This window comes from Pseudomonas sp. SG20056 (genome assembly GCF_031764535.1).
Classification (GTDB): domain Bacteria; phylum Pseudomonadota; class Gammaproteobacteria; order Pseudomonadales; family Pseudomonadaceae; genus Aquipseudomonas.
On sequence record NZ_CP134499.1, the window covers coordinates 394,370 to 448,262 of the forward strand.

Annotated in this window: 63 protein-coding genes (2 of these 63 cut by a window edge); 18 read left to right on the forward strand and 45 right to left on the reverse strand. The window is 60.7% G+C overall.

Annotated elements, in window-relative coordinates:
* Positions 1–375: the 5' portion of a YkgJ family cysteine cluster protein gene (locus RHP75_RS01875; RefSeq protein ID WP_090254835.1), read on the reverse strand. The gene continues 21 nt to the left of window position 1, outside the view; only the first 375 of its 396 coding nucleotides appear in the window; the start codon lies at positions 373–375; the stop codon falls past the left edge of the window.
* Positions 376–627: 252 nt separating this feature from the next.
* Between RHP75_RS01875 and RHP75_RS01880 the strand changes: the two genes are divergently transcribed.
* From RHP75_RS01880 to RHP75_RS01910, 7 genes are all read left to right on the forward strand, one after another.
* Entirely contained in the window at positions 628–4,215 is a 3,588-nt protein-coding gene (locus tag RHP75_RS01880) for a DUF2339 domain-containing protein (protein WP_311090215.1), read from the forward strand.
* On the forward strand, positions 4,212–5,570 hold the full coding sequence (locus RHP75_RS01885; protein ID WP_311090216.1) for a DUF3999 domain-containing protein: 1,359 nt from the start codon (positions 4,212–4,214) through the stop codon (positions 5,568–5,570). The genes RHP75_RS01880 and RHP75_RS01885 overlap by 4 nt, the downstream gene beginning before the upstream one ends.
* Before the next feature lie 194 nt (positions 5,571–5,764).
* Complete coding sequence (locus RHP75_RS01890) at positions 5,765–7,408, forward strand: histidine kinase N-terminal 7TM domain-containing protein (protein ID WP_311090217.1); 1,644 nt, start codon at positions 5,765–5,767, stop codon at positions 7,406–7,408.
* A 92-nt stretch (positions 7,409–7,500) separates the two neighbouring features.
* Positions 7,501–8,508: a class 1 fructose-bisphosphatase gene (locus tag RHP75_RS01895; RefSeq protein WP_311090218.1), complete on the forward strand. Its 1,008-nt coding sequence runs from the start codon at positions 7,501–7,503 to the stop codon at positions 8,506–8,508.
* A 3-nt stretch (positions 8,509–8,511) separates the two neighbouring features.
* On the forward strand, positions 8,512–9,129 hold the full coding sequence (locus RHP75_RS01900; RefSeq protein WP_311090219.1) for a DUF924 family protein: 618 nt from the start codon (positions 8,512–8,514) through the stop codon (positions 9,127–9,129).
* A gap of 68 nt (positions 9,130–9,197) precedes the next feature.
* Positions 9,198–9,452, forward strand: a complete 255-nt coding sequence (gene bamE / locus RHP75_RS01905) for an outer membrane protein assembly factor BamE (RefSeq protein WP_311090220.1) — start codon at positions 9,198–9,200, stop codon at positions 9,450–9,452.
* The gene (locus RHP75_RS01910) at positions 9,452–10,015 is read left to right on the forward strand and encodes a lipocalin family protein (RefSeq protein WP_311091849.1); all 564 of its coding nucleotides are present in this window, start codon (positions 9,452–9,454) and stop codon (positions 10,013–10,015) included. The genes bamE and RHP75_RS01910 overlap by 1 nt, the downstream gene beginning before the upstream one ends.
* Positions 10,016–10,022: 7 nt before the next feature.
* Here the strand turns inward: RHP75_RS01910 and RHP75_RS01915 are convergent, their stop codons facing one another.
* On the reverse strand, positions 10,023–10,415 hold the full coding sequence (locus tag RHP75_RS01915; protein WP_311090221.1) for a DUF2141 domain-containing protein: 393 nt from the start codon (positions 10,413–10,415) through the stop codon (positions 10,023–10,025).
* An 85-nt stretch (positions 10,416–10,500) separates the two neighbouring features.
* Between RHP75_RS01915 and RHP75_RS01920 the strand changes: the two genes are divergently transcribed.
* The 4 genes from RHP75_RS01920 to RHP75_RS01935 are packed head-to-tail and all read left to right on the forward strand — an operon-like array spanning position 10,501 to position 14,003.
* Complete coding sequence (locus RHP75_RS01920; protein WP_311090222.1) at positions 10,501–11,418, forward strand: dialkylrecorsinol condensing enzyme; 918 nt, start codon at positions 10,501–10,503, stop codon at positions 11,416–11,418.
* Positions 11,419–11,437: 19 nt separating this feature from the next.
* Positions 11,438–12,604: a beta-ketoacyl-ACP synthase III gene (locus tag RHP75_RS01925; protein WP_311090223.1), complete on the forward strand. Its 1,167-nt coding sequence runs from the start codon at positions 11,438–11,440 to the stop codon at positions 12,602–12,604.
* The gene (locus RHP75_RS01930) at positions 12,601–13,008 is read left to right on the forward strand and encodes a hypothetical protein (protein WP_160014827.1); all 408 of its coding nucleotides are present in this window, start codon (positions 12,601–12,603) and stop codon (positions 13,006–13,008) included. The genes RHP75_RS01925 and RHP75_RS01930 overlap by 4 nt, the downstream gene beginning before the upstream one ends.
* Positions 13,005–14,003 carry a BtrH N-terminal domain-containing protein gene (locus tag RHP75_RS01935; RefSeq protein ID WP_311090224.1) on the forward strand — a complete coding sequence of 333 codons (999 nt, stop codon included), beginning with the start codon at positions 13,005–13,007 and terminating at the stop codon, positions 14,001–14,003. Before RHP75_RS01930 ends, RHP75_RS01935 begins: the two co-directional genes overlap by 4 nt.
* A 111-nt stretch (positions 14,004–14,114) precedes the next feature.
* On the opposite strand, the gene RHP75_RS01940 is transcribed toward RHP75_RS01935, so the two are convergent.
* The 6 genes from RHP75_RS01940 to RHP75_RS01965 are packed head-to-tail and all read right to left on the reverse strand — an operon-like array spanning position 14,115 to position 18,509.
* Complete coding sequence (locus tag RHP75_RS01940) at positions 14,115–14,672, reverse strand: hypothetical protein (protein ID WP_311090225.1); 558 nt, start codon at positions 14,670–14,672, stop codon at positions 14,115–14,117.
* Positions 14,663–15,787 (reverse strand): beta-ketoacyl synthase N-terminal-like domain-containing protein, encoded by a 1,125-nt coding sequence (locus RHP75_RS01945; RefSeq protein WP_311090226.1) that lies wholly within the window; start codon positions 15,785–15,787, stop codon positions 14,663–14,665. Before RHP75_RS01945 ends, RHP75_RS01940 begins: the two co-directional genes overlap by 10 nt.
* Complete coding sequence (locus RHP75_RS01950; protein WP_233685417.1) at positions 15,784–16,050, reverse strand: acyl carrier protein; 267 nt, start codon at positions 16,048–16,050, stop codon at positions 15,784–15,786. Before RHP75_RS01950 ends, RHP75_RS01945 begins: the two co-directional genes overlap by 4 nt.
* Positions 16,032–17,207 (reverse strand): ABC transporter permease, encoded by a 1,176-nt coding sequence (locus tag RHP75_RS01955; RefSeq protein ID WP_311090227.1) that lies wholly within the window; start codon positions 17,205–17,207, stop codon positions 16,032–16,034. The genes RHP75_RS01950 and RHP75_RS01955 overlap by 19 nt, the downstream gene beginning before the upstream one ends.
* Positions 17,208–17,224: 17 nt before the next feature.
* The gene (locus tag RHP75_RS01960) at positions 17,225–18,109 is read right to left on the reverse strand and encodes an ABC transporter ATP-binding protein (protein ID WP_311090228.1); all 885 of its coding nucleotides are present in this window, start codon (positions 18,107–18,109) and stop codon (positions 17,225–17,227) included.
* Entirely contained in the window at positions 18,102–18,509 is a 408-nt protein-coding gene (locus RHP75_RS01965; RefSeq protein WP_257779089.1) for a beta-hydroxyacyl-ACP dehydratase, read from the reverse strand. Before RHP75_RS01965 ends, RHP75_RS01960 begins: the two co-directional genes overlap by 8 nt.
* Before the next feature lie 102 nt (positions 18,510–18,611).
* Here RHP75_RS01965 and RHP75_RS01970 point away from each other — a divergent pair, with 102 nt between their 5' ends.
* Positions 18,612–19,166 (forward strand): isoprenylcysteine carboxylmethyltransferase family protein, encoded by a 555-nt coding sequence (locus RHP75_RS01970; RefSeq protein ID WP_311090229.1) that lies wholly within the window; start codon positions 18,612–18,614, stop codon positions 19,164–19,166.
* 15 nt (positions 19,167–19,181) lie between these two features.
* Here RHP75_RS01970 and RHP75_RS01975 read toward each other — a convergent pair whose 3' ends face one another.
* On the reverse strand, positions 19,182–19,616 hold the full coding sequence (locus RHP75_RS01975; protein ID WP_311090230.1) for a hypothetical protein: 435 nt from the start codon (positions 19,614–19,616) through the stop codon (positions 19,182–19,184).
* A 123-nt stretch (positions 19,617–19,739) separates the two neighbouring features.
* Here RHP75_RS01975 and pip point away from each other — a divergent pair, with 123 nt between their 5' ends.
* Together pip and dtd are read left to right on the forward strand one after the other, a co-directional pair.
* Positions 19,740–20,711: a prolyl aminopeptidase gene (pip, locus tag RHP75_RS01980; RefSeq protein ID WP_311090231.1), complete on the forward strand. Its 972-nt coding sequence runs from the start codon at positions 19,740–19,742 to the stop codon at positions 20,709–20,711.
* On the forward strand, positions 20,708–21,145 hold the full coding sequence (gene dtd / locus RHP75_RS01985; protein ID WP_311090232.1) for a D-aminoacyl-tRNA deacylase: 438 nt from the start codon (positions 20,708–20,710) through the stop codon (positions 21,143–21,145). The genes pip and dtd overlap by 4 nt, the downstream gene beginning before the upstream one ends.
* A gap of 7 nt (positions 21,146–21,152) precedes the next feature.
* Here dtd and RHP75_RS01990 read toward each other — a convergent pair whose 3' ends face one another.
* Both RHP75_RS01990 and RHP75_RS01995 read right to left on the reverse strand, forming a co-directional pair.
* On the reverse strand, positions 21,153–21,740 hold the full coding sequence (locus tag RHP75_RS01990) for a 2-hydroxychromene-2-carboxylate isomerase (RefSeq protein ID WP_311090233.1): 588 nt from the start codon (positions 21,738–21,740) through the stop codon (positions 21,153–21,155).
* 46 nt (positions 21,741–21,786) lie between these two features.
* The gene (locus RHP75_RS01995; RefSeq protein WP_311090234.1) at positions 21,787–22,515 is read right to left on the reverse strand and encodes an SDR family oxidoreductase; all 729 of its coding nucleotides are present in this window, start codon (positions 22,513–22,515) and stop codon (positions 21,787–21,789) included.
* 100 nt (positions 22,516–22,615) lie between these two features.
* Between RHP75_RS01995 and RHP75_RS02000 the strand changes: the two genes are divergently transcribed.
* Positions 22,616–23,113 (forward strand): helix-turn-helix domain-containing protein, encoded by a 498-nt coding sequence (locus RHP75_RS02000; RefSeq protein ID WP_311090235.1) that lies wholly within the window; start codon positions 22,616–22,618, stop codon positions 23,111–23,113.
* Here RHP75_RS02000 and RHP75_RS02005 read toward each other — a convergent pair.
* The 9 genes from RHP75_RS02005 to ubiE form a co-directional block, all read right to left on the reverse strand.
* Entirely contained in the window at positions 23,110–23,817 is a 708-nt protein-coding gene (locus RHP75_RS02005) for a 16S rRNA (uracil(1498)-N(3))-methyltransferase (protein ID WP_311090236.1), read from the reverse strand. The genes RHP75_RS02000 and RHP75_RS02005 overlap by 4 nt on opposite strands.
* On the reverse strand, positions 23,814–24,617 hold the full coding sequence (tatC, locus tag RHP75_RS02010; RefSeq protein WP_160089674.1) for a twin-arginine translocase subunit TatC: 804 nt from the start codon (positions 24,615–24,617) through the stop codon (positions 23,814–23,816). Before tatC ends, RHP75_RS02005 begins: the two co-directional genes overlap by 4 nt.
* On the reverse strand, positions 24,614–24,970 hold the full coding sequence (gene tatB / locus RHP75_RS02015) for a Sec-independent protein translocase protein TatB (protein WP_160089672.1): 357 nt from the start codon (positions 24,968–24,970) through the stop codon (positions 24,614–24,616). The genes tatC and tatB overlap by 4 nt, the downstream gene beginning before the upstream one ends.
* A gap of 3 nt (positions 24,971–24,973) precedes the next feature.
* Positions 24,974–25,213 carry a twin-arginine translocase TatA/TatE family subunit gene (gene tatA / locus RHP75_RS02020; protein WP_090254894.1) on the reverse strand — a complete coding sequence of 80 codons (240 nt, stop codon included), beginning with the start codon at positions 25,211–25,213 and terminating at the stop codon, positions 24,974–24,976.
* Between the two features lie 28 nt (positions 25,214–25,241).
* A complete protein-coding gene (locus RHP75_RS02025; protein WP_090255176.1) occupies positions 25,242–25,574 on the reverse strand; it encodes a phosphoribosyl-ATP diphosphatase in 333 nt (110 codons plus the stop codon).
* A gap of 7 nt (positions 25,575–25,581) precedes the next feature.
* Positions 25,582–25,983 (reverse strand): phosphoribosyl-AMP cyclohydrolase, encoded by a 402-nt coding sequence (gene hisI, locus RHP75_RS02030; RefSeq protein WP_289238518.1) that lies wholly within the window; start codon positions 25,981–25,983, stop codon positions 25,582–25,584.
* A 67-nt stretch (positions 25,984–26,050) separates the two neighbouring features.
* The gene (gene ubiB, locus RHP75_RS02035) at positions 26,051–27,640 is read right to left on the reverse strand and encodes a ubiquinone biosynthesis regulatory protein kinase UbiB (protein ID WP_311090237.1); all 1,590 of its coding nucleotides are present in this window, start codon (positions 27,638–27,640) and stop codon (positions 26,051–26,053) included.
* Positions 27,637–28,254, reverse strand: coding sequence for an SCP2 sterol-binding domain-containing protein (locus tag RHP75_RS02040; protein ID WP_311090238.1), 618 nt, complete (start codon positions 28,252–28,254; stop codon positions 27,637–27,639). Before RHP75_RS02040 ends, ubiB begins: the two co-directional genes overlap by 4 nt.
* Positions 28,254–29,024 (reverse strand): bifunctional demethylmenaquinone methyltransferase/2-methoxy-6-polyprenyl-1,4-benzoquinol methylase UbiE, encoded by a 771-nt coding sequence (gene ubiE / locus RHP75_RS02045; RefSeq protein WP_090254901.1) that lies wholly within the window; start codon positions 29,022–29,024, stop codon positions 28,254–28,256. The genes RHP75_RS02040 and ubiE overlap by 1 nt, the downstream gene beginning before the upstream one ends.
* 174 nt (positions 29,025–29,198) lie before the next feature.
* On the opposite strand from ubiE, the gene RHP75_RS02050 reads away from it, so the two are divergent.
* The 3 genes from RHP75_RS02050 to RHP75_RS02060 all read left to right on the forward strand — a co-directional run bounded on the left by RHP75_RS02050 (position 29,199) and on the right by RHP75_RS02060 (position 30,866).
* Positions 29,199–29,477, forward strand: a complete 279-nt coding sequence (locus RHP75_RS02050) for a polyhydroxyalkanoic acid system family protein (RefSeq protein WP_311090239.1) — start codon at positions 29,199–29,201, stop codon at positions 29,475–29,477.
* A 158-nt stretch (positions 29,478–29,635) separates the two neighbouring features.
* Positions 29,636–30,076: a phasin family protein gene (locus RHP75_RS02055; protein ID WP_311090240.1), complete on the forward strand. Its 441-nt coding sequence runs from the start codon at positions 29,636–29,638 to the stop codon at positions 30,074–30,076.
* 10 nt (positions 30,077–30,086) lie between these two features.
* Entirely contained in the window at positions 30,087–30,866 is a 780-nt protein-coding gene (locus tag RHP75_RS02060) for a phasin family protein (RefSeq protein ID WP_311090241.1), read from the forward strand.
* A gap of 63 nt (positions 30,867–30,929) precedes the next feature.
* Here RHP75_RS02060 and RHP75_RS02065 read toward each other — a convergent pair whose 3' ends face one another.
* The 25 genes from RHP75_RS02065 to RHP75_RS02185 form a co-directional block, all read right to left on the reverse strand.
* The gene (locus RHP75_RS02065; RefSeq protein WP_311090242.1) at positions 30,930–31,544 is read right to left on the reverse strand and encodes a TetR/AcrR family transcriptional regulator; all 615 of its coding nucleotides are present in this window, start codon (positions 31,542–31,544) and stop codon (positions 30,930–30,932) included.
* Positions 31,545–31,631: 87 nt separating this feature from the next.
* Positions 31,632–33,314 carry a class II poly(R)-hydroxyalkanoic acid synthase gene (gene phaC / locus RHP75_RS02070; protein ID WP_311090243.1) on the reverse strand — a complete coding sequence of 561 codons (1,683 nt, stop codon included), beginning with the start codon at positions 33,312–33,314 and terminating at the stop codon, positions 31,632–31,634.
* Between the two features lie 192 nt (positions 33,315–33,506).
* A complete protein-coding gene (gene phaZ, locus RHP75_RS02075) occupies positions 33,507–34,367 on the reverse strand; it encodes a poly(3-hydroxyalkanoate) depolymerase (protein ID WP_311090244.1) in 861 nt (286 codons plus the stop codon).
* 155 nt (positions 34,368–34,522) lie between these two features.
* On the reverse strand, positions 34,523–36,202 hold the full coding sequence (phaC, locus tag RHP75_RS02080) for a class II poly(R)-hydroxyalkanoic acid synthase (RefSeq protein WP_311090245.1): 1,680 nt from the start codon (positions 36,200–36,202) through the stop codon (positions 34,523–34,525).
* Between the two features lie 374 nt (positions 36,203–36,576).
* The gene (locus tag RHP75_RS02085; RefSeq protein ID WP_311090246.1) at positions 36,577–36,951 is read right to left on the reverse strand and encodes a DUF971 domain-containing protein; all 375 of its coding nucleotides are present in this window, start codon (positions 36,949–36,951) and stop codon (positions 36,577–36,579) included.
* Between the two features lie 57 nt (positions 36,952–37,008).
* On the reverse strand, positions 37,009–38,349 hold the full coding sequence (hslU, locus tag RHP75_RS02090; RefSeq protein ID WP_311090247.1) for an HslU--HslV peptidase ATPase subunit: 1,341 nt from the start codon (positions 38,347–38,349) through the stop codon (positions 37,009–37,011).
* 26 nt (positions 38,350–38,375) lie between these two features.
* A complete protein-coding gene (gene hslV / locus RHP75_RS02095; protein ID WP_090254921.1) occupies positions 38,376–38,906 on the reverse strand; it encodes an ATP-dependent protease subunit HslV in 531 nt (176 codons plus the stop codon).
* Between the two features lie 141 nt (positions 38,907–39,047).
* The gene (locus tag RHP75_RS02100) at positions 39,048–39,728 is read right to left on the reverse strand and encodes an SPOR domain-containing protein (protein WP_311090248.1); all 681 of its coding nucleotides are present in this window, start codon (positions 39,726–39,728) and stop codon (positions 39,048–39,050) included.
* Complete coding sequence (argS, locus tag RHP75_RS02105; RefSeq protein WP_311090251.1) at positions 39,729–41,468, reverse strand: arginine--tRNA ligase; 1,740 nt, start codon at positions 41,466–41,468, stop codon at positions 39,729–39,731.
* 215 nt (positions 41,469–41,683) lie between these two features.
* Positions 41,684–43,372: a choline dehydrogenase gene (betA, locus tag RHP75_RS02110; RefSeq protein ID WP_311090252.1), complete on the reverse strand. Its 1,689-nt coding sequence runs from the start codon at positions 43,370–43,372 to the stop codon at positions 41,684–41,686.
* A gap of 146 nt (positions 43,373–43,518) precedes the next feature.
* Positions 43,519–44,991 carry a betaine-aldehyde dehydrogenase gene (betB, locus tag RHP75_RS02115; protein ID WP_311090254.1) on the reverse strand — a complete coding sequence of 491 codons (1,473 nt, stop codon included), beginning with the start codon at positions 44,989–44,991 and terminating at the stop codon, positions 43,519–43,521.
* 369 nt (positions 44,992–45,360) lie between these two features.
* A complete protein-coding gene (gene betI / locus RHP75_RS02120) occupies positions 45,361–45,951 on the reverse strand; it encodes a transcriptional regulator BetI (protein ID WP_160089646.1) in 591 nt (196 codons plus the stop codon).
* A gap of 69 nt (positions 45,952–46,020) precedes the next feature.
* Positions 46,021–46,770 (reverse strand): L-2-amino-thiazoline-4-carboxylic acid hydrolase, encoded by a 750-nt coding sequence (locus RHP75_RS02125; RefSeq protein WP_311090255.1) that lies wholly within the window; start codon positions 46,768–46,770, stop codon positions 46,021–46,023.
* Between the two features lie 34 nt (positions 46,771–46,804).
* Complete coding sequence (locus tag RHP75_RS02130) at positions 46,805–47,347, reverse strand: DinB family protein (RefSeq protein ID WP_311090257.1); 543 nt, start codon at positions 47,345–47,347, stop codon at positions 46,805–46,807.
* 27 nt (positions 47,348–47,374) lie between these two features.
* On the reverse strand, positions 47,375–47,683 hold the full coding sequence (locus RHP75_RS02135) for an NIPSNAP family protein (RefSeq protein ID WP_311090259.1): 309 nt from the start codon (positions 47,681–47,683) through the stop codon (positions 47,375–47,377).
* Positions 47,684–47,753: 70 nt separating this feature from the next.
* Positions 47,754–48,728, reverse strand: a complete 975-nt coding sequence (locus RHP75_RS02140) for an endonuclease/exonuclease/phosphatase family protein (RefSeq protein ID WP_311090260.1) — start codon at positions 48,726–48,728, stop codon at positions 47,754–47,756.
* Positions 48,729–48,757: 29 nt separating this feature from the next.
* Entirely contained in the window at positions 48,758–49,453 is a 696-nt protein-coding gene (locus tag RHP75_RS02145; RefSeq protein WP_311090261.1) for a hypothetical protein, read from the reverse strand.
* A 106-nt stretch (positions 49,454–49,559) separates the two neighbouring features.
* Positions 49,560–50,015: a hypothetical protein gene (locus RHP75_RS02150; protein ID WP_311090262.1), complete on the reverse strand. Its 456-nt coding sequence runs from the start codon at positions 50,013–50,015 to the stop codon at positions 49,560–49,562.
* On the reverse strand, positions 50,012–50,587 hold the full coding sequence (locus RHP75_RS02155) for a nucleotidyltransferase family protein (protein ID WP_311090264.1): 576 nt from the start codon (positions 50,585–50,587) through the stop codon (positions 50,012–50,014). The genes RHP75_RS02150 and RHP75_RS02155 overlap by 4 nt, the downstream gene beginning before the upstream one ends.
* Positions 50,588–50,634: 47 nt before the next feature.
* Positions 50,635–50,940: a cupin domain-containing protein gene (locus RHP75_RS02160; RefSeq protein ID WP_311090265.1), complete on the reverse strand. Its 306-nt coding sequence runs from the start codon at positions 50,938–50,940 to the stop codon at positions 50,635–50,637.
* 40 nt (positions 50,941–50,980) lie between these two features.
* The gene (locus RHP75_RS02165; RefSeq protein WP_311090266.1) at positions 50,981–51,187 is read right to left on the reverse strand and encodes a DUF2986 domain-containing protein; all 207 of its coding nucleotides are present in this window, start codon (positions 51,185–51,187) and stop codon (positions 50,981–50,983) included.
* A 91-nt stretch (positions 51,188–51,278) separates the two neighbouring features.
* A complete protein-coding gene (locus RHP75_RS02170; protein ID WP_311090267.1) occupies positions 51,279–51,821 on the reverse strand; it encodes a HEPN domain-containing protein in 543 nt (180 codons plus the stop codon).
* Positions 51,822–51,911: 90 nt separating this feature from the next.
* Positions 51,912–52,565: a DUF4145 domain-containing protein gene (locus RHP75_RS02175; protein ID WP_311090268.1), complete on the reverse strand. Its 654-nt coding sequence runs from the start codon at positions 52,563–52,565 to the stop codon at positions 51,912–51,914.
* 86 nt (positions 52,566–52,651) lie between these two features.
* A complete protein-coding gene (locus RHP75_RS02180) occupies positions 52,652–53,422 on the reverse strand; it encodes a hypothetical protein (RefSeq protein WP_311090269.1) in 771 nt (256 codons plus the stop codon).
* A gap of 110 nt (positions 53,423–53,532) precedes the next feature.
* On the reverse strand, positions 53,533–53,893 hold the 3' end of the coding sequence (locus RHP75_RS02185) for a hypothetical protein (protein WP_311090270.1). The gene runs 446 nt beyond the window's last position; 361 of the gene's 807 nt are visible here — the last part of the coding sequence; its start codon lies off the right edge, out of view; its stop codon occupies positions 53,533–53,535.

Consider the following 53,893-nt stretch of genomic DNA (forward strand, 5'->3'; position numbering starts at 1 on the left):
GCAGTAGCCGGGACGTGGGCCGATCTTCGGGTGGTTGCGGCAGGTGTCCGGACGCTTTTCGTAGATGGTGCACAGGCGAGTTTTACGATCGAGGTAATAGCAGTCGTTGTTGCTCATGCGGGTCAGGGTGAAGATGCCCGACTTCTGATGAAAGCGTTCGACGATGCCGTCTTTCTGCAGGCGCTTGGCGATGTTCTTCAGCGGCTCGCTGCGTTCGAACTCATCGACCACGCCAATGCGAATCAGGTCATTCAGGCGCGCTTCAACCGGCAGCGTGCAGCAGCTGGACATGCAGCTGTGGCACATATCAGCGGTGTATTTGGCCCAGGTTTCCAGGCGGTCGAGTTCGGCGGCGGCAATCAGGTTGTTTTTCATCGAGGCAGGCATGCATCAGTGGTTCGGCGCGCGATGATAGCGGCCTGGCGACGTTTGTGAATGACTATCTGCCGGCTGGTCATCATTTGTGCGGCAGCGTCGCTCCGAGTTTCTTGTTGTGCTGTGATGCGTGCGGCATTCGTCTCTCTGGGTATGCACCGGTCGGGCTCCTATACTGCTGCGCAGTGTGCGCCGGGTGCCGGGTGCTTGGCGACAGGATGTTCGGGTTTAGCTGATATAGGAACGCGCTGCATGCAATGGATCTTCATGCTGGTGGGGTTGGTGCTCGGGGCGTTGGCGGATGAGACGCTGACGGCGTCGCTACTGGGCGCTCTGATTGGTCTGGGCCTTGGTCAGGCGCTCAAACTGCAGGGTTTGGCGCGCGAGAATGCTGCGCTGACAGCGCAGCTCAAGGCCTTTTCGCAGCGCTTCGAGCAAGGCACTGCGGCGCTGTATGAGCGCTTGCTCAAGTTGGAGCAGAGTGTCGCGCCAGCTCCTGAGGCGCCGCCAGCGCCGCAGCCGGTCAACCCTGAAGCCGAACCTGCACCTGAACCTATCGTCAGTGCCCAAGCGGCCCAGCCTGAACTGGATTGGACCCTGGATTTTGTCCTGCCCGAGCCTGCTCCTGAGCCTGTCGCGCCTATGCAGGCGGCCGAACCCGCCGCCGCGCCGATCAAGCCGCCTCCCGCTAAGCCATGGAAACCTGCCGAACCGCGTCAGCCAACGCTGCTGGAGCGAGGCTTTACTGCGGCGAAGGACTGGCTGCTGGGCGGCAATACGGTGCTGCGCGTCGGTGTGGTGCTGTTGTTTCTCGGTCTGGCCTTCCTGCTGCGCTACGCCACCGAAGGTGTGGTAGTGCCGGTGGAATTTCGCTACGCCAGTGTCGCCGCCAGTGCGGTGGCCTTGCTCGGCCTCGGTTGGTGGTTGCGTCTGCGTAACCCGAACTATGCCTTGATGCTGCAAGGCACTGGCATCGCCGTGCTGTATCTGACGGTGTTTGCCGCGATGCGCTTACACCCGCTGTTGGATCCTGGCGTGGCGCTGGGTCTGCTAGTGCTGGTCACGGTTTTTTCGGCGATTCTGGCGGTCAAGCAGAATGCCCTGGGCCTTGCGGCTGCAGCGGCGTTGGGTGGTTTCGCCGCGCCGATCCTGACCAGCACGGGCAGCGGCAATCATGTGGCGTTGTTCAGCTATTTCGCCCTGCTCAATGCCGGGATCTTTGCCATCGCCTGGTTCAAGGCCTGGCGGCTGCTCAACCTGATCGGTTTTGTCGGCACCTTCGGCATCGGCTTCGCCTGGGGCATTCGCTCCTATAAGCCAGAGCTGCTGTGGAGCACCGAGCCGTTCCTGATTCTGTTCTTCCTGATGTATGTGGCCATCGGTCTGCTGTTTGCCCGGCGCAAGCTGCGCGAAGCCTTGGATGCGCCCGAGAATCCTGATGAATTACTGCGCTGGGCGGCACGCAAAGGCGACTACATCGACGCCACCGTGCTGTTCGGTCCGCCGCTGGTGGGTTTTGGCCTGCAGTTCGCATTGGTGCAGCACATCGAGTTTGCCGCAGCCTTCAGTGCGTTGGCGCTGGGGCTTTTCTATTTAGTGCTGGCGCGGCTGCTGGTCGGTCGCACCGGTGATCGTGCCGTGTTGCTGGTGGAGACCTGCCTTGCGTTGGGCGTAGTGTTCGGCAGTTTGGCAATTCCCTTGGGCCTTGATGCGCGCTGGACTTCGGCCGCCTGGGCGGTGGAAGGCGCGGGCATCTTCTGGCTCGGCCTGCGCCAGCAACGCAGTCTGGCACGGGCATTCGCCCTGCTGCTGCAGGTGGGGGCGGCGCTGGCGTTTGTCATCGGCATGCGTGGCGGTGAACTGACCCTGCTGGACGGCGCGCCGCTGGGTGCGCTGATGCTCGGGGTGGCTTTGCTGTTCAGCTACTGGCAGTTGCGCCAGAACACTGAGCACGCCAGCAGCTGGGAGGTTAGCGGGCTGCCGCTGCTGGCCTGTGCTGGACTGGCCTTTCTCTATCTGATTGCACCACTGCTGTTTGCCTCCCAGGGCACGGCGATCAGCTGGGCGCTGGCCGGTCTGCTGACGTTGTGGCTGGGCTTGCGCCTGCAGGCACGCAGCTTTCTGTTCAGCGCCTTTGCCGTGCAATTGCTCGGCGGTGTGGTGTTTATGCTGGACATGGCCGGCAATGCGGCCACTGGTATGGGCGGCTTCTCTGCCGGCTGGCAGGGCTTGCTGACCTCGTCCTTGATCGGTTTCGGGCTGATCGCTGGCATGCTGCTGGCCGCGCGTGATCCGCAGGTGGGTAACGACCGTCGTCTGCTGCGCGGGCTGTCCGTGGTGCTGCTGGTGGGTCTTGTGTTCCTCAATCTGGCGGTGCTGTTCGTCCTGCCGTGGGCCACGGCGAGCGCGGTGTGGGGCGGCAGCGGTCTGCTGATCATCTGGCTCAGTCTGCACTTGCAGCAGCGCGCCAGCTTTATCTTCGGTCTGCTGTTGCAGGTGCTGGCAGGGCTGGTGTTCCTTGCGGTCAGCCCGCTGCTGTTTGGGCAGCTGTCGGCCGAGGGTATTCGACCACTGGCTCACGTGGATTTCTGGACGCCGTTGGTGCTCGGTGTGGCCGCGCTGGTTGGCGCTTGGCGTTTGCAGCAGCTGGCGCGGCGCGAAGCGCCCGGTGCGCTGGGTAATGTCAGCTTGCTGGGCCTGGCGCAACTGCTGCTGGTGTGGGGCGCAGCCTGGTGGGCAGTGGCGTTGAGCAGCGAAGTGCTGCGCTTTGTGATGCCTGAGTGGCAGAGCAGTGCCTTGCTTGTGGTGTTGGCGGCCAGCGTGGCCCTGGCGGCATTCCTCGCGCCGCGTACACGCTGGGCCGAACTGGCGCTGCTGTGCTGCCTGCTGACGCCGCTGGCCGGTGTGGTGCTGCTGCACGCCTGGCACCTGCACTATCACCCGGCTGCGCAGTTCGGCTGGCTGGCCTGGGCGCTGCTGTTTGCCGTGCACTTCTGGGCGTTGCGGCGTCTGGCACCACAGTTGCCGGCAGGGGCGCTGAGCGCCGCCCATGTGCTGGGCTGCTGGTTGTTGCTGGGCGTGCTGGCGCTGGAGTTGCGCTACCTGCTGTTGGCGCTGTCGGAGCATTACAACGCCTGGCGTTGGCTGGGCTGGGCGCTGCTGCCGTGTGCCTACCTCTGGCTGATGGCGCTGCCGCGTCGCTGGCCTTGGCCGGTTGCCGCTTATCCGCGCGAATACCGCGTGTTGGCGGCGGCGCCGCTGGCGCTGTTGATGCTCGGCTGGTTCTGGCTGGCCAATGTGGTCAGCGCTGGGGAGGCTGAACCGCTCGCCTATCTGCCGCTGCTCAATCCGCTGGAGCTGGGCCTGCTGTTTGCCCTTGGCGCGGTATTCGCCTGGGCGCGCCTGGGTCTGGCCGAGCTGGGTGTCGAGAGTCTGCGCAGTCAGTGGCTGATTCAGGGCGTGGCGGGCGCCTCGCTGTTCGCGTTGCTGACTGCCATGGTGATGCGCACCGCCCATCATTGGGGCGGCGTGCCTTATCAGCTGGATGCTCTGCTTGATTCGATGCTGGTGCAGGCGGGTCTGTCGATTGTCTGGACACTGATCGCGCTGCCGTTGATGGTCCTCGGCAATCGCCTTGGGCGTCGCGAGCTGTGGCTGATCGGTGCGGCGCTGATCGCGCTGGTGGTGGCCAAGCTGTTCTTTGTCGAGCTGGGTAATCGCGGTGGCCTGGAGCGCATCGTGTCGTTTATCGGGGTGGGTGTATTGCTGTTGGTGGTGGGCTATTTTGCGCCCTTGCCAGCACGCAAAGCGGATGCGGATCAGCCGCAGGAGCCAGCATGATCAGTCGTTTAATCAGCACTATGGTGCTCAGCCTGCTGTGCAGCACGTCAGCCTTGGCGCAAGAGCCGCCCGCTGACTATGCCGTGCAACTGCCGCTGAGCCTCAGTGGCGAAGGCCCCTGGTATCGCCTGGATGTGCCGATGGCGCTGCATTTCGCTGCGCGCTATGGCGATTTGCGTGACCTGCGGGTGTTTAACGCCGAAGGTCAGGCGCTTGCTTACGCCCTGGTGGCAGGGCAGGGCGAGTCGCGCGACAGCCAGCAGGAGCAGGTGGTGAAGTGGTTTCCGCTGTACGCCGAACAGGGCGACAGCGCGGCCTCGCCAAGTTTGCGGGTACAGCGCAGTACCAGCGGCACCTTGATCGAGCTGCTTGATGAGCCCGATGCAGCCGCCAAGCCGGCGCTGCTGCGCGGCTGGCTGCTGGATGCCAGCGCATTGGATGAGCCGCTGGTGCGTCTGCAGCTGGACTGGAGCAGCGGCCAGGATGGTTTTCAGCGTTTCAGCATCGAGGCCAGTGATGACCTGCAAAGCTGGCGCTCCTGGGGCAGCGGCCAGTTGGCACGTCTGTCGTTCGATGGCGAGCGTATCGAGCAACGCCAGATCGAGCTGCCAGGGCTTAAGGCGCGCTATGTGCGTCTGCTCTGGCAAAGCCCGCAACAGGCGCCGCAATTGACTGCTGCCAGCTTGCGCAGCCAGCGCAGTGACAGCATGCCGGCGCCGCTGGTGTGGTCGCAGCCGCTGGCGGCGACGCGCAGCCCGGATGGCGAATATCAGTGGCAGTTGCCCTTGGCCTTGCCCCTGGAGCGTCTGCATGTCGAACTCAGTCAGGCTAATAGCCTGGCGCCGATTCGCGTTAGCGGTCGCCATGAAGCCAAGGGCGCTTGGCAATCACTGGCGCAGGGCCTGCTCTACCGGTTGCCAGAAAATGGTGCGGAAATCCGTCAGGACGAATTGCCCTTGCCGGGTTGGCTGGTGCAGCAGTTGCGTCTGAAGGTGGATGAGCGTGGCGGCGGCTTGGGTGCCGAGCCGCCGCTGATCAAGGTCGCGGTGCGCGCCACCCAGCTGGTGTTTCTCCAGCGCGGTAGTCCGCCCTATCGGTTGGCGCTGGGGCGCAGTGGGGCCGAATCGGCAGCCCTGCCGCTGACGACCCTGATTCCTGGCTATCAGCCGCAGCGTCTGCAGCAACTGGGCATTGCCGAAGCGCAGTTGCAGGCTGAAAAACTGGCGCAGCAAGAACAGGCTGTGGTTAGCCAAGGTGATTGGAAACGCTGGGGTTTGTGGCTGGTGTTGTTGCTTGGGGTTGGTTTGTTGGCGCTGATGGCGGTCAGTCTGTTGCGTAGGCCGAAAACTGAATAGAGCCGGTCAACAGAAATAAAGCCCAGCTACCTAACGATTTTTGCAGTATGGTTGGCATCTTCAATTGATTGGCGTTTGAGGTCAGGAAGGCCCTTGCGTATTTCTACAGCGCCCCGTTTTTGGGTGGTTCTTGTGCGTTTGCCCTGCTCGCTCGGCAAGCACGCACGGTCGTTTTCCTTGGCGGTGCCCTCCCGATGAATGCCTGCGGTAATTCCGGCTGGGCGCTCAGCGGCCCGGTGATTCTCACCTGTCTGGTCTGTATCGGGGTACTGCTGCTGGCCCGCTGGGTTACGCGGCAGCGCTATTTCCCTGGGCGCGAAAGCTTTATCGTGCTGCACTTGGCGAGCCTCTGGTGGATGATTGCTGCCAGCCTGGAAATGGCCGCGCAAGGCCCACAGTGCAAGGTGTTCTGGGCCACCATGGCCTGGCCGGGGATTCTGGTGGTGCCCACCTTCTGGGCGGTCTTCCTTTGGCAATACGTCAACAGCGTGCGTCAACCGCTGCCGCTGCGCAGCACCCTGGGGTTGGCCGTGGTGCCGTTACTGATCTGGCTGATGGCCCTGAGTAACCCCTGGCACGGCCTGTTCTATGGCGCGGGTACGGCGCCACTGAGCGATGAGCCAGGCGCGCCGATTCGCTATCAGCACGGGCCGCTGTTCTACGCCGCCGCTGCTTACGTTTATCTGTTTATGGCCTTCTGCATGGGTGTAGTGCTGCGCGCGGCCATCGTCAGTTATGGCGTGCATCGGCGCCATTACCTGGCGTTTGTCTTCGTCACGGCAGTGCCCTGGGTTGCCAATATCAGTTACGTGGTGTTTGGCTGGATGCTCTTTGGCTTCGATCCGACGCCGTTCAGTTTTGCCTTTACCTTGGTGGCGTTTGCCTGGCTGATTGTCGGTGTGCGCCTGTTTGACCTGCTGCCGGTGGCCCGCCATCTGCTGCTGGATGCCCTGATAGATCCGGTGCTGGTAGTTGATGCACAGTTGCGCGTGATTGAAGCCAACCCGGCGGCATTGAAGCTCGCCAATCTGCGCAGTGGTTGGCAAGGGCGGCAGCTGGCCGACTGGCCGATTCTCGGCGCGGATTTGCAGCAGCTGCTGAGCCAGCAGGTTCAGGGCGAACATGAGCGCCTGCTGACCCTGGCCAACTCGGCGCGGTATTTCGAGGTGCGTATTCGCGCCATTGAGCGCGTGACTCATCGCGGCACGCTGATGCTGGGGCAGATGCTCTACCTGCGTGATGTCACTCAGCGCCACCTCAGCGAACTGAAGCTGGCCGAAGCCCTGGCCTTGAGTGAAGAGCGCTTGCGCACCATCACCAACCTGCATGAGCAACTGCAGGAACAGGCGCTGTGTGATCCGCTGACCGGGCTCTACAACCGGCGTTATCTGGATGAATTCTTTGCCCGTGAGCTGGCCGTGGCGCAGCGCGAGCGCACACCGATTTCCCTGGCACTGATCGACCTGGATCACTTCAAACGGCTCAACGACGAGCACGGCCACCTTGAAGGCGACGATGTGCTCAAGGGCGTGGCCCAGCACCTGCTGGAGAACCTTCGCAGCTCCGATGCGGTGTTCCGTATTGGTGGCGAAGAGTTTCTGCTGATCCTGCCGCGCGCCGATGCCCATGAAGCGCGTGCGCGCCTGGAAACCATCTGCCGTGACTTGGCCGCACACCCACTACCGACCCGTGGCGGCGCACGATACGTCACCCTGTCCGCCGGCCTTGCACTGTGGCCTGAACAGGGTCTGGTGCTCGATGAACTGCTGCAGGTGGCCGATGCCGCGCTGTATCAAGCCAAGCATGCGGGGCGTAACAGGGTCTGCAGTCTGGCCTGATGGTCCGGTAACTCCTTCCATCCAGTGCTAAAGCGCTTTCCCCGCTAAAAGGGTAAACTGCGCGCGATTTTTCTTCCTTCCCGGAGCCATCCATGTCCCGCGTTACCCTCAGCCGCTACCTGATCGAGCAGACCCGCAGCAACAATACCCCGGCCGATCTGCGTTTTCTTATCGAAGTGGTCGCGCGGGCCTGCAAGGAAATCAGCCATCAGGTATCCAAAGGTGCACTGGGCGGCGTGCTGGGCAGCATGGGCACCGAGAACGTGCAGGGCGAGGTGCAGAAGAAGCTCGACGTGATTTCCAACGAAATCCTGCTGGAAGCCAACGAGTGGGGCGGTCACCTGGCCGGTATGGCGTCGGAAGAAATGGACAACGCCTACCAGATTCCCGGCAAGTACCCGAAAGGTGCCTACCTGCTGGTATTCGACCCGCTGGACGGTTCTAGCAACATCGACGTCAACGTTTCGGTCGGCACTATCTTCTCGGTGCTGCGTTGTCCGGACCGCAATGGTGCCGAGGGTGACCTGGGTGAAGAAGCCTTCCTGCAGCCGGGCACCGAGCAGGTAGCTGCCGGTTACGCGATCTATGGCCCGCAGACCATGCTGCTGCTGACCCTTGGTGATGGCGTTAAAGGCTTTACCCTAGACCGTGAGCTGGGCAGCTTTGTGCTGACCCACGACAACATCAAGGTGCCGGAGTCGACCAAGGAATTCGCCATCAACATGTCCAACCAGCGCCACTGGGAGGCGCCGGTACAGCGCTATGTCAGCGAGTTGCTGGCGGGCGAAGAAGGCCCGCTGGGCAAGAATTACAACATGCGTTGGATTGCCTCGATGGTGGCCGACGTGCATCGCATCCTCACCCGTGGTGGCGTGTTCATGTACCCGCGCGACAGCCGTGAGCCGGAGAAGCCGGGCAAGCTGCGCCTGATGTACGAAGCCAACCCGATGTCGATGATCATCGAGCAGGCCGGCGGCGTGGCCACCAACGGCACCCAGCGCATTCTCGATATTCAGCCGACGTCCCTGCACCAGCGCGTCGCAGTCTTCCTGGGTTCCAAGGAAGAAGTGCTGCGTATCAGCGCCTATCACCGCGAGTAAGCGATGAGCGCGCCCTGGCAGCCGTTACTCGACTGGTGGTTTGGTGCGGTCGGCTGTGGTACTGGCATGACGGCTGCCCAAGTGGCAGCCAGCCGTACTGGGCTGTGGTTCGGCAAGCAAGATCGTCAGGATGATCAGGCCCGTGAGCAGTTTGGCGCGCTGGTCGAGCAGGCTCTGGGCAACCAGCTGCAAGACTGGCAGCGCGAGCCTGAAGGCTGGCTGGCAAACCTGCTGTTGCTCGATCAGCTGCCGCGCATGGTCTTTCGTGATACGCCGCGCGCCTTTGCCGGCGACCGGCTGGCGCGCCCGCTGGCTTTGCATGGCCTGGCGCAAGGCTGGGATCAGGCATTGCCGCCGATCCAGCGGGTGTTTGCCTACCTGGTGCTGGAGCATGCCGAAGACCTGCAGCTGCAGAATCAGTCCGTGCAGCTTTTTCAGGCATTGCTTGAGCAGGCTGCAAGCGCCGAGCGCGAGCTGTTTGCCGGCTATCTGGATTATGCCGAGCGCCATCAGCGAGTAATCGCGCGCTTTGGCCGCTTTCCCCATCGCAATCAGATACTCGGGCGCGCTTCCAGCGCTGAGGAATCTGCCTTTCTGCTGGAACCTGGCTCGCGCTTCTAGCATCCAAGCAGGCAAGCTCGGTATTGCTATGCCAAGCTGGTCTTGGTTCTTTCCTCAGGAGTTTCCCCATGTCTCTGCGTGTCGTCGCACTACTCGCCGGTTGCCTGTTGCTGGCCGCCTGCAACAAGATCAATCAGGACAATTACGCCCAGCTCAAGGCGGGCATGAGCAAGGATGAGGTCGAGAGCCTGCTGGGCAAACCAGGCGAGTGCGCTGGCGCGCTGGGCATGTCCAGCTGCACCTGGGGCGATGAACAGCGCTTTATCAGCGTTCAGTACGCCGGCGACAAGGTCATGATGTTCTCCGGCAAGGGCTTGAAGTGATGCGCCTGCTGGCGGTGTTGGCCGCAGCGGCGCTGCTGGTGGGGTGTGCCAATTCCGGTACGGGCGTGGTGCCGCCGAAGACTGTCGAGCAGGTCGATCTGCAGCGTTATCAAGGCACTTGGTACGAGCAGGCACGCTTACCGATGTTCTTTCAGCGCAATTGTGCGCAGTCCGAGGCGCTTTATGAGCTGCAGGAAGGCGGTACGCTTGGCGTGACCAATCGCTGCCGTACTTACGATGGCGATATGCAACAGGTGCAGGGTCAGGCCGTGGTGCAGGTGCCGGGTGAAACCAGCAAGCTCTGGGTACGTTTCGACAACTGGGCCAGCAGCCTGCTGCCAGGGTTGACCAAGGGCGAATACTGGGTGCTGTATCTGGATGACGACTACCAGGCTGCACTGGTCGGCCATCCCAATCGCAAGTACCTCTGGTTGCTGACCCGTGATCAGGACGCCAGCACGAAACACCTGGCGACGCTGCTAGAAGAAGCACGCAGTCGTGGTTATGACACCCGTGAGCTGATCTGGCGCCGCACGGCTGCCGAGATGGCTCTGCAGCGTTAACTGCGGCTTATTTCTTGGCTTTCGGGCTTTGCAGGCGGATATGCAGTTGAGTGTCCGCCGTACTGTGTTCGAATTGACTGTCACGCGGTGAGGGTTTGCCGTTGACCAGTGGCGGGTTGGTCGAGAAACCCACCGGCTCCAGCGGGATGCCGCGTCGGCCCTGGTCGAGCTGGCCGTTGCCATTGCGGTCCTGGTACAGCTGAATGGCATAGCGCCCAGGCGGTAGATCGACCAGGCGCAGCTGGCCATCGTCATTTTGTTGCTGACGCAGCGGTTGTTCGGGCCAGCGTTTCTGCTCGCCGCTCACCAGCGCCGCATGTACGGCTCCCGTGGCTTGTATGCCCTCTACTGTGACCAGGATGTCGCCAGCCTGGGCTGACGAGCCGACCAGTAGCAGCAAAAGGCCAGTCCGATAGCTGGCCTTCTTTACGGTTTGAAGAATTCTCTGTGGCATAATCCGGGCATTTCGCAGGAAGTGGCTGGCGATGCGTCAGGTCTTGATCGTTCATTTTTCGCAAACTGGCCAGCTAGACAGGTTGGCGCAGTCGGTATGCGAGCCTTTACAGCAATGCAGCGATATTCAGCTGGATTTTCTCCAGCTGCAACCCGCGCAACCTTACCCGTTTCCCTGGCCGTTTCTCGATTTTTTCCGGATTTTCCCGGAAACCGTGCTGATGCGTCCGCAGCCATTGCTGCCGTTGGCAGTGGATGCGAACAAGCGTTATGACTTGGTGATCCTCGCCTATCAGGTGTGGTTCCTCTCGCCCTCGCAGCCGATGACCGCGTTCCTTGCGTCCCCCGAGGCGGCGCAGTTGCTCAAGGGCACGCCGGTGGTGACGCTGATCGGTTGCCGCAATATGTGGCTGATGGCCCAGGAGAAGGTCAAGAACCGGCTCACTGAACTGGGCGCACGGCTGGTGGACAATATCGCCCTGACGGACGCTTGCGGCACGGCGGCGAGTTTTCTGGCGACGCCCTTGTGGTTGTTTACCGGGCGGCAGAAGCCCTACAGCTGGGTGCCTCGCGCCGGTATTGATGAGGCGGAAATGCTCGCCGCCAGCCGCTTTGGTGTGGCCATAGCCCAGCGTTTGACGGCCGATAACCTGCCAGTCGAATGCCCGATGCTCAGAGGGCTTGGTGCGGTACGAATTGATGAAAAGCTGATCGCCAGCGAGAGGGTCGGCAATCGCAGCTTCCAGTTATGGAGCCGCTTGCTGGCGGCGTTAGGCCCGCAGCAGAGTCGTCGGCGTGGCGCCGGGCTGGTGGTGTATATCGTCTTTCTGTTGTGCCTGATCGTCACCGTGGTGCCGCTCAGTGCTTTGCTTAAAAAGCTGTTGGCGCCGCTGTTAAAAGAGCGCACTCAGCGTGAGAAGGCTTACTTTGCCGGCCCGTCTGGCGAGTGAAGTGACCTGAGGAAGTCCCGTGGTACAACCTGTATTTATCAATCGCATTAGCGCCTTCCTGCCCCATGCGCCGGTCGACAACGAGCAGATGGAAGCACGCTTGGGCCTGGTCGGCGGCAAGCCTTCGCGCGCGCGCAAGCTGATCCTGCGCAGCAACGGCATTCAGCAGCGCCACTATGTCATCGACCCGCAGACTGGCGAGCCGAGCATGAGCAATGCCCAGGTCAGTGCGGCAGCGATTCGAGGTCTGCTCGGTGGTGATTTCCAGCTGGATGACCTCGATTGTCTGGTGGCCAGCAGCGCTTCGCCGGATCAGGTCATGCCTGGTCATGCGGTGATGGTGCAAGGCGAGCTGGGCAATCCGCCGTGCGAGGTGGTGTCCACCGCCGGTATCTGCCTGTGCGGCATGACCGCGCTGAAATACGCCTGGATGAGCGTGGCCAGTGGCGAAAGCCGTAACGCCGTAGCCTGCGGCTCGGAAGTCGCCTCGACCCTGATGCAGGCGAGCAATTTCAACGCCGAGTACGAAAGCCGCCTCGATGAGCTGGAAACCCACCCGGAAATTGCCTTCGAGAAGGACTTTCTACGCTGGATGCTCTCCGACGGCGCGGGTGCCGTGCTGCTCCAGGGCCAGCCGAACCGCACAGGCCTGAGCCTGCGCATCGACTGGATCGACATCTTCTCCTTTGCCGACCAGATGCCGCCGTGCATGTATGCCGGCGCGGAAATGGTCGACGGCCAGCTGCAGGGCTGGAGCCGCTATGACGGCGGCGAGCGCAACCGCCGCTCGCTGATGGCGATCAAGCAGGACGTCAAACTGCTCAACGACAACATCGTCAAATACACCGTGGAAGAGACGCTGAAGCGCATCATGGCGCGCCGCGAGCTGCAGGTTGATGCGGTGGATTATTTTCTCCCGCACTATTCCTCGGAGTTCTTCCGCGAGCGCCTGGCCGTGGGCCTGGCCAATTCGGGCTTGCCGATCCCGCAGGAGCGCTGGTTTACCAACCTGACCAGTAAAGGCAATACCGGCGCTGCGTCGATCTTTATCATGCTTGATGAGTTGTTCAATTCAGGTAGCCTGCGCAGCGGCCAGCGTTTGCTCTGCTATGTGCCGGAAAGTGGGCGCTTCTCCAGCGCCTTTATGCATCTGACAGTGGTTGGCCAGGACGGTGACAACACATGAAGCTTGATGAGGTTCCTCAGGACCACAGCTCCACTTACGGCGGCCATTGCAAGCTGGTTTATGCCGTGGATGCCAGCGGCCATTACCAGGGCGCGCAGAGCGATGGCTGGGAGCCGGAAGCTTTCGCCACTCAGCTGGCCGTAGCCGAACTGCAGGAGCAGGAAGCCGAGGCCGAAGCGGGCTGGCAGCGCGGCGAGCTGTCGCCGCTGAAGTGCCTGATGTACCGCTACCGCCTGGATGAGCCGGCGTTGGCGCAGATTACTGGGCTGTGGCAGTGGCGCATTCGTCGGCATTTCCGTCCGGCGATTTACCGCAAGCTGTCGGCAGCCATTCTGGCGCGTTATGCGGAGGCATTCGGCCTGCCCGTTGAGCAATTGATTTCTTATCAGAAGGGCATGGCATGAGCAGTTTTCAGCATCAACAGAGCGCCCACTGCGAAAGCGGGGTGATGGCCAGCCTGTTGACCCATGCCGGTTTGCCAATGAGCGAGCCGATGGCCTTCGGTCTGGCTTCGGGTCTGGCATTTGCCTACCTGCCGATCGTCAAGCTCAGCGGCATGCCGCTGATTGCCTACCGCATGCCGCCCAAGCACCTGATTAAGACCCTGAGCAAACGCCTCGGTGCGAAGCTGCATACCCGCACCTTTAGTGATCCCGAGCAGGGGCGCCGGGAGCTGGACGCCGCGCTGGACAGCGGGCGCCTGGCCGGGCTGCAAAGCTCGGTGTTCTGGCTGCCGTACTTTCCGCCGGAGATGCGCTTTCACTTCAACGCGCACAACCTGCTGGCCTATGGTCGTGAGGGCAATGACTACCTGATCAGCGATCCGGTGTTCGAAGAGCCGGTGCGCTGCGCCGCCGAAGACCTGCAGAAGGCCCGCTTTGCCAAGGGCGCATTGGCCGCCAAGGGCCTGATGTACTGGCTCGATGATGTGCCGCTGGAGCAGGACTGGAGCAAGCTGATTCGCCAGAGCGTGCTGTCCACCACGCGGATTCTCGATGGCATGCCGCTGCCATGGATCGGTATTCGCGGCATTCAGCATCTGGCGGGGCAGATCGACAAACTCGATCCGGCGCAAAGCAAATACAACCGCCTGTACCTGACCCACATCGTGCGTATGCAGGAAGAGATCGGCACTGGTGGTGCGGGGTTCCGCTTTATGTACGCGAGTTTTCTGCAGGAAGCCGGCGAGAAGCTGGGTGATGGCAACCTGCAGGACGCCTCGGCACAGCTGACTGCCATCGGCGACCACTGGCGCCAGTTCGCCTCGGCCTGCGTGCGCGCCAGCCGCAACAAGGGCGAGACACCAAACTTCGCCCCCATCGCCGACAGCCTGCGCAGCATTGCTCTACAAGAGCGCGGCTTGATGAAAGAACTGGCGGCCTGGAGCAAGCGCAAGTAGTGGCGTAGGGTGGATCGCGCTTTATCGTCCACCACCAAACGCCCGACAACCTAAGCCCTGCTGCGTTTCGTAGGATGGGTGATAACCCATCGGGTGGTGATGGGTTAAGGGCTACAGCTTGATTCGCTGTACCTCGGTGCCTGCGCTCAGTTCGCTAAAACTGTTGGCATAGGCGCCGGTTATCGCACCTTCCAGCAGCAGCGCCTGCACACAGAAATCTCCGCGCTCATCGCAAACCAGCAGCAATGCCTGCTCGATCAAGCCCTCCTGCAAATCCAGATTGGCCAGGGCCTGCAGCTGCCCCCAGACCTGCTCGCCTGCACCGATAAACAGATTCGGCCCGTCGATGTCCAGTTGCTGGGCGATATGAAAGCCGGCGGCGTTGCTCACGCTGTTCACAAACTCGAACGGCTTGGGCTGCTTGTACTGCACGCACACCGCCTCCAGCAGCGCGCCCATGGTGGCCCGCGCTGGGTGCATCGAGGCCAGGTACAGGCCGCAGTTGCTGCGCACCTGGCTTTTCAGCGGTGCGGCGGCCAGCAGGCATTGCAGAATCAGACGGTCAATACGCCGCGGCGGGTTATCCAGCCACTGGCTTAGCGCCGTTTTTAATTCTTTGTCGCTGATGCTGGCGAGGCCGTGGACTTCGCTGGCGGCTATTACCGGCATACGGTTTCCCCCGCGATGCAGCCTTGCAGAACCAAGCTTGCGTTATTGCCGCCAAAGCCGAAGAAGTTGGTCAGTAGCAGGCTGTCGGCCGCCAGGGTCTGCGGCTCTGCGCTGAATGGCAGCATGGCTTGGTTGGCGTAGCTCACAGCGGGCAGCGGGCCGCTCTGCAGGGCCTTGAGCAGTAGCAGGCTCTCACTTAAGCCGCAGGCGCCCAGGGTATGGCCGAGCCAGGGTTTAAGCAGGCTTAGGGCCGGCATCTGTTCGCCATATAGCAGGCGCATGCCGTTGCTTTCGGCTTCATCGTTGGCGCTGGTGGCGGTGCCGTGCAGTTTCACCAGGTCGATCTGCGCAGCCGCGCAGCCAGCGCTGCGCAGCGCCTGTTGCATGACCCAGTGAATATGGCTGCCATCTTCGCGGGTGGTGGTCAGGCTGCTGGTGTCGCAGGCGCTAAAGCCGCCGAGCAGCCTTGCAAGTGGTGCGTTACCCGGCTCGCTGCTGAGCAGCACGGCGGCATAGGCTTCGCCCAGCAGCAGACCGTCGCGTGCGGGGTGGAAGGGCCGATACTGGCCGCTGGGACTGGTCAGCATCAGCGCGCCGAAACCCTGCATGGCGATGGCGCTGGGCGTTTCGAAGCTCAGCACCAAGGCCCGCGCGTATTGGCCGGCGTTGATCAGCCGGGCGCCGTAGAGCAGGCCGTTGGCGGCGCTGGTGCAGGCGGTATTCAGGGTAAAGGCAGAGGCAAAACCCCAGCGCTGGCGCAGTTGGTTGGCGAGCAGATCCAGCGGCGTGGAATCTTCCGGGTGAAAGCCCTGCTGCTGGCGGGTCAGCGCTTCCAGTTCGCTGATATCCAGGCTGGTGCTGGCGACGATCAACAGGCAGTCGTCGAGTGCCTGGGGATTTGTGCCGAGGGTTTCGCTCAGCAGGCGATCCAGGCGCTCGTTCAGGTTTTCACCGGTTTTAGCGGCGTATAGATAATTGCGCGATTCATGCACTTCATGCAGCACAAAGGCTTCGCCCTGAGGCGGTTGGCCTGCCTGTAAAGCGCTGGCGGCGCTGGGCAGGTCATCACCCAGAGCGCAGTGCAGGGCGGCGCGTTGCAGATAGATCGGGGTCACTGCTGCTGCCTGATATAGGCGGCGATGCTGGCGATGCTGCCAAGGATACGCCGGCCGTCTTTCGCGCCCTCGATGCGCACACCGTAGTGCTGTTGCAGCGCCAGGGATACTTGCAGGGCGTCGAGGCTGTCCATGGCGATGCGGCTCTTGGCGCCGAACAGTGGTTCGTCATCGCTGATGCTCTGCCAGTCGATATCGTCTTCCTTGTCGCACTCGCGAATCAGCAGTTGTTTGAGTTGTTGTTCTAGTAGTGAGTGGTCCATTGCGTGCGCTGTACTCGTCGGGTGAACAGAAGCAGCCCGGCCATCCCGCACACCGCTGCAAACAGCAGCAGGCGCGCGCAGTAGGGGGCGATGTCGGCCAGTGAGCCGTGGCCCACCAGCAGGGTGAGAAAGGCGTCCAGCGCCCAGCTCATGGGGGAGATTTCCGCCAGTTGGGCCATGGCGGCGGGCATGACGCTTTTCGGCACCATGATCCCGCCAATCGCGGCCAGCAGGATATTGATGCCGCCGCCGAGCAGCAGTGCCTGTTCACTGCTACGCGCCAACGCGGCGAGCAACAGGCCCAGACTGCAGGTGGCCAGGGCCACGCTGATGGCCAGCAGCGGGTAGGCTGCGGCACTGCCCGGCAGGCTGAGGGCGGGCAGGCCAAGCAGCGGCAGCCCGTAGATGCCAATGCCGAGTAGCAGCGCGAACTGCAACAGGTTGATGGCGAAGTACGGCAGCAGCTTGCTCAACACCAGTGTGCCGAGGTTCAGCCCCAGGCAGCGCAGGCGCAGCAGGGTGCCGCTCTGCTGTTCGCGCTGAAAACCACCGGCCATGGGCAGCACGACGAAGAACATGCCGAAGATCAGCCAGGCCGGCACGCTCAGCTGGGTGGCATTGGCGCGACCGCTAAGGTCGCCGCTGGCCAGTTGCTCCTGCTCATCGATCTGGCTCTGGGTGCGCTGCTGCACCAGGTGCAGGCGCTCAGCCCGGCTGAGTTCAGCATCAACTACGCCGCTGTCTTCCAGATAGGCCAGCAGGCGGGTCTGCGCCAAGGCGATGCTCACCGCGCTGTGCAGGCGCTGGCGCGAGAGTTTGTCGAACTGTGCCGGGTAGCTCAGGCTCGGCCCCTGGTGCGGGCTGTCCAGCAAGGTAGCCGCGAAGTCCTCCGGCAGGCGCACCTGGGCCAGCGGCTCGTCGCTATGTGCGAGCAGCGTGCTGTCCGCCAGTTGCGCCTGCAAGGCATCGTGGAAGAACTGGCTGGCGTCGTCCTGCGGGGCTTGGATAATTAGGCGCAGTGCCGGTGGTTTGTCCTGCATATAGCTGGACATGGCCCCGGCCATCAGCAGTAGAAACAGAGTCGGCATGATAAACAGCACCGCCAGCGCATGGGGGTCGCGCAGCAGCAACAGCACTTCCTTGCGTGCCAATGCCACGAGCCCTGCCCAGAGCCTCATAACCGGCCCCCGTTAAGGCGCAGATAGAGCTGTTCCAGCGACGGGCGGCCGAAGCGCAGCAGGTTGGGCAGGCCATCCTGGGTGGCGACAAATTCGCTGATGGCCAGCAGCTGCTGGCTATTCAGTGCTGCGATACGCAGACCCTTGGGCAATACTTCGGCCGTTAGTTGCAGGCTCGCGAGCAGCTGGTTAAGGCCGGCAGGTGGCGCATCCGGCCATTCCAGCAGCAGGCCGTGGTCGTCGCCGAGCAGTTGGCGTTTGTCCAGGTCCAGGCGTACCTGGCCTTCATGCAGCAGCAGAATGCGCTGGGCCACCCGTTCGACCTCTTCGAGGTAGTGACTGGTGTAGATCACCGCCTTGCCGTCGGCAGTCAGCTGCTCCACGGCGGCCAGCAAGTGCTGACGACTCGCCGCATCGACGCCCACGGTGGCTTCATCGAACAGATAGAGGTCAGCCGGTTGCAGCAGGCCGATGGCAAAATTCAAACGCCGTTGCTCTCCGCCGGACAGTTGTTCGCTGCGCCGCGTCAGCTTGTCTTGCAGGGCGCAGATGTCGATGCATTGCTGCAGACGCTGGCGGCGCTCATTGCCGCGCAGGTGATACAGGTCGGCAAACAGTTCGAGGTTCTCGCCCACCTTGAGCCCGGCATAGAAGGCCAGTTGCTGCGGTACCAGACCGAGCCTGGGTTGACCCTCCCAGCGCAGCTTGCCCTGCTGCAGCGTCAGCACGCCGCTAAGCAGTGAGAGCAGGGTGGTCTTGCCGGCGCCGTTGCTGCCCAGCAAACCGAGGCATTCGCCCGCCTGCAGCTGCAGGTCGATACCCTGTAGCGCCGCGCGGTTGGCGCCTGGATAGTTGTGAACGACATTGCGCAGTTCAAGCATGAATCAGCACCAACAGCAGTTTGCCGTCGAGCAGCAGGTGTTCGTCGCTGTGGATACTGAAGGCATACAGCGCCCCGGCCGGGCTTAGCGCCTCCTGCTGGGCATTGACCTGCAGCGCGCCACTGCGCTGCCTTGGTTCATGGTGCAGCTGCAATTGCGAGAGCTTGCCAACCAGGGCCATTTCAATGGCACTGGCATCGCCGTATAAGGCACCATGCGCGGCGCACAACTGTGCGGCGGCTTCAAACAGTAGGCAAGGCGAGGCGTCGGGGCCAAAGCTCTCCAGGTAACGCCAGGCGCTCAGACCCTGGATGCTCAGTGGGTCATGCGCCAACAGGCCATCCAGCCAGAGGGCTGGGCCCTGGTGGGGCAGCAGGCTGTGCAGTTGAGTGCGATCCATTGCGGGCGGCCGAGGTAAACAGGCCGGCAGTGTAACAGAGGGGCTGCAGGTCGCGCAGCGCCTGGCTTTGACGGACTAGCGGGCGAGGTTGGAGAAGATTTTATGGCGTGGTTGCAGGGGGGGGCTTTCGGGCTGGGGACGCTGGTGCTGTTGGCGCTGTCCTGGCGTGCATTGCAGCGGCCAAAGTCCCATGGCTTCTATCGTTTTTTTGCCTGGGAGGCGATTCTCGGCTTGCTGGTGCTCAATGGCCCGGTCTGGTTTGTCGACCGCTTTGCTGCCCATCAGCTGGCGTCCTGGGCGTTGCTGTTTGCCTCTCTGCTGGTGCTGTTTCCCGGTCTCTACCAATTGCGCCGCATGGGCCGCCCGAATCAGCAGCGTCAGGATGCCGAATTGTTCGCCTTCGAACGCACTTCGCAGCTGGTGACCAGCGGCATCTTTCGCCTGATCCGTCACCCGCTGTATGCCTCGCTACTTTTATTAGCCTGGGGTGTGGCCTGCAAGCAGCCCAATGGCCTAAGCCTGGTTCTGGCGCTGCTGGCCAGCCTGGCACTCTGGCTGACCGCCAAGCGCGACGAAGCCGAGTGTAGGCAGCAGTTTGGCGAGGCGTATTGCGACTATATGCAGCGCAGCAAGATGTTTATCCCCTGGCTGTTTTAATCAGTAGCTTGGCTGTTATTGCCACTTCAGGCGCGCCAGCTTCCACTCTTCACCCTCCAGCCACCACTCCATCTCAACGATAAAGTGGCGGGCGCTGTCGGGGACCAGGCTTTCAGCGCCGACCAGGGCAACCTGGGCTTCGGTGAAACCTTTCTCGCGATAGGTTTCGTGGACGTAGCTGGCTTTGCTCAGGGCCAGCACTTCGACGTTCTTGTGGCGCATAAACAGCAGCAACATGGTGCGCTGCGCCCACTCACGGTCAAATTCGCCCTGGGCCGAGAACTGCGGGTGCAGCTGGTCAAGTACCGCGTTGTTCTTCTTCGCTTCCAGGTTGTCCTGCAGTTGTTGCACGGCTGCTTCCAGCGCGGCCTGCGGGTCATCCCGGGCGCCGCAGCCGGCGAGCAGGGTGCAAAACAGTAGGAAAGCTAAGGCAAATATCCGTGTTGGCATGCTGAACTCCTTTTTCATGGTTATGATGCCCGGCAGAGCTTAAAGCGGTTGCGCCCGTGGTTGTTCGGCGCGAGGCCTTCAACGTTACGCCGCGCATTATTCAGGTCAAGTCAGGAGCATGCCATGCAGACCTTGTATCCGGAGATTAAACCCTACGCCCGTCATGAGCTGGCGGTGCAGGCGCCGCACGTGCTGTATGTCGACGAGAGTGGTTCGCCGGATGGTTTGCCTGTGGTGTTTATTCATGGTGGCCCGGGCGCCGGCTGCGACGCGGCGAGCCGGCGCTATTTCGACCCCAACCTGTACCGTATTGTCACCTTTGATCAGCGTGGCTGCGGCCGTTCTACACCGCACGCCAGCCTGGAGAACAACACTACTCAAGCACTGATCGCTGACATGGAGCAGATCCGCGAGCACCTCGGCATAGACAAGTGGGTGCTGTTCGGCGGCTCATGGGGTTCGACCCTGGCGCTGGCTTATGCTCAGGCTCATCCGCAGCGCGTGCATGGGCTGATTCTGCGCGGCATCTTCCTGTGTCGCCCGCAGGAAATTCAGTGGTTTTACCAGGAAGGGGCGAGCCGCCTATTCCCCGATTACTGGGAAGATTACCTCGCGCCGATCCCTGCAGATGAGCGCGGTGATCTGGTACAGGCCTTCTACAAACGCCTGACCGGCCCGGATCAGATAGCCCAGATGCATGCTGCCAAAGCCTGGTCGACCTGGGAAGGGCGTACTGCCACCCTGCGCCCCAATCCTCAGGTGGTTGACCGTTTCAGTGACGCCCACCGCGCGCTGTCGATTGCCCGCATCGAATGCCATTACTTCGTCAATAACGCCTTCCTCGAAACCGATCAGCTGCTGCGCGACATGCCGAAGATTGCCCACTTGCCCGGGGTGATCGTACACGGCCGCTATGACGTGATCTGCCCGCTGGACAACGCCTGGGCGTTGCACCAGGCCTGGCCGAACAGCGAGCTGCAGATCATCCGCGATGCCGGCCATTCGGCTGCTGAAACCGGGATCACCGACGCGCTGGTGCGCGCCGCCGACGAACTGGCGCGGCGCCTACTCAACCTGTCTCCGGACGAAGCATGAAGGCACTGATTCAACGGGTGCGTGGCGCCCGAGTAGAAGTGGCGGGTGAGGTGGTTGGCGCAATTGATCAGGGCCTGCTGGCACTGGTGGGCGTCGAGCCGCAGGACACCCCAGCCAGTGTCGAGAAAATTCTGCACAAGCTGCTCAACTACCGCGTGTTCAGCGATGCCGCCGGCAAGATGAATCTGTCGCTCAGCGATAGTGGCGGCGGCCTGCTGCTGGTGTCGCAATTCACCCTGGCCGCCGACACCAAGAGCGGCCTGCGCCCAAGCTTTTCCAGTGCCGCACCACCGGCATTGGGCGCAGAGCTGTTCGACCTGCTGGTCGCCCAGGCACGCGGCAAACACCCGCAGGTCGCCACTGGCCAGTTCGGTGCCGATATGCAGGTGCATCTGGTCAATGACGGGCCGGTGACCTTTTTGCTGGAAAGCTAGCAGCCCGCTAACGCGCCAGGGCTTCGGCAACAAAGTCCAGGCGATCCTGGCCGAAGTGCATCTCCTGGCCGATGAAGAAGGTCGGTGCGCCAAACACGCCGCGCTTGATCGCTTCTTCAGTGGTGGCCTTGAGGCGTTCCTTCACCGCTTCATCGCTGACCAGTTGCTCAAACTCACTCAGGTCGAAACCCGCGCTGCTCAATACTTCTGCCACGACCTCAGGCTTGCTGAGGTTTTTCTGTTGCACCCACAGCGCTTCGAAGAGGGTTTTCACATAGTGCTCGAAGCGTTCGCTGCCCTGATAACCGGCTGCGCCGCGCATCAGAGTGAGGGTGTTGATCGGGAAATGCGGATTGAAGGCCATCGGCACGCCATAGCGGCTGGCAAAGCGTGCGAGGTCCCTGAGCATCCAGGCGCCCTTGCTTGGGATCATGACCGGCGACTGGTTGCCGGTGGCTTTGAATACGCCACCGAGCAACATCGGTCGCCAGATAAGCTGCGCGCCGGCTTCGCGGGCGATTCGCAGCACCTGGGTCCAGGCCAGGTAGCTGGCTGGGCTGCCGAAATCGAAAAAGAATTCCAGGGTTTTGCTCATTGCATGCTCCTTTGGGAGATTTTGTTATTGGGCGAGCGCGCAGTCGTTAGAACGTCTCAGACCATGGCCGCAGATCCAGCTCATGCACCCAGCAATCACGAGGCTGGCAATGGATCTGCCAGTAGGTGTCAGCGATGTGGTTGGGATTGAGAATACCGTCCTGATCCTTGAGCTGGTACAGCTGCGGAAAGGTGTCGCGGATAAACGCGGTATCGATGGCCCCGTCGATAATCGGGTGGGCGACATGAATGCCCTTGGGGCCGAGTTCGCGGGCCATGCTTTGAGCCAGCGCGCGCAAGGCGAACTTGGCGCTGGCGAAGGCAGAGAAATTTGCCCGGCCGCGCAAGGAAGCGGTGGCGCCGGTAAAGATGATCGTGCCCTGGCCACGCGGCAGCATCACTTTGGCGGCTTCACGGCCGGTGAGAAAACCGGCCAGCGCGGCCATTTCCCAAACCTTGCGGTAGACCCGCTCGGTGGTTTCGGTGATGGAAAACTGTACGTTGGCGCCGATATTGAACACCACCGCATGCAGCGGGCCGACCTCGCGTTCGATGGTGGCGAACAGCTCGACCACCTGCTCCTCGACCCGCGCATCGCAGCCAAAGGCGCGGGCAGTTCCGCCAGCCGCTTCGATCTCCGCCACCAATGGCACGAGTTTCTCGGCGTTGCGTCGTGCCACGCAGGCGACATAACCCTCGCGGGCGAAGCGTTTGGCGATGGCGCCGCCGGTGGCATCACCAGCGCCGACGACCAGAATTGTTTTGCGTTCGCTCATTGCTGTCTCCATCAGTTCTATTTTGGAACCTGGTTCGATAGTCGGTTCCATTTTGGAACCTGTCAAGCTATGGTGAGCCATTGCTGTTGGAGGTTGGCTTATGCGTTGGGAAGAACTGGAGCAACAACCCTGCTCGCTGGCCCGCACCCTGTCGGTGGTGGGGGATCGCTGGACGCTGCTGGTGCTGCGCGAGAGTTTTCTCGGTATTCGCCGCTTTGACGAGTTCGAGAAACGCCTGGGGATTACCCGCCATGTGCTCGCCGATCGCCTGAAAAAGCTGGCGGAGGCAGGGGTGCTGGACAAGGTGGCGTATCAGCAGCGGCCGTTGCGTGAGGAGTACTGCCTGAGCGCCAAGGGGCGTGATCTGTATCCGGCCATCATGGCGCTGGTGCATTGGGGCGACCGCTATATGAGCGGCGCCGAGGGTGCACCGATCCGGCACATCCACCGCAGCTGCGGGCAGCCGATGCATGGCGTACTGGTGTGTTCGGACTGTGGTGAGCCGCTGCAGCCGAGGGATGTACAGTTGGAGGAAGCGCCTGCGCTCAGGGGTCAGCTACTGCCAGCGCATTGGCATCAACTGCAGGATCAGGGTTAGAACAGGCGCGCCAGTAATGCAGTCACTGCTGTTTCCACCCGCAGAATTCGCGCGCCCAGCTGCACCGGTTGCAGGCCGGCTTCGGTGAGCTTTTCCACTTCGTAGGGAATCCAGCCGCCTTCCGGGCCGATGGCCAGCGTCACTGGTTGTTCGACTGCGCGCGGGCAGGCTGGGAAGTCGCCGGGATGGCCGACCAAGCCCACTGTGCCAGCAGCGATGCCAGGCAGCTGATCTTCGACAAAGGGCTTGAAGCGCTTCTCGATAATGACTTCCGGCAGCACGGTATCGCGGGCCTGTTCCAGGCCGAGAATCAGCTGTTCGCGAATCGCTGCGGGTTCGAGGAAAGGCGTCTGCCAGAAGCTTTTTTCCACCCGGTAGCTGTTCAGCAGAATCAGCCGAGGCACGCCCATACTGCTGACGGTTTGTAACACACGCCGCAGCATCTTCGGCCGGGGCAGGGCGAGCAGCAGGGTCAGGGGTAGTTTCTCAGGCGGCGGATGATCGAGCTCCACAGACAACTCGGCCTGCTCAGCATCCAGGCGCAGCAATTGGCCGCTGCCCATCAGGCCATTCAGGCGGCCTACGCGCAGGCTGTCGCCCGCTTCGGCGCGGTGCACGTCATGCAGGTGCTTGAGGCGACGGCCGCTGAGCAGCACGCGGTCGGCAGCGATAAAGTCGCCGTCTTCCAGCAGCAGCAGGTTCACGGTTGTGCAGCGGGTGGTTGGTCGTTGGTCGAACTGTCGCTTTCCTCTGTCGCCGCGGTTTCCTCGTCGTCACGGCGCTTGACCAGGCTGCCGCACAGCAGGCCTGCTTCAAACAGCAACCACATGGGTACGGCCAGCAGGGTTTGCGAGAACACGTCTGGCGGTGTCAGCACCATGCCAACGACGAAGCAGCCAACGATCACATAGGGCCGGCTTTTACGCAGGGTTGCGACATCGACCACGCCAACCCAGATCAGCAAAAAGGTCGCGATGGGGATTTCGAAGGCCACGCCAAAGGCGAAGAACAGGGTCAGAACGAAATCCAGGTACTGACCGATATCGGTCATCATCGCCACGCCTTCCGGGGTCACGCTGGCGAAGAAGCCGAACATGATCGGGAACACCACGAAGTAGGCGAAGGCCATTCCCGCATAGAACAGCAGGATGCTGGAGATCAGCAGCGGGACGGCAATGCGCTTCTCATGCTTGTACAGCCCCGGCGCGATAAAGCCCCAGATCTGATGCAGGATGATCGGGATGGCCAGAAATAGCGCGACCATCAGGGTCAACTTGAACGGCGTGAGAAACGGCGAGGCCACACCGGTGGCGATCATCGTTGCACCTTCCGGCAAGTAAGCGCGCAGTGGCGCGGCGACCAGTGCGTAGATGTCCTGAGAGAAATAGAACAGCCCGGCAAACAGGGCGAACACCGCTGCGACAATGCGCAGCAGGCGCGTGCGCAGTTCGGTCAGGTGGGAGACCAGGGGCATTTCCTGATCGCTGTCCGGTCGTTGGCTCATGGTTGTGGGCTTTTGTCCTGACGGGTGCTGTCGGTAGCGGCTGCCGGCTCTGCGGCGGGTGCAGCGTTGGTTGTGCTCGGTTCGCTGGTACTGCTAAGCGGCGCGCTGAGGCTTTGTTTCATCGCGTTCATTTCCCGCTCCAGCTCAAGGATCTGCTCGTTATGCAGCTGGCGGCGGATTTCATCCGCGCCGATCTCACGCTCGACCTCAGCCTTGATCGCGCTGAAGCTGCGTTTGATCCGACCGATCCACAAACCGGCCGTGCGCACTGCGCCGGGCAGGCGATCAGGCCCCAGCACCACCAGGGCGACGATGCCGACCAGCAGCAGTTCGGTAAAGCCGATATCAAACATGGCTTAGTCTTTTTTCGCCGGTTCTTCGACCTTGCGCGCCTGAGCGTCGATGGTCTGACCTTTCGGCTCGTCCACGGCCGGGGCCGGCTTCTCAGCGTCGCCGTTGTCCATCGACTTACGGAAGCCCTTGATCGCGTCGCCCAGGTCAGAACCCAGGCCCTTGAGGCGCTTGGTGCCGAACAGCATGACCACGATCAGCAGGATGATCAGGAGTTGCCAGATGCTAATGCCACCGAATCCCATAATGCGTACTCCGAAAGTGAAGGTTTAATCAGTCTTGCGAGCGTGCGGCTTTTTCCGCGTGCCCGGAGAGGCCGAAGCGCCGGTCCAACTCGTCCAATACGGCCTGGGGGTGCTGGCCGAGGGCGGCAAGCATAACCAGGCTGTGGAACCACAGGTCGGCGGTTTCATAAATCACATCGCTGCAGTCGCCGCTGACGGCTGCATCTTTGGCCGCGAGGATGGTTTCCACCGACTCCTCACCGACCTTTTCCAGAATCTTATTCAGGCCCTTGTGGTACAGGCTGGCGACATACGAGCTGTCGGCGGCAGCGCCTTTGCGCGACTCCAGCACCTCGGCCAGGCGGCTCAGGGTATCAGTCATGGCCGAGTCACTCATGGGTATGTCCTGCGCTGTAGATGGCATGCGGGTCTTTCAGCACCGCTTCGACGATTTTCCAGGTGCCGTTCTCAAACACCCGGTAAAAGCAGCTCTCGCGGCCGGTGTGGCAGGCGATACCGCCCAGCTGTTCAACCATCAGGATGATCACGTCAGCGTCGCAGTCCAGGCGCATTTCATGCAGTTTCTGCACATGCCCGGATTCTTCGCCCTTACGCCAGAGTTTGCCGCGCGAGCGTGACCAGTAGATGGCACGTTGTTCGGTGGCCGTCAGGGACAGAGCCTCACGGTTCATCCAGGCCATCATCAGCACACGGCCGGTCTTGTGGTCCTGGGCGATGGCCGGTACCAGGCCGTCGCTGTTCCAATTGATGTCGTCGAGCCAGTCAGTCATTGCAAGTTCCGCCCATCTCGGGCTGTCTGATTCAGAAAGCTAGTGTGCCAGTGCCTACCCGGTGTGGCTATCGGCGCAGCACCAGATAGAGGCCGCCCGCCAGCATTAGCCAGCTCGGCCAGGCGATCAGGCTCAGCGCCAGGCCCTGAGTAGCGGCGCCACCGATCAGCGCTGCGCCGAGCAAGCGTGCAGGCCATTGGCGGCGCGCCACGGGTTGTTCCTGGCGGCTGACCGGTTGCTGATTGAGGCGCTCCAGGGTTTCACGGGCAATTTGCGACAGGTGCGGCACCTGCTCGGCCTGCAGTTGCAGGTTGCGCAGCAGCTGCAGCGGGCTGATGCGCTCACGCATCCAGCGCTCGAGGAACGGTTGGGCGGTGTTCCACAGGTCCAGGTCGGGGTAGAGCTGGCGGCCCAGGCCTTCGATATTCAGCAGGGTTTTTTGCAGCAGCACCAGCTGCGGCTGCACTTCCATATTGAAGCGTCGCGCGGTTTGGAACAGGCGCAGCAGCACCTGGCCGAAGGAGATGTCCTTCAGCGGCTTCTCGAAAATCGGCTCGCACACCGTGCGGATCGCCGCCTCGAAATCATTGATCTTGGTTTCTGCCGGCACCCAGCCAGAGTCGATATGCAACTGCGCCACGCGACGGTAATCGCGCTTGAAGAAGGCAATCAGGTTGCGCGCCAGGTAGTCCTGATCTTCAGCGGTGAGGCTGCCGATGATGCCGCAGTCGATCGCGATGTATTGCGGGTTCCATGGCGTGCGCGTGCTGACGAAGATGTTGCCGGGGTGCATGTCGGCATGGAAGAAACTGTCGCGGAACACCTGGGTGAAGAAAATCTCCACGCCGCGTTCGGCTAGCAGTTTCATATCGGTGCGCTGATCGGCCAGGGTTTCCAGGTCGGTAACCTGAATGCCGTAGATGCGCTCCATGACCAGCACCTTCGGCCGGCAATAGTCCCAGTACACTTGCGGCACATAGAGCAGCGGCGAGCCTTCGAAGTTGCGCCGCAGCTGGCTGGCGTTGGCCGCTTCGCGCAGCAGGTCGAGTTCGTCGTAAATGGTCTTTTCGTAATCGCTGACCACTTCCACCGGGCGCAGGCGGCGCGCGTCCGCGGAGGCGCGCTCGGCCACTTTGGCCAGTAGAAACAGCCAGGCGATGTCCTGCTCAATGACCGGTTTCAAGCCTGGGCGGATGACTTTTACCACCACTTCTTCGCCGCTTTTCAGCTGCGCGGCATGCACCTGGGCGACCGAAGCCGATGCCAGCGGTTGCGTATCAAAGCGGGCAAACACTTCACCGACCTTTGCGCCCAATTGGGATTCGATCAGTGCCAGCGCTTTGGCCGGGTCGAAGGGCGGTACCTGATCCTGCAGCTTGGCCAGCTCGTCAGCGATATCAGTGGGCAACAGGTCGCGGCGGGTGGAAAGCAGTTGGCCAAACTTGATAAAGATCGGCCCCAGTTCTTCCAGCGCCAGACGCAGACGTGCGCCGCGCGACAGCAGCAGGTCGCGGCGCGGTAACCAGCGCCAGGGCAGCACATAACGCAGTAAGCGAGCCCAGAAAGGCAGCGGCAGGGCGAATAACAGGTCGTCCAGCTGGTAGCGGATGACTACGCGCTGGATACGCAACAGACGACGAACGGCAAGCAGCTTCATGCGATGGGCTTATGGCGTTGGGCGAGGCGCTCGATGCGCGCGTCGAGTCGGTCGAGGGATAGCTTGAGGTGGTCCAGTTCGGCGAAGCGCGCATCGGCTTCGCGCTGGCCGACCAGGCTGCGGGATTCTTCACTGAGGTAATCGGCCAGGTTCAGGCGCAGGCTGTCGAGCGCCTGGCTGCTCCAGTTCACCCGACTGCGCAGATGGCCACCGAGCAGCTGGCTGCCGACTGGGCCGAGCCAGCGCGACAGTTCGTATTCCCAGTCCAGCTCAAGGTCCTGAAGGATTCCGGCCAGTTCCAGCAGGGCGGCGCTGTCGCCATCCAGCGTGACGTCCGGGCTGTGCAGGATGCTGGTCTTGTCGCGGCTCACGGCCAGGCGCAACAGGCTGGCGGCGGGGGCGCGCAAGTGACAATCAGCATCGCCGGCCCATTGCGCGGCCAGTTGCAGGCCGTTGGAGCTAGGCAGAATAAACAGCTGCAGATTTGGCGCGGCGCACTCCACGGCAATCACCCGACCGCTTAAGCGCGCCAGGCGCGGCAGCGCGGTGCTGTCCATAGCCAGCACGCGATTGAGGCCGAGTTCGACGCCGGCCAGCAGCCCGGTCAGCAGCATCAGGGCTTGATGCCGCGGTGCAGGGCGACGATGCCGCCGGTCATATTGTGGAAGGTCACGCGCTCGAAACCGGCTTCAACCATCATCGCCTTGAGGGTGTCCTGATCCGGGTGCATGCGGATCGACTCGGCCAGGTAGCGGTAGCTTTCAGCGTCGTTGGTGATCAGTTTGCCGGCCAGCGGCATGAACTTGAACGAGTAGGCGTCGTAGAACTTCGACAGCAGCGGACTGGACGGTTTGGAGAATTCCAGGATCAGCAGGCGACCGCCGGGCTTGAGTACGCGCAGCATCGAGCGGATGGCATCTTCTTTATGCGTCACGTTGCGCAGGCCGAAGGCGATGGTCACCACGTCGAAATGGTTGTCCGGGAACGGCAGCTTCTCCGCATCGGCCTGGACGAAGCTGACGTTGCCGGCCACGCCCTTGTCGAGCAGGCGATCACGGCCGACGCGCAGCATCGATTCGTTGATATCGGCCAACACCACTTCGCCAGTCGGGCCGACCAGGCTGGAAAACTTGCGGGTCAGATCGCCCGTGCCGCCAGCAATATCCAGCACCCGATTGCCGCTGCGCACGCCAGACAGTTCGATGGTGAAACGCTTCCACAAGCGGTGCATGCCGCCAGACAGCACGTCGTTCATCAGGTCGTACTTGGCCGCGACCGAGTGAAAGACTTCGGCGACTTTTTCCGCCTTCTGGCTTTCCGGCACGCTCTGGAAGCCAAAGTGCGTGGTGGGTTCGCTGTCGCTGCTCTTGCGCGGATCGTTCATCGTGGCCTTTCCTAAAACACAGAGGCTGCATCTAAAGTGGCGGTCATTCTAAACCTAAAAGCCGCCCTAGGCTTCAAGCCGCGCGCGCAAGTAAAAGCCCGAAGGCGTTGCATACGTGCAGCTTGCTATAGTCTCGCGACCTAAGGTCGCAGTTAACGGGCGAGGAGAAATGCCATGGCCAAGATCACCGTAGAACGTCCCCACACCCTGGGGCGCGAAGTCGCCCGGGAAAAAGCCGAGCAACTGGCCGAGCGCCTGGCTCGCGAATATGACGTGCGTTACCGCTGGAATGGCGACACGCTGGAGTTTAAGCGCAGCGGCGCGGATGGCCGTATTGAGGTGCATGACCAGAGTGTGCGCGTTCAGCTCAGCCTGGGTCTGTTGCTGTCGGCGATGAGCGGCAGCATCAAACGCGAGATCGAAGAGGTGCTGGACAAAAATCTGCAGGCCTGAGGTTACGGCCGTTGCTGATCTCTTGCTGATCTCTTGTTGAGCGTGGCTCCTGCAATTTTCCGCATGCTTAGTATGCGGTTTCTAATTTTCATCGATACCGTGCACCTAAGCCTGCATTCCGTGGGCGTTTCCTCGAAACACTTAGAGTGAGGTGCACCATGTCGAAAGTTGCCGTTAAAAAGAAAGCCGCCGTTGAAGAAACCAGCAGCGTGCTGAGCGACGCCAAAGTCTACGCTCGCAAAATCTGGCTGGCGGGTCTGGGCGCATACGCCAAAGCCGGTCAGGAAGGTTCCGAGTACTTCAAAGAGCTCGTGAAGAGCGGCGAAGGCGTTGAAAAACAAGGCAAAAAACTGGTCAACGAACAAGTTGAAGCAGCCAACAGCCAGATCGACAGCGTTAAGAGCACTGTCACCAGCAATGTCAGCAGCGTGAAAGGCAAGTTTGAAGTGCAGCTCGACAAGATCGAGAAAGCCTTCGACAACCGTGTTGCCAGCGCCCTGAACCGCATGGGTATCCCGTCCAAGCAGGATGTTGAAGCACTCTCTGCTAAGCTGGATGAGCTGAGCGCGTTGCTCGAGCACGTCGCGCGTACCAAGTAAGGAGAGCAGGATGGCTGTCAAAAAGAAAACCGAAAAGCAAACCACTTCCTGGATCGGCGAAGTAGAAAAATACTCGCGTCAAATCTGGCTGGCTGGTTTGGGTGCCTACTCCAAGGTCAGCAAGGACGGCAACAAGCTGTTCGACACGCTGGTCAAGGACGGCGAAAAAGCTGAGAAGCAAGCCAAGACCGAAGTCGACAAGCAAGTTGGCGCAGTGAAGACCACTGTGGGTTCGAAAGTGGACACTGCCAAATCGAAAGTCGATGAAGTCAAAGACAAGGCTATTGGCAAGTGGGGCGAGCTGGAAGAAGCCTTCGACAAGCGTCTGAACAATGCCATTTCGCGTCTCGGCGTACCGAGCCGCAATGAAGTGAAAGCGCTCAACGCCAAAGTTGAAAGCCTGACCAAGCAGATCGAGCAACTGACCGGTGTTTCGGTCAAGTCGGTAAAGCCTGCGGTGAAGAAAGTAGCGGCCAAACCTGCTGCTAAGCCAGCAGCCAAACCGGCAGCTAAAGCAGCCGCCAAGCCTGCAGCGAAACCTGCTGCCAAGCCAGCCGCTAAACCGGCCGTCAAGGCTGCAGCCAAACCAGCGGCTAAACCTGCTGCCAAAGCTGCCGCTAAGCCTGCAGCCAAACCAGTGGCGAAACCTGCTGCCAAGCCAGCTGCTAAACCAGCCGCCAAGGCACCAGCCAAGCCTGCAGTCGCCAAACCAGCTGCTGCTCCGGTAGCTGCTGCACCTGCACCGGCCGCTGCGCCTGCTGCACCCGTGACACCTGCCGCCCAGTCGTAAGACGCGTAGCAGTCAACGCAAACGCCCGGCCTAGTGCCGGGCGTTTGCGTTTATCCATTCGCGTTAATCTTCCAGGTAGCGCTGCGCCAGGTGTTCGGCGGCGTAGCGCGACTCTTCTGCCAGGTGTGGAGCCACCAGCATCATCACCTGATACACCACCAGGCGACTTTCACCTTCGCGGCCGATGATGCGTTGGTAATCCAGGGAAAACAGCAGGGTCAGGGTGATCTGCTCGACCAATTGGCCCAGTGACTGGGTATCGCTTTGCAGCTGGCCATCAAGTTGCAGTTGGGCGAGCAGTTCGGCCAGCGCGCGTTTCAGGTTGTTGAGCCAGTGACGCATGCCACGTTCCAGTTTTGGCAAGCGGCTGGTCAGGTTGGACAGGTCCTGGAAGAGGAAGCGGTAGTGCGCCAGGCGTTCTACAATCAGGTGCAGAAACAGCCAGTAGTCTTCCACGTCCAGCTGTGCGTCTTCGGGCGGTGAGAGCAGCGGCGCGAGTTCCGCCTGAAAGCGCTCGAACAGGCCGAGGATCAGCGGTTCTTTGCCGTGAAAGTGGTAGTACAGATTGCCCGGGCTGATGCCCAGTTCGTTGGCGATTTCCAAGGTGGAGACATTCGGTTCGCCCTTCTGATTGAACAGCAGCAGGGCACATTCGAGGATTCTGTCGCGGGTTTTCATCCGGTCTTCTTATTCTGGCCGCGGGAAGGCTGACGATACCTGGCCGCAATGGCTTGCGGCCAGTCTGATCATGCGTGGCTGGGTGTTTTAGCGCACATGCACATAGGTGCCGGGTGCGGCTTCCATGGCCGGGTAGTTCTGGTTGCCCAGGGCCATCAGAGTGTCCTTTTGCTCGCCAGAGCGCTCCTGCATCCAGTTCAGCCATACTGGCCACCAGCTGCCCTGAACGTGCTCTGCATCGTGGTACCAAGCGCGCGGGTCGCCAGTGAGCTTGGGGTTCTCCAGGTAATTGGACTTCGGATTGCCTGGCGGGTTGAGAATGCTCTGGATATGCCCGCTGTTGGACAGGATAAAGCGCCGGTCACCGCCCAGCAGCAGGGTCGAGCGGTACACCGCATCCCAGGGGGTGATGTGGTCGTTGATCCCGGCGACGCTGAAGCTGTCGACCGTGACCTTCTGCAGATCGACCGGGGTGCCGCAAACTTCCAGGCCGCGCGGGTGAGTCAGCGGGTTGTGCTTGAAGAAGTCGATCAGGTCGCCGTGCAGAGCAGCGGGCAAACGGGTGTTGTCGTTATTCCAGTAAAGAATGTCGAAGGCCGGCGGCTGCTTGCCGAGCAGGTAGTTGTTGATCCAGTAGTTCCAGATCAGGTCGTTGGGGCGCATCCAGGCGAACACCCGTGCCATGTCGCGACCGTCTAGCACGCCCTGCTGGTAGGAGCGGCGTTTGGCGGCTTCGAGGGTTAGCTCGTCGGCAAACAGCATAGCCGGGCTGTCGATCTGGCTGTCCAGCAGGCTGACCATATAGGTGGCGCTGGCTACTTTGCGTAGCTGACGCTTGGCTTGTAGGTGGCCTTGCAGCGCGGCGATGGTCAGGCCGCCGGCGCAGGCGCCGAGCAGGTTAACGTCCTTGCTGCCGGTGATTTCGCGGCAGGCGTCGATGGCGACTTCCAGCGCTTCCACGTAGCTAGAAAGCCCCCACTCGCGGTGTCGCGGGTCAGGGTTGCGCCAGCTGACCACGAAGGTCTGCAGGCCATTCTTCAGTGCGTACTGGACGAAGCTCTTCTCGCTGGAGAGGTCGAAGATATAGAACTTGTTGATTTGCGGCGGAACGATCAGCAGCGGCTTGGCGTACTGCTTTTCGCTCATCGGCTTGTACTGGATCAGTTCCAGCAGTTCACTGCGAAACACCACGGCGCCGCTGGTGGTGGCCAGGTTACGGCCGACTTCGAAAGCGTGTTTGCTGACCTGGCTGGGCATACCGTCGTTGTTCACCAGGTCATCGAACAGATGCGTCACACCTTTGAACAGGCTGCTGCCACCACTGTTGAACAGCTCTTTGATGACTTGCGGGTTGAGCAGGGTGTTGCTGGGAGCCAGGGCGTCGCCGAGCAGGGTGGCGACAAAGCGCGCACGGGCACGGTCGTCAGCGTCCAGGTTGCTTTCGTCGATCCAACTGTTCAACTGCTTCTGGCAGGCCAGGTAGGCTTGTAGGCTGCGGCTGTAGATCGGGTTATCACGCCAGGTCGGGTCGGCGAAGCGCGGGTCCTGCGGGTTGACCTTGAACGGCTTGTCACCCAGCAGCACGCGACCGAGTTGGCCGCCCAGTGCGGCGACATGGCGGGCGCTGTGGATGGGTTGTTTGATTCCTTGCAGCGCCAGGCCGCGCAGGGTGGACAGCAGGTCGCGGCCGCGCAGACCGACCACTGCGTTTTGCGCGTTCATCGCGCTGCTGCGTACGGGCAGGGCACGTTTGGCAGGTTGGTCTCGCATTGGGCAACACTCCGTCGTCAAACCATGAGACTTGATAAGCAGCAAGGCTTATACCAATGCGCGCACATGGGCGTTCCAGACTGCCGCGCGCTAATTCTCAGGTAATACAACGTGCCCGAAAGTGGGTCAAGCGCTGTGCTTCGGCACGGCCCCGGTGCGTGCTGTTGACGTGCTCGCCCAGCTTGAGTGCGCTTAGCCGAGCGTGCGGGCTGGCGCGGGTTGCGGGTGCATGATCGCGCGCTGACGCTCTTCCTCGAGGAATTTCATGATGATCGGCGCGACGGCTTCGGCGCGGGTTACCAGGAACAGGTGGCCGTCGTCGATCACGTGCAGCTCGGAGTTGGGGATACGCCAGGCCAGCAGGCGCATATTCACCAGCGGGATCAGCGGATCGTCGTCGCCGGCCATCACCAGCGTCGGTTGGCGGATCTTGTGCAGCCAGTGGATGCTGGTCCAGCCAAGGCCGGCAAACAGCTGCCAGTAGTAGCCCATTTTGCCGCCCGAACGGACTTTACTGGCATGTGCCAGCGCCAGTTTCGGGTCGCGGCGGAATGCGCCGCCGTAGATTTCTGGAGCAATCTGCACGCCGTAGGACGGTTGCACATAACGCCGCGGGCTGGCCATGCACCAGAGCACCTTGGGTTTACCAGGCACCATCACCGCGCCGGCTGAAGTGGCCGCGAGGATCAGTTTCTTACAACGCTCCGGGTAGTCGTGGGCGAATTGCTGCGCCAGGGCGCCGCCCCAGGACACGCCAATTGCATTGACCTGACCGTAGTCGAGGTAATCGAGCATGCGTGCGGCGAGTTTGGCCAAGCCAGGAAAGCGATACGGCGTGCTGGGCGTGGAGGAACCACCAACGCCTGGCACGTCGAAGGCAATGACCTCCAGGCCGGGGTCCAGGGCGCGCACGAACGGCATGACCAGCTCCAGGTTGGCCCCGATGCCGTTGAAAATCAGCAGCGGGGTCATCTTGCCGTTGCCGGGGCGAACCGCGGTGCGGATGGTCTGGCCGTCCAGTTCGATGGTACGGAATACGAAAGGTAGCGACATGCGCAAAAGCCCTATCAATTAAAACGCTGGATCAGACCCTCCGGGTCTTTTCCAGAAACACCAGGGCTAAGCCTGGTTCGCCTCACCCGCGCCAATGAGCGGGTGGGCGAGCGACACCTCCAGTGCCGCGGGCAGTGTGCGCAGTGCGCAGGTGATCAACGTTCGTGAACGTAAGTACCGGGGGCTGCTTCGCCGGCCGGATGTTTCTTGTTGCCCAGTTGGCTCGGTGCCTTTTTCTGCGCGCCGGAGCGCTCGCCCAGCCAGACCTGCCAATGCAGCCACCAGGAATCGGCGTGCTTGGTCGAGCTGGCTTGCCAGGTTTTCGGGTCCGCGTGCATCTGGGTGTTGGTCATGTAGCGTGCTTTCGGGTTGCCCGGCGGGTTGAGAATGCTCTGAATATGCCCGCTGTTGGACAGGACGAACTCGACATTGCCACCGAACAGATTGGCCGACTTGTAGCACGACTCCCACGGCGTAATGTGGTCGGTGGTGCCGGCCACGCAGTAGAGGTCGCTGGTGACCTGCTTGAGGTCGATTGGCGTGCCGCAGACTTCCAGTGCGCCCGCGCGGATCAGCGGGTTGGACTGGAACATCTCGATAAACTCGCCATGCAGGGCAGCCGGTAGGCGCGTGGTGTCGTTGTTCCAGTAAAGGATGTCGAACACTGGCGGCTCGTTGCCGAGCAGGTAGTTGTTGACCCAGTAGTTCCAGATCAGGTCGTTGGGGCGCATCCAGGCGAACACCTTGGCCATGTCGCTGCCTTCCAGCACACCGGCCTGATAGGAACGGCGCTTGGCCAGCTCCAGGCTTTTTTCGTCGGCGAACAGCGCCACATCGGTTTCCAGACGGTTATCCAGCACGCTGACCAGCAGGGTCAGGGCATGCACCTTCTTCTCACCCAGCGCGGCGTAATGGCCCAACAGCGAGGTGGTGGTCAGGCCGCCGGAGCAGGCGCCGAGCATGTTGATGTCTTTGCTGCCGGTGACGGCGGTGACCACGTCGATGGCTTCTTTCAGCGCTTCGATATAGGTCGACAGGCCCCACTCGCGGTGTGCCTTGGTCGGGTTGCGCCAGCTCACCACGAAGGTCTGAATGCCGTTGCGCAGCAGGAAGCGCGCCACACTTTTTTCCGGCGACAGGTCGAAGACGTAGAACTTGTTGATCTGTGGCGGCACCACCAGCAGTGGGCGCTCGTGTACCTGCTCGGTGATTGGCTTGTACTGGATCAGCTCGAGCAGGTCGTTGCGGAAAATCACTGCGCCATCGGTGGTGGCCAGGCTTTTGCCGACCTCGAAGGCGTTCATGTTGACCTGGCTGGGCATGCCACCGTTGTTGACGATGTCCTGGGCCAGGTGCGACAGACCGTCGAGCAAGCTCTTGCCGCCGGTTTCAAAGAAGCGTTTAACCGCGGCCGGGTTGGCCATGCTGTTGCTGGGGGCCATGGCTTCGGTCATCAGGTTGATCACGAAGTGGCCACGGCTGGCATCCTGTTCGGACAGGTTGCTGTGTTCGACCCAGTCATGCAGCTCCTTGCGCCAGGCCAGGTAGGTTTGCAGGTAGCGGCGGTACAGCGGATTCTGGCTCCAGGCGGGATCGGCAAAGCGCCGGTCGCCATCGGCGGGGGTGAGGTCGGATTGGCCGAGCATCACGTTCTTCAGCTCCATGCTGAAGTGGGCAAGGTGTTTGGCACTGTGCAGGGGTTGCTTGAGGGCTTGCTTGAGTACGACTCGGGCGGAGCTAAGTAGGTCTTTACCGCGGATGCCGATCACCGGGTTAAGGCCCAGCGTGTTCTCGGAGGCCTGGTGTTTCAGGTCATCATTATTCTTATCTGTCATCTACAACGCTCCATTGTCCTGAGACGAAATACCGGCGTACTGCTGTGCACGGCGACACAGGGCTAAGGGCCAGGTATTGCCCGGATTACCAAGGGCGGATCGCTCCGCAATCGTCCTCGTCGCAGGGGCTGCCTGGCGCGAGAAACTTCCAACTACTTGGTTACCCGAGTTTGAGAATTTGTGCAAGCCGGCCGCGATCCAGGCCGAATGTGCGATGAGTATGCAGGTAAGGATTAGAAAATGCGCTCTAACCAGCCAGGATCAACGGGCTAGACGGGCTGCTGCGCTGCGGCAGATTGCCGCTCGGCAGGGTTGACCTGAGGAAATCACTGAAGCGCCTGAGCCAATTACTGACGGCATGTCGCTTCGGCCGTTCACAGCATTAATTTGACCACGCTTTCGCTGGGGTCACGGGACTTGCCGGCGGCGGCGAGGGTGGCGAGGTAATCGCTCCACAGTTCCGTCTGACGCAGAGACAGCTGTTCCAGATAATCCCAGGTGAACAGGCCGCTGTCGTGGCCGTCATCGAAGGTCAGTTTGAGGGCGTAGTTGCCGGCGGGCTCGATCTTGCTCAGGCCGACATGCAGCTTGCCGGTTTGCAGGATGGGTTTGCCATGACCCTGCACTTCTGCCGACGGCGAATGCACGCGCAGAAACTCGGCGGGCAGGGTGTAGTGCTCGTCCGGCCCGTAGTGCAGCTCCAGGGTTTTCGAGGCTTTGTGCAGTTTTATTGCGGTTGGGATGCGCATGCTCGCTTCCTGAATGGCGCCCTGGCCCGGAGAGCATCCGGGCCAGGGCGGGGCGCGTTACAGAATATAGCGCGACAGGTCTTCGTCCTGCGCCAACTCGCCGAGGTGGCTGTTGACGTAAGCGGCGTCGATCACGATCGGCGTGCCGTTCTGCTGGCCAGCCAGGTCGCCAGCGCTGAAAGAGACTTCCTCCAGCAGGCGTTCGAGCAGGGTGTGCAGGCGGCGCGCGCCGATGTTCTCGGTCTTTTCGTTGACCTGATAGGCAATCTCGGCGATGCGCTTGATGCCTTCGGCGACGAACTGGATGCCCAGGCCTTCGGTGTTCAGCAGTGCGGCGTATTGCTCGGTGAGCGAGGCGTGCGGCTCGGTGAGGATGCGCTCGAAATCCTGCGGGGTCAGGGCTTTCAGCTCGACACGAATCGGCAGGCGGCCTTGCAGCTCGGGCACCAGGTCGCTCGGCTTGCTCAGGTGGAACGCGCCGGAGGCGATAAACAGGATATGGTCGGTTTTCACCATGCCCAGCTTGGTGTTTACCGTGCAGCCTTCGATCAGCGGCAGCAGGTCGCGCTGCACACCTTCGCGGGACACGTCGGCGCCGCCGGTGTTGCCGCGTTTGGCCACCTTGTCGATCTCGTCGATAAACACGATGCCGTTCTGTTCCACGGCTTCCAGGGCCTGGGCCTTGAGTTCTTCCTCGTTGACCAGGCGCGCGGCTTCTTCATCGCGCACCATCTTCAGGGCTTCCTTGACCTTGAGCTTGCGGCTCTTCTTCTTGCCCTTGCCCATATTGGAAAACAGGCTTTGCAGCTGGTTGGTCATCTCTTCCATGCCCGGTGGGGTCATGATTTCGATGCCGGCTGGCGCATCGGCCACTTCGATCTCGATGTCCTTGTCATCCAGCTGACCCTCGCGCAGGCGTTTGCGGAACAGCTGGCGGGTGTTGGAATCACTGGCCGGGGCGGCTTCTTCGCTGAAACCGGTGCGGGCCGGTGGCAGCAGGGCATCGAGGATGCGCTCTTCGGCGGCATCTTCGGCGCGGTGACGGACTTTGACCATCTCCTGCTCGCGCAGCATCTTGATTGCCGCATCGGCGAGGTCACGGATGATCGACTCGACATCGCGGCCGACATAACCGACTTCGGTGAACTTGGTTGCTTCCACCTTGATAAACGGTGCATTGGCCAGCTTGGCCAGGCGGCGGGCGATCTCAGTTTTGCCGACACCAGTCGGGCCGATCATCAGGATGTTCTTGGGCGTCACTTCAGCGCGCAGCTCTACCGGCAGCTGCATGCGCCGCCAGCGGTTGCGCAGGGCAATGGCCACGGCGCGCTTGGCGTCGTCCTGGCCGATGATATGGCGGTTGAGTTCGTGAACGATCTCGCGGGGCGTCATGGACATGCGGGTTACTCCAGAAGAAGGCGCGCTTACTCGGCGCAGTCTTCTTCTTCGATAGTCAAGGTTTGGTTAGTGAAGACACAAATGGAGCCGGCAATGTTCAGCGCGGTTTCGGTGATTTCACGGGCACTCAAATCGGTTTTTTGCAGCAGGGCCATGGCCGCTGCCTGGGCGAAGCCGCCGCCAGAACCCATGGCGATCAGGCCGTGCTCGGGCTCAACCACATCACCGTTGCCGGTGATGATCAGCGAGGCGTCCTTGTTGGCCACGGCCAGCATGGCTTCCAGGCGGCTCAGCGAACGGTCGGTGCGCCAGTCTTTGGCCAGCTCGACGGCGGCGCGCACCAGATGGCCCTGGTGTTTTTCCAGCTGGCCTTCAAAGCGTTCAAACAGGGTAAAGGCGTCGGCGGTAGCGCCGGCGAAGCCGGCCAACACCTGGCCGTGGTAAAGGCGGCGAACTTTTTTCGCGTTGCCTTTCATCACGGTATTGCCGAGGGACACCTGGCCGTCGCCGCCCATGACGACTTTGCCGTTGCGGCGCACTGAAACGATGGTGGTCAAGGGGAGAGTCTCCACGCAGCGGGGCGAAAGTGCCCAATGCCGAATGAAGTGGGGGCAACGGCCGCCCGCTTCAAGCCCTGTAGCGCATGCTGTCCGACAAATAGTCGTCAGGGCACGCCGCAGGGCCTGAAATCGCGCGGTTTATTGCGCCTGGCGCTGCTGTAACAACAGATTGCTGAAGCCACTGGCGGACAGGGATTTCTGCGCCTGGCCGAGCTGTTCGCGGGTGGCGAAGGGGCCGACCAGCACGCGGTGCCAGGTTTCCTCGCGTACCGTGCCGGATTCCACCTGCACGTTTTGCCCGAGCAGAATGATTTGCGCGCGCAGGCTGTCGGCATCGTCCTTGCGGCGGAACGAGCCGGCCTGAAGGAAGAACTGCGAGCTGACCGGGCCCTTGGCCACTACTGGCGGCGGTGGCGGCACCTGGCCGTTGAGCGCGGCTTCGGCACGGGCGGCGTCGATCTTCGCGGCTTCTTCCGGGCTGACCGGTTTTTGCTCCGGCGGTACAACGGGCTCGATGCTTTGCGGCGGCAGGATCACTTCCGATTCCGGCAGCAAGGTGTAGAAGTCGTACTTGGGCTTGGCCGGCTCGCTGGTCGCGGGCTTGGCGGCTGCAGCTTTGCTGGCCTGAGTGGCGCGGGCCTGTTCGACCTTGCTGCGCTTGATCTCGTCGCGGCCCGGTTCAAGGCTGAACAGAAACACCATAAAGCCGCCGATCACCAGACCGCAGACCAGCCAGAACCAGCCCGGTACCGGTTTTTTCGCGGGCGCCTGGTAACGGCTGGCGCCGCGTTTGGCGGCGGGCTTCTTCTTCGCTGCCACTTACATGCGCTCCAGGGTTTCCAGGCCGAGCAGTTCCAGGCCTTGCTTGAGCGTGCGCGCGGTCAGGGCGGCCAGGCGCAGGCGGCTGTTGCGTACAGCCTCGTCCTCGGTGGAGAGGATCGGGCAGTTCTCGTAGAAGCTGGAGAATAGTCCGGCCAGGTCGTACAGGTAAGCGCAGAGCAGGTGCGGCTCGCCCTTGTCGGCAACGCTGGCGAGCACCTCATTGAACTGTGCGAGCTTGCCACCCAGTTCGATTTCGTGGGCGGCCTGCAGGTTGAGGCTGCCTTCGATCTCATCGAAGCCCTTGCCCAGTTTGCGGAATACGCTGGCCACGCGGGTGTAGGCGTACAGCAGATACGGCGCGGTGTTGCCCTCGAAGCTCAGCATCAGCTCGAAGTTGAAGCGGTAGTCGCTGCTGCGATGCTTGGACAGGTCGGCGTATTTCACTGCGCTGATGCCCACCGCGCGAGCGATCTGGCGCAGTTCGGCTTCGTCCAGTTCAGGGTTTTTGCCTTTGACCAGGGCGTAGGCGCGCTCTTCGGCTTCATCGAGCAGGTCGACCAGTTTTACCGTGCCACCATCGCGGGTCTTGAATGGGCGGCCATCGGCGCCGTTCATGGTGCCGAAACCCATATGCTCCAGCTGCATGCTGGCCGGGACGAAGCCAGCCAGGCGCGCGGCGGTGAAGACCATCTGGAAGTGCAGGGCCTGGCGCTGGTCGACGAAGTACAGCGCGCGGTCTGCTTTCAACACGTTGGCACGGTAGCGGGTGGCAGCCAGGTCGGTGGTGGCGTACAGGTAACCGCCGCCGGCCTTCTGCACGATCAGCGGCAGCGGGTTGCCTTCGGCGTTCTTGAACTCGTCCATAAACACGCACTGGGCGCCGTCGCTTCCGCTGAGCAGGCCCTTGGCCTTGAGGTCAGCGACCACGTTGGCCAGGTCGTCGTTGTAGGCGCTTTCACCTTTCACGTCGGCCATGGAGAGCTTCACGCCGAGGCGGTCATACAGCGCCTGGCAGTGGCTCAGGGAAATATCGTTGAAGCGGTGCCACAGGCGCAGGCACTCGGCGTCGCCGGCCTGCAGCTGCACTACCAGCTCGCGGGCACGCTCGGCGAACTCAGGGGATTCGTCGAAGCGCTTCTTCGCCGCGCGGTAGAAGCCTTCCAGGTCAGCCAGCTCGCTTTCGGCGGCCGCCGGGTTTTCCTGCATATAAGCCAGCAGCATGCCGAACTGGGTGCCCCAGTCGCCGACGTGGTTCTGCCGGATCACCTCGTCACCGAGGAACTCCAGCACCCGCGCCACGCCGTCACCGATGATGGTCGAGCGCAGGTGGCCAACGTGCATCTCTTTGGCCAGGTTGGGCGCCGACAGGTCGACCACCACGCGCTGCGCTGGGCCAGCCTTGCGCACGCCGAGCTTGGCGTCAGCCAGCAGGGCATCCAGGCGCGCGGCCAGGGCCTGGGTGTTCTGGTAGAAATTGAGGAAACCCGGGCCAGCGATCTCGACCTTGCTGATCGCCGCATCGCTCGGCAGCGCGGCAATCAGCTTCTCGGCCAGGTCGCGCGGCTTCATGCCGGCCGGCTTGGCCAGCATCATGGCGATATTGCTGGCGAAGTCGCCGTGGGTCTTGTCCTTGGTGTTCTCCACCTGAATGGCCGGGCTCAGGCCTTCCGGCAGCACGCCGTCGGCAGTGAGGCGGGTCAGGGCTTGCTGGATCAGGTGGCGAATGCTGTCTTTCATGGTCTGCTCGGTCGGCCGTGGGGGCGGCGGCGCACAAAGGCGCTGGTTGAAAACTGCGCATTATCGACGCCCTTCGCCCGCAGCTTCAAGCAGCGCGTGGTTTCTCCGGGCTAAAGGCCGCCGCTATGGGTAGCAGATCACGCCGCGCTGGGCCTCATATAAAGAAACGCCGCAGAGGCGAAACCGCTGCGGCGTCTGGGTGTGGCGCTGTAGCGTTACGCGGAACGCTGCGCCGTGCCGCGTACTGCCGCGTTGCCTGCGACGAAATACGGCGCAGTGCTGCGTGGCAGCGGGGCGCGGCCACGGATTTTGTCGGCAATCTTCTCGGCCATCATGATGGTCGGCGCATTCAGATTACCGGTGACGATCAGCGGCATGATCGACGCATCCACCACGCGCAGGCCCTGCACGCCATGCACCCGGCCCTGACCATCGACCACTGCCATCTCGTCTTCGCCCATCTTGCAGGAACACGACGGATGGTAGGCCGTTTCCGCATGTTCGCGGATAAAGGCGTCCAGTTCGGCGTCGGTCTGCAGCTCGGCGCCGGGGCTGATCTCACGTCCGCGATAAGGGTCCAGCGCGGCCTGCGCCATGATTTCGCGGGTGATGCGGATGCCGTCGCGGAACTCGCGCCAGTCCTGCTCGTGGGCCATGTAATTGAACAGGATGCTCGGGTGCTGGCGTGGGTCCTTGGACTTGATCTGAATGCGTCCACGGCTCGGCGAGCGCATGGAGCCCATATGTGCCTGGAAACCGTGCTCCTTCACCGCGTTGCTGCCGTTGTAATTAATCGCCACCGGCAGGAAGTGGTATTGGATATTCGGCCAGGCAAAGTCCGCGCTGGAGCGGATAAAACCACCGGCCTCGAACTGGTTGCTGGCGCCGATGCCCTTGCCGAGGAACAGCCAGTTGGCGCCGATCATTGGCTGGTTCCACCATTGCAGCGCCGGGTACAACGACACCGGCTGCTTGCAGGCGTATTGCAGGTACACCTCCAGGTGGTCCTGCAGGTTCTGGCCGACGCCGGGCAGGTCGTGCACCAGGGGGATATCCAGCTCACGCAGCAGCGCCGCCGGGCCGACGCCGGAGCGTTGCAGCACTTGCGGCGAAGCAATCGCGCCGCTGCACAGCAGCACTTCACGGCGCGCGTTGACGGTGATCGGCGTGTCGTTATCGCCCTGCAGATAGGCCACGCCGCTGGCGCGTTTGCCGCTGAACAGAATGCGGTCGGTCAGGGCATGAGTAACGATGGTCAGATTTGGCCGTTCGCGGGCCTGATCGAGATAGCCGCGCGCGGTGCTGGAACGCCGGCCCTTGGGCGTAACGGTACGGTCCATCGGGCCGAAGCCTTCCTGCTGGTAGCCGTTTAGGTCATCGGTGCGCGGGTAACCGGCCTGCACGCCGGCTTCGATCATGGCGTGGAACAGCGGGTTATTGCCGTTTTTCGGCGTAGTCACGCTCACTGGACCCTCGCCGCCGTGGTAGGCATTGGCGCCGATGTCGCGGGTTTCCGCCTTGCGGAAATACGGCAGGCAATCCAGGTAGCTCCAGTCTTCCAGACCTTTTTCCTCGGCCCAGCCGTCGTAATCCATGGCGTTGCCACGGATGTAGCACATGCCGTTGATCAGGGAAGAGCCGCCCAGGCCCTTGCCGCGCCCGCATTCCATGCGGCGGTTGTTCATATGCGGCTCGGGGTCGGTCAGGTAGGCCCAGTTGTAGCGCCGGCCTTGCAGCGGGAAGGCCAGGGCGGCGGGCATCTGGGTGCGGAAATCCAGGCGGTAGTCCGGGCCGCCGGCTTCCAGCAGCAGCACGCTGACGTCGGCGTCCTCGGTCAGGCGGGTGGCCAGCACGTTACCGGCCGAGCCGGCGCCGATGATGATGTAGTCGAATTCCTGGGGCATAAAAGCTCCTGTAGCCCGGATGCACTCCGGGGAAAACGCGGTGACTGTTCCCGGATTGCATCCGGGCTACGGGGCGGCGATTTTTGTGGGAGGGGCTTTAGCCGCGATACTTTTCGCGGCTAAAGCCCCTCCCACGGGCGTGATATTCAAAACACCGAGGTGTAACCGCCCAGCTCAACCTGTACCGATTTGATCCGCGTGTAGTGCGCCAGGGTGGTCAGGCCGTTTTCGCGGCCGACGCCGGACTGTTTGTAACCGCCAACTGGCATTTCTGCTGGCGACTCGCCCCAGGTGTTGATCCAGCAGATGCCGGCTTCCAGCTTGTGGATCACCCGGTGTGCGCGGTTCAGGTCGCGGGTTACCACGCCAGCGGCCAGGCCGTACTCGGTGGCGTTGGCGCGGCGGATTACTTCTTCTTCGCTGTCGTACACCAGGATGCTCATCACCGGGCCGAAGATTTCCTCGCGGACGATGGTCATGCCGTCGTTGCAGTCGGTGAATACCGTCGGCGCGACATAGGCGCCCTTGGCGTACTCGCCTTCGGTCACGCGATTGCCGCCGATCAGCAGGCGTGCGCCTTCGCTGCGGCCTTTTTCGATATAGCCGAGCACACTTTCCATATGTGCCGCGCTGACCAGTGGACCGAAGTTGGTGGCGTCATTCAGCGGATCGCCGAGGCGGATGCGCTTGACCCGCTCCAGCACCTTGGCCTCGAAGCGGGCCTGCAGCATGCGCGGTACAAACACGCGGGTGCCGTTGGTGCAGACCTGGCCGGAGCTGTAGAAGTTGGCCATCACCGCGATGTCGGCAGCGCGGTCGAGGTCGGCGTCTTCGAAAATGATCAGTGGCGATTTGCCACCCAGCTCCATGGTCACTTCCTTGAGCGACGAGCTGGAGGCGCTGGCCATGACCTTCTTGCCGGTCACGGTGCCGCCGGTAAAGGAAATCTTCTCGATGCCCGGATGCTCGGTCAGCCACTGGCCCACTTCACGGCCGCTGCCGGTGAGCACGTTGAACACGCCATCCGGCACGCCGGCAGCAGTGTAGATTTCCGCCAGTTTCAATGCACTGAGCGAGGTGACTTCGCTTGGTTTGAAGATCATCGCGTTGCCGGCAGCCAGGGCCGGGGCGGATTTCCACAGGGCGATCTGGATCGGGTAGTTCCACGCGCCGATGCCGGCGACCACGCCCAGCGGCTCGCGGCGGGTGTAGACGAAACTGGTGTCGCGCAGCGGGATCTGCTCGCCTTCGATGGCCGGGATCAGGCCGGCGTAGTACTCCAGCACGTCGGCGCCGGTGACGATATCGACGTAGCGGGTTTCGCTCAAAGGTTTGCCGGTGTCGAGGGTTTCCAGCTCGGCCAGTTCATCGTTGCGCTCGCGCAGGATATCCACGGCTTTGCGCAGGATGCGCGAACGCTGCATGGCGGTCATCGCTGCCCACACCTTCTGGCCTTCGGTGGCGCTGGCCACGGCCAGTTCCACGTCCGCCTTGCTGGCGCGCTGCACGCTGGCCAGCACTTCGCCGGTGGCCGGGTTGATGCTGTTGAAGGTTTCGCCGCTGCTGGCCGTTACATAACGGCCGCCAATAAAGAGCTGCTGTTCGTCGAAGCGGGGCATGGCGCGTTCCTCGTGTGCGGTGGGCGATGCGAGCCGCCTGGCGCAGGTCATTGGTCTAGGCAATATAGACGCAAGGCTAAATTATCTTAATTGAACGATCAATCAATAAAAACGACAGGGCGCAGTCAAACACGACACGCAGGGCGTGTAGACGTTGGTATTCGGGTTGTTTGAGGTTTTGCGCCAGTCAAGTGCTCGCCAGCCGTGCTGGCGGGGTCAGCGGGGTATGTAGGAGCGGTGGGGACAGCTAGTCATTGGCCGCGATGTTATTCGAGTTACCGCGAATCGCGGGCAAGCCCGCTCCTACAAAAGCTGAGCATTCCTACGGCAGTCCACTCAGCTAACGCCTCGGCGGAAGGTGTGCGAGGTTTACTGCGCCTTGGCCAATTGCAGATCAAGGTATTCGTATGCAATTGCAATTGCCTGGCGGGTGTCGAAGCCTTCGCCGGACAGCGCCCCGCGCAGCCACAAACCATCGATCAAGGCCGCCAGGCCACGGGCTGCGCTGCGTGCCTGCTCCTGCGGCAACACCCGACGGAATTGCCCGCACAGGTTGGAATACAGACGGTGATCGTTGACCCGCTGCAAACGCCGCAGCGCCGGCTGGTGCATGCTGGTGGCCCAGAACGCCAGCCAGGTTTTCATCGCCGGGCCGTTGACCTGGCTGTCATCGAAGTTGCCTTCAATCATCGCTCGCAGGTGTTCGCGCGGCTGGTCTGGCGGCAGGCTGGCGCGGCGTGCGCGCACGGCATCACTGAGCGCCTGCATCAGGTGGCGCATGGTGGCGTCGAGCAGACCGTTCTTGTCGCGGAAATAGTGGCTGATGATGCCGTTGGAGACCCCTGCGATCCGCGCAATATAGGCGATGCTGGCATCGCTCATGCCGACCTGATCAACCGCTTCGAGGGTGGCCGCAATCAATTGCGAGCGGCGGATCGGTTGCATTCCGACCTTGGGCATCTGCTTCTCCGTCGATGGGGGCGTCCCCGGAATGCGCGCAGTCTAGGCCGGTTATTGTTGAGCGATCAATCAAACATGACGTTCCAGGGATGACCTGTCGGTCAGGGATATGCCCCGGCGCAAAGCCGTTCGCGACTCGTTAGGCGCGCTATCGGCAGCGCTGTTGCTCGCGCCTTCACGGGCAATCAGCTCGGTGGGCGGTACGCTAAAGCGAAAATCACAATACGCCGCGCCGCCGGCGAGGGTTTGTCTGCGCTGCAGCGTCACGCCCCAGTCCGTAGCCAGACGGTAATCCAGGCTGCATGCGGCAAAGTGGGTCAGCTCCGGCGCACCCTGCTTGCGCAGGTAACTGGCCAGCGGGCACACCTGCACATCAAAGGCCACTCCAGCGACCTCGGGTAGATTGCTGCGTTGGAAAGGGCGGGTAAACACCAGGTTGAACAGCGCATCGAGCAGCCACTGAATGCGCGCCTGCAAGCGGCTGCTGCGCAGGCGCGACAGCTTGAAGGCCAGGGCGCTGGCCGGGGCGAAGATCTGCCAGTTGATCTGCTCGATCCACTCGCCGGCCTGCTGCTGGCCAATGCCGTGCTCCTGCAAGGCGCGGTAAAGCGCGTAATCCCACTGCATATAACGCAGCAGCAGATTCACCCCCGGCGAATGGCTTACCCGCGTGCGTTGCAATTCACCTTGTACTTCCAGGGTTCTGGCCCATACCGCTGCCGCCGTGGCCGCAGGCAAACACGCACTCAGCTGCGTCTGCGCCGCCCGGCGAAAGGCGGTGCGCGGGAGATAAACCAGCAGCAGGGCGAGTGGCTTCATCGGTTGTCTTGGTTCTGGCGGATTGCAGAGCGCATTAGCGAGGCTCAACGTCGGCAATCAGCGCCAGTAAATCGGTCACGCCGATATCCTGACCGGCCTGGTGCAGCAAGGTGCTGGCCTGGCCGCGATGGTGGGTCTGATGATTGAAGAAATGCAGCATCAGGCTGGCATAGGGGCGCTGCGCTGGTACGCCCTTCATATTGCCGTAGGCCAGCACATATTCCAGATCCGCTTCACTCAGCGCTGCGACCCAGTTGCTGATATGCCCATCCAGCCGGCTGCGCAAAGCTTGCAACGGCGCGAAGGTATCGAACAGCAGCTGATCCAGCGCCGTCGGCCGCTGTAAATCACTGATCGCCGCGCGCAGCTCTGTGCAGGCCGGGTGCTCGGCAAAGCGCTTGAGCCAGATGATATCGCCCACCGCAATATGGTTGAGCGTGGCGAGGATGGACGGGAAAAACGCCCCGCGATCCTCAGTCAGCGCTTGCGGCGAGAGCTGGCCGGCAGCCGCGTAGAGCTTGTCATTCATCCACGCGTTATAGCGGGCCATCAACTGGAAGTGGGCTAGCTGGGACATGCGTTTAACTCGGCAACTAAGGTTCAGTCAGGCATCGAATACCGGGCGGAAGAAGGTGCGCTCGTAGCTGAGCACACACTGGGTCTCTTCCGCATATTTAAAGGCCGCCAGGCACTCGGCGTCGGCAAAGGATTTCAGCCGGTACTGCTCGTACTCCGCCAGGCTGGGGAAGCTGAACATCGCCAGGCCGATATTGTTGGCACCTTCCGAGGGCAGAAAGTAACCGTGATGCGTACCGCCAAACTTCTCCACCAGGGCAATCCACAGCTTGCCGTAATGCTCGAATTCCTTGAGTTTGCGCGGGTCGAGCACATAGCGGATATGGCAGGTGATCATGGTGGTCCCTCAATGTTGGAATGGCTTGCTGTGCGGGTGCAGGCTGTTAGGCAAGGTAAACCTGTCGCCTTTATTTCTCTAGCGCGGGCACCAGGCGAACCAGCACCGGCAAATGATCCGAGCCCAACTGTGGGCCTACCTGGCGCGCCACCACCGCCCAATGCGGCGTGACCAGCACATGGTCGATAGGCAAGCCGAGCACGCCCTGCAAGACGGCCGGCCAGGTCGCGGCCAAGCCGCTGGCGCGGCGTAAACCCAATTGCGCCAGCCCGCTAAAGGCCGACGACCAGGGGGTGGCATTCAGGTCGCCGGCTAAAACCGTCGGTATGCCGTTGGCTGCAGCTTGCTGGGCCAGGGCCGCCAACTTGGCGTTACGCATGCTGTGATACTGCGGCGAAAGCGGCGGCATCGGGTGCAGGGCGATAATTCCGATCGGCTGGCCGTGCCATTGCAACTGCGCCTCGATATGGGCAATCCCCTGCGCATCCTCGATTACCTCGATCTGCAGCAGTGGATGGCGTGACAGCACGGCGATGCCAAAGGGGCTGTCCTGGGCAACTATGTGTTGAAAGGGGTAATTGCGTAGCGTGCGCAAGCCTTGCGCATAGGCGGGGGAAACCTCCAACAGCACCAGCACATCCGGTTTTTCCTGCTCCAACCAGGTGGCTAACCCTTGCGTGTTGCGGCTATCTAGATGGACGTTGGCACTGGCTACGGCCAACACCTGGGCCTGCGGCTCGCCAGTCGGTGCCGGCGCGGATGCCGTCAGCCAGGGCAATGGCAGCGCTAACAACAAAACGACCCAGCGCTTATCACGGCAACAAGCCAACCCGGCAAACACAACAAGCCCGAGAAAGAACAGCCACTGCCAATGGCTGGCCAGATCGATCAGCCAGACCAGCGTGCCTGCTACGCCAGCGAGAAGGTGCGAGAGCAGCGGCAGTAGCAGGCCGAGTAGGCACAGCAGCGCCAGCGTATAAATGCGTCTGGCCCAGATAGCGCTGTGGGCTGGCTTGGATCTATCTGGTTGGCGGGTTGTGGCCATATTTGATTATTCGCGCTGCCAACAACGGGTTAGGGCTCATGGCTGAAATGACCATGCTGCAGAAACTGCTTGATCTGACTGGTCACAATATCGGCACTCACCATAAACGTATGGCTGTGCGGAACAGTAATAAAGTCCTTCATCTCAGCGAGCTTGGCGCTCTCCACCGAAACCTTGCCATCGTTTGGCTTGGGCAAATCTCCAGCAAACCATGGGTCCAGACTTTCCGTGCCGGCAACTATGCCGATCTCCAGAGGGATCGATTTAAGCTGGTTGGGCGTGCTGTCGCTTTCCGTGCTGAGCTGCTGTCCGGCTGGCCCGGTGGCCAATTTGTACCACCACTGGTCTTTCTTGTTCGTCGTTACCTCACTGCCGTGGTTGGGCGGGCCGAGCATGACCACCCGCTTGGCTTCGGCAACAACGTTGTTCTGAAAATACTGCCTGACCAAGATGCCGCCCAACGAGTGGGTAACAAAGTGGATGCTCTGCGCGCCGGCTTTTTTACACTCGGCAATGCCATCCCCGACTACTGATGCCAGCTGCTGAATGTTTTGTTCAGTGGACGGGTAGCTGTTGTTGATAACGGTGTAGTGCTCTTTGGCTAACGAGTCTTCGATTGCATTCATCGAGTAGCTGGTTCGGCCCATGCCATGCAATAGCACCACGCACTCATTGGCCAGTGATGCCGGCGCGATAAACAACAAGAGATAAAGAGTGAGGCGCATGTGGATTAACTCTGCAGAAAAGTGCGCTAGAACAGCGGCTGTGGGTCTGCTATGACACTCTGGCCAGCCCTTGGCTGGCCCATTCTTCAGTGGCGGTGGGCGCGAGTTATAAAAACGGCAGCAATGAACGACAGGACATAACGGTCGAGCAGAGCACTGCCTGATTAACCGCAAAGCCCAAGCCGAAACCGCTTATGCCAGTGACAAAAGCGGCGGTACTGCTCTGTTGTGTACGCCGGCTGATCACTGCGCCGATAAGTAGTCCGATAGCCGCTCCGGGTAATGAGCATAAATGGCCGAGGCCAAGCAGGTCGTGGGTGGGCGCAGGTGTCCAGTTGGCGTAGATGTACACGCCGAATGAGAGGCAGGCTGCAGCAATGCCGCCCGTGATAAATAACGGTTTTGGCTTAACCAGCCGTGCCAGGGCGAAGGTGCCAAGGAGTACCAAGGTGTAATACCAAAGCCCCATAAAAAGCACGTCGCCCTTGATCAGGGTGAGCGCTGTAACTGCTGCAATAGCTATCGCCGTTGCGATGGCGTCCGTGCGAAATGTTCCGTTCATCTTTTGAACTCGTGAAGTGGCGGCTCAGTAGCGCTGATGGTGAGCCAAGGCCAGCGCTGCTGATAGGACGCGGCCTTTTGGGCAAAAAGGCTTGTATGCGGTGTCAGCGGGTTTGGCGTCAGGGTTCCCTTATACAAAAGCTCAAGGCCGTTTGGTGCGTAGACCTTATCGGGGTTAATGCCAACGCATGTTCCCGGTATCAGAAAGCGGTCGATGCCTTCCCTGGCGCTGCTCAGCGCTGCATAGGGATGGCCAAAATGCGCTTCATACCAAAGGTGCACCCGCGCCTGGTTGGCGACTTCCACGGTTATGCCCAGGTCTGCCAGTACGGTTTCTACATGGCGCTGCACGGCGCTTTCAGCCGCTTCGCTCAGGTCAGTAGGGTCGAAGTAGAAGAAGTCGTAATCCTTGATCTTGCTCTCCGGCGGCTGTGCAGAAAGCACATTCCACACCGTCTGAAACAGGCAGCCGGCGACTAGCCAGCCATCCGTGAGGTTCAGCGCATCCCAGCGCTCGATGATCTGTGCGTTATTGCGGTTTTGCAGTACATCGGTGCGAAACGTTGCTTGCATGCTGATCTACACAAAAGGCGGCAGGGTTATTCCGGGGTTGTTATGCCTTATACAAACCAGAATTCAACCTCATCGGTCTCGACCTCAAATACAGCGGAGTGCTCAACGTTTGCAGGTACGTGATACCACTCGCCGACGCCAACCCGGATCGTCTGGTTATTCATCGTCAGGATCAATTCGCCGCGCGTAATCACGCCATGGTTATCGGTGTCATGGGTATGCGGCGGGATGGAGGTGCCGGCAGGGTAGGAGGCAAACAGAACGGTGCTGTCTTTTGCCTCAAGCTTATAGGCGTCAAAGCGGCCATCGAATAAGGGCAGCTGTTTGATTCTGTTTGGGTATTGGCCTGGCATCTGGGCTTTCTTCCTTGTAGTCCATCACGGCGTATTGAATTTATGGTTGGGGCGCGTCTTTGGTTTCAGCGATTAAATCCGATTCCGTTGGCTCGGGAGTAACGATTGAATCTTGGCTGGCTTCAGCGGCCAGCTTTAAACGGTCGGCTTTGCTGATATAGGTGGATTTTTTCTTGGGTGCCAATTTGGCATTGGCTTTTTTGGCGTGTGCTTCGAGCAGCTGTTTGATTTTCTTGCGGCGGTTCATTTTTAGCTCGATTTAGGTGTTAAGGACGAGGCTAGTGACTCGTTTGAGTGATCAGCCGGGGGCTTAAATTGTGGTCTGTTTCCTATTGCTCTTAGATATTGCACTCCAAGTAAGCGTCAGTGGCTTTTACTAGATCTTTGATAAAACGAATTACCTTTTCCAGCTCATCGCGCTTAATAAGGTGTGCCGTAGGTGCGCCATTGTTTATTGGCTTGGACCGATGCACAGCGTCGCCGCGTTTTGAAATCCATTGATTAAGTGATGTTCTTGCTCTTTCTGGGTCATGGTTTGCCCAGTTCCAGCCTTGAGTAACATCAAGATCCAGATAGTCTGTAAATATTTTCTTTGTTTTGTCAGATGTCGGATTATGAAATTGCTTTAGTTCAAGTTGTAACTTTTTAATGATGAAATTTCCGACATAGCTACCGGAGACCGCAGCAAGGCGCTTTTGCACACCTTCGGTCACTCGATCTTCCACGTATGTTTCCCATGCTGTTAGTGCCATAACCAAACCGGCTCGTTTGAGCACCTCAGCGTTTGCTGGAGGAGGATTAGTATTAATTGAGTCGAAATGAGCAAGGAGCTCTTCCGCGTCTCTTATTCCATACTCGAATGATGTTTTGGCAAGGGACATTTTGTGATCTCTAACGATTAAGCTAGGGGGTGGCTTCAGACCATCCCGGCGAGCGGAGTGAGCGATTTCAGCGCATAGTTAGCCGACAATTTAGGTGAAGTTGGAAAGCAGGAAGTGTTCTACAAAGCCAACCATGCTGCCAGCATCTTGCGGTGTCAGTTTGTCCCAGTTCGCGTGCATAGCTTGGTTACGAATTTTTGGCATTGCCGCTAAAAGTGCTTTTTGTGGGCCGGAAATTAGGCCTTGCGATTTAAGTGAATTTACAACTTGATCCATAGTATTACCTTCAACATCTAGGCTGTTTGCTATTGCAAACCTCTTTAATGCGTCTTCTAATGCTGCTGATGCCAGAACTGTTGCAACTGTATGATGTCCTTCAGCTAGAGAGGCTTTGGCTAGTGCCACTAAGTCACCAAATAATTCTCCGGTTACGCTCTTTTCAATGTTGAATATGTAGCCGCCCTCGACGTCGCTCTTTGCACCCATAAAAATTCCACGGCATGCTTGAAGTGCTCGTTCCGGGATGTAATTATTTTGAATGGCTGACATTTCATTGTTGAACCGCGTGTAGTGCGGATTATTTGTGCCAAACACGCCGTGAAATAAACTAAGCACGCTTGCAGCCCAAGTGTAGAAAGCTTGTGTATCTGCACTGTGTGATTCACGGCCAAGGAGCGGAATGCGGGCTCCTATTGCTAAGAGTTCGTCAAAGCGCTGCTGAACTTTCACTTGAATATGTGACATGACTTTCCTTGTTGGCTAATGATTAAGCTAGGGGGCTTTAGCTCGTCCCCGCGTACATAGTGAGCGATTTGAACGCAATGTTAGAGTTATAACTTAGCGTCCTTTTTTAGCTCATCAATAATTTGAAGCCCCATGTAAATTGCTTCGTGTGCGTGAGGTTCTGAAACCTGTTGTCCATGAATTGCAGCGTTGCAAATTTTCAGAATGTAATCAAACGAACTGCGCATATGCATGTACTTTTGGTGGCTAATGGTTAGCTCCCTAAATAGCTGCCTTGCAGATAGAAATTTCTCCACCATTTTTGTTGGGTCTGGCGTGATGGTTCTTTTTCCAAGAATATTCCGGAGATTCTGCTCTAGCTCCATTCTTAGCTTGGCCAATGCGAAGTTGTAATCGCCACCTGCTTGAGCAATAAATGCCGAAACATCGTCTTCTATCGCTCCTGGTTCATCAGGTGTTTCGATTGCCGCTTCTAGATCTTCTTTGGCTTGGCGTGCTTCTTCTGGGTTCGGGTAATGTACGTTTACCGTTTGCTGTACCGTATTTGAAATGGTGTTTAGCATGCTGCTATAAACACCAAGAAACTCTCTGGTTTCAGATTTAAATTCTTTTACCTCGCCAGCAATTTTCTCAACTTCCCTTTCAAATGAAATTAGTTTTCCAATTGAAATTTTCTTGGCGATTGGGAGTAACAGGAAAAATATTGAGAAAATCAGAAGGGTTAATGCAGTGGTTCCTATGTTCTCTGTAGGAGGAAACCCTATATTTGTGAGCGCCATTGCAAGAAGTGCACAGGCCACTAGCCGGCATAGAAATGGAAAAGTATCGAATGATAGGATTTTTCCTATGGGTGGCACATAAGCCTCCTTGTAACTCTAACGTTTGGTTAAGGGGGCTTTAGCCCGTCCCAGTGAGCGAAGCGAACGGTTTGAACCGATTGTTATATTGCAATCTAATCATCAGAATGCTAAATATCAGAAGACGCCCAATGGACTTCTGATGCTTTAACTAGGTTTTTAACATCCTTGAGAATATTCGAATACTCACCAGTATCGCCATTATTCTTAAAAACAAAGCTTGGGGGGGTTAGCGATTTGCCAGCCGAGTTTCTATATAGACCTACAATGGCAATATCCTCCGTTGCAACAACGGACATGGAAACATTGAAACTAAAATATCGAATCTCTAGTAAGTTTGTTTCTGGGGAGTCTTTGTGGAACTCTTTAAAATCTTTAGTCGCATCTTTTATTTTATTTGCGTAATATCCTTTTTCTTGCTTTCCATTCCTAGTATTTAGTATTTCCTCGGATTCGGATTCAGGCGACATC

Coding starts and splice junctions, on each gene's coding strand:
- RHP75_RS01880 (WP_311090215.1), top strand. CDS start 628: ATGCAATGGATCTTCATGCTGGTGGGGTTGGTGCTCGGGGCGTTGGCG.
- RHP75_RS01885 (WP_311090216.1), top strand. CDS start 4,212: ATGATCAGTCGTTTAATCAGCACTATGGTGCTCAGCCTGCTGTGCAGC.
- RHP75_RS01890 (WP_311090217.1), top strand. CDS start 5,765: ATGAATGCCTGCGGTAATTCCGGCTGGGCGCTCAGCGGCCCGGTGATT.
- RHP75_RS01895 (WP_311090218.1), top strand. CDS start 7,501: ATGTCCCGCGTTACCCTCAGCCGCTACCTGATCGAGCAGACCCGCAGC.
- RHP75_RS01900 (WP_311090219.1), top strand. CDS start 8,512: ATGAGCGCGCCCTGGCAGCCGTTACTCGACTGGTGGTTTGGTGCGGTC.
- bamE (WP_311090220.1), top strand. CDS start 9,198: ATGTCTCTGCGTGTCGTCGCACTACTCGCCGGTTGCCTGTTGCTGGCC.
- RHP75_RS01910 (WP_311091849.1), top strand. CDS start 9,452: ATGCGCCTGCTGGCGGTGTTGGCCGCAGCGGCGCTGCTGGTGGGGTGT.
- RHP75_RS01920 (WP_311090222.1), top strand. CDS start 10,501: ATGCGTCAGGTCTTGATCGTTCATTTTTCGCAAACTGGCCAGCTAGAC.
- RHP75_RS01930 (WP_160014827.1), top strand. CDS start 12,601: ATGAAGCTTGATGAGGTTCCTCAGGACCACAGCTCCACTTACGGCGGC.
- RHP75_RS01935 (WP_311090224.1), top strand. CDS start 13,005: ATGAGCAGTTTTCAGCATCAACAGAGCGCCCACTGCGAAAGCGGGGTG.
- RHP75_RS01940 (WP_311090225.1), bottom strand. CDS start 14,672: ATGCCGGTAATAGCCGCCAGCGAAGTCCACGGCCTCGCCAGCATCAGC.
- RHP75_RS01950 (WP_233685417.1), bottom strand. CDS start 16,050: ATGGACCACTCACTACTAGAACAACAACTCAAACAACTGCTGATTCGC.
- RHP75_RS01960 (WP_311090228.1), bottom strand. CDS start 18,109: ATGCTTGAACTGCGCAATGTCGTTCACAACTATCCAGGCGCCAACCGC.
- RHP75_RS01965 (WP_257779089.1), bottom strand. CDS start 18,509: ATGGATCGCACTCAACTGCACAGCCTGCTGCCCCACCAGGGCCCAGCC.
- RHP75_RS01970 (WP_311090229.1), top strand. CDS start 18,612: ATGGCGTGGTTGCAGGGGGGGGCTTTCGGGCTGGGGACGCTGGTGCTG.
- RHP75_RS01975 (WP_311090230.1), bottom strand. CDS start 19,616: ATGCCAACACGGATATTTGCCTTAGCTTTCCTACTGTTTTGCACCCTG.
- pip (WP_311090231.1), top strand. CDS start 19,740: ATGCAGACCTTGTATCCGGAGATTAAACCCTACGCCCGTCATGAGCTG.
- dtd (WP_311090232.1), top strand. CDS start 20,708: ATGAAGGCACTGATTCAACGGGTGCGTGGCGCCCGAGTAGAAGTGGCG.
- RHP75_RS01990 (WP_311090233.1), bottom strand. CDS start 21,740: ATGAGCAAAACCCTGGAATTCTTTTTCGATTTCGGCAGCCCAGCCAGC.
- RHP75_RS01995 (WP_311090234.1), bottom strand. CDS start 22,515: ATGAGCGAACGCAAAACAATTCTGGTCGTCGGCGCTGGTGATGCCACC.
- RHP75_RS02000 (WP_311090235.1), top strand. CDS start 22,616: ATGCGTTGGGAAGAACTGGAGCAACAACCCTGCTCGCTGGCCCGCACC.
- tatC (WP_160089674.1), bottom strand. CDS start 24,617: ATGAGCCAACGACCGGACAGCGATCAGGAAATGCCCCTGGTCTCCCAC.
- tatB (WP_160089672.1), bottom strand. CDS start 24,970: ATGTTTGATATCGGCTTTACCGAACTGCTGCTGGTCGGCATCGTCGCC.
- tatA (WP_090254894.1), bottom strand. CDS start 25,213: ATGGGATTCGGTGGCATTAGCATCTGGCAACTCCTGATCATCCTGCTG.
- RHP75_RS02025 (WP_090255176.1), bottom strand. CDS start 25,574: ATGACTGATACCCTGAGCCGCCTGGCCGAGGTGCTGGAGTCGCGCAAA.
- hisI (WP_289238518.1), bottom strand. CDS start 25,983: ATGACTGACTGGCTCGACGACATCAATTGGAACAGCGACGGCCTGGTA.
- ubiB (WP_311090237.1), bottom strand. CDS start 27,640: ATGAAGCTGCTTGCCGTTCGTCGTCTGTTGCGTATCCAGCGCGTAGTC.
- RHP75_RS02040 (WP_311090238.1), bottom strand. CDS start 28,254: ATGCTGCTGACCGGGCTGCTGGCCGGCGTCGAACTCGGCCTCAATCGC.
- ubiE (WP_090254901.1), bottom strand. CDS start 29,024: ATGAACGATCCGCGCAAGAGCAGCGACAGCGAACCCACCACGCACTTT.
- RHP75_RS02050 (WP_311090239.1), top strand. CDS start 29,199: ATGGCCAAGATCACCGTAGAACGTCCCCACACCCTGGGGCGCGAAGTC.
- RHP75_RS02055 (WP_311090240.1), top strand. CDS start 29,636: ATGTCGAAAGTTGCCGTTAAAAAGAAAGCCGCCGTTGAAGAAACCAGC.
- RHP75_RS02060 (WP_311090241.1), top strand. CDS start 30,087: ATGGCTGTCAAAAAGAAAACCGAAAAGCAAACCACTTCCTGGATCGGC.
- RHP75_RS02065 (WP_311090242.1), bottom strand. CDS start 31,544: ATGAAAACCCGCGACAGAATCCTCGAATGTGCCCTGCTGCTGTTCAAT.
- phaC (WP_311090243.1), bottom strand. CDS start 33,314: ATGCGAGACCAACCTGCCAAACGTGCCCTGCCCGTACGCAGCAGCGCG.
- phaZ (WP_311090244.1), bottom strand. CDS start 34,367: ATGTCGCTACCTTTCGTATTCCGTACCATCGAACTGGACGGCCAGACC.
- phaC (WP_311090245.1), bottom strand. CDS start 36,202: ATGACAGATAAGAATAATGATGACCTGAAACACCAGGCCTCCGAGAAC.
- RHP75_RS02085 (WP_311090246.1), bottom strand. CDS start 36,951: ATGCGCATCCCAACCGCAATAAAACTGCACAAAGCCTCGAAAACCCTG.
- hslU (WP_311090247.1), bottom strand. CDS start 38,349: ATGTCCATGACGCCCCGCGAGATCGTTCACGAACTCAACCGCCATATC.
- argS (WP_311090251.1), bottom strand. CDS start 41,468: ATGAAAGACAGCATTCGCCACCTGATCCAGCAAGCCCTGACCCGCCTC.
- betA (WP_311090252.1), bottom strand. CDS start 43,372: ATGCCCCAGGAATTCGACTACATCATCATCGGCGCCGGCTCGGCCGGT.
- betB (WP_311090254.1), bottom strand. CDS start 44,991: ATGCCCCGCTTCGACGAACAGCAGCTCTTTATTGGCGGCCGTTATGTA.
- betI (WP_160089646.1), bottom strand. CDS start 45,951: ATGCCCAAGGTCGGAATGCAACCGATCCGCCGCTCGCAATTGATTGCG.
- RHP75_RS02125 (WP_311090255.1), bottom strand. CDS start 46,770: ATGAAGCCACTCGCCCTGCTGCTGGTTTATCTCCCGCGCACCGCCTTT.
- RHP75_RS02130 (WP_311090257.1), bottom strand. CDS start 47,347: ATGTCCCAGCTAGCCCACTTCCAGTTGATGGCCCGCTATAACGCGTGG.
- RHP75_RS02135 (WP_311090259.1), bottom strand. CDS start 47,683: ATGATCACCTGCCATATCCGCTATGTGCTCGACCCGCGCAAACTCAAG.
- RHP75_RS02140 (WP_311090260.1), bottom strand. CDS start 48,728: ATGGCCACAACCCGCCAACCAGATAGATCCAAGCCAGCCCACAGCGCT.
- RHP75_RS02145 (WP_311090261.1), bottom strand. CDS start 49,453: ATGCGCCTCACTCTTTATCTCTTGTTGTTTATCGCGCCGGCATCACTG.
- RHP75_RS02150 (WP_311090262.1), bottom strand. CDS start 50,015: ATGAACGGAACATTTCGCACGGACGCCATCGCAACGGCGATAGCTATT.
- RHP75_RS02155 (WP_311090264.1), bottom strand. CDS start 50,587: ATGCAAGCAACGTTTCGCACCGATGTACTGCAAAACCGCAATAACGCA.
- RHP75_RS02160 (WP_311090265.1), bottom strand. CDS start 50,940: ATGCCAGGCCAATACCCAAACAGAATCAAACAGCTGCCCTTATTCGAT.
- RHP75_RS02165 (WP_311090266.1), bottom strand. CDS start 51,187: ATGAACCGCCGCAAGAAAATCAAACAGCTGCTCGAAGCACACGCCAAA.
- RHP75_RS02170 (WP_311090267.1), bottom strand. CDS start 51,821: ATGTCCCTTGCCAAAACATCATTCGAGTATGGAATAAGAGACGCGGAA.
- RHP75_RS02175 (WP_311090268.1), bottom strand. CDS start 52,565: ATGTCACATATTCAAGTGAAAGTTCAGCAGCGCTTTGACGAACTCTTA.